Origin of the sequence: Streptomyces eurocidicus (assembly GCF_002891295.1) — a bacterium.
GTDB lineage: Bacteria > Actinomycetota > Actinomycetes > Streptomycetales > Streptomycetaceae > Streptomyces > Streptomyces eurocidicus.
Map to the genome: position 1 here is coordinate 453,491 of NZ_LGUI01000003.1, position 56,514 is coordinate 510,004.

General features: G+C 72.9%; 53 protein-coding genes (2 of these 53 only partly in view). 20 read left to right on the plus strand and 33 right to left on the minus strand.

From position 1 onward, the window contains the following. From tadA to AF335_RS11845, 3 genes are all read right to left on the minus strand, one after another. Positions 1-167, minus strand: the 5' portion of a protein-coding gene (gene tadA / locus AF335_RS11835; protein WP_102918742.1) for a tRNA adenosine(34) deaminase TadA. It extends 355 nt beyond the left edge of the window; the window shows 167 of its 522 coding nt (coding positions 1-167); it begins with the start codon at positions 165-167; the stop codon falls past the left edge of the window. A 203-nt stretch (positions 168-370) separates the two neighbouring features. After that, positions 371-919, minus strand: coding sequence for a tRNA adenosine deaminase-associated protein (locus AF335_RS11840; RefSeq protein WP_102918286.1), 549 nt, complete (start codon positions 917-919; stop codon positions 371-373). 255 nt (positions 920-1,174) lie between these two features. Next, a complete protein-coding gene (locus tag AF335_RS11845; RefSeq protein WP_102918743.1) occupies positions 1,175-1,441 on the minus strand; it encodes a hypothetical protein in 267 nt (88 codons plus the stop codon). Positions 1,442-1,642: 201 nt separating this feature from the next. Here AF335_RS11845 and upp point away from each other — a divergent pair, with 201 nt between their 5' ends. Further along, positions 1,643-2,278 carry a uracil phosphoribosyltransferase gene (upp, locus tag AF335_RS11850; protein WP_102918287.1) on the plus strand — a complete coding sequence of 212 codons (636 nt, stop codon included), beginning with the start codon at positions 1,643-1,645 and terminating at the stop codon, positions 2,276-2,278. A gap of 106 nt (positions 2,279-2,384) precedes the next feature. Here the strand turns inward: upp and AF335_RS11855 are convergent, their stop codons facing one another. Continuing rightward, entirely contained in the window at positions 2,385-3,035 is a 651-nt protein-coding gene (locus tag AF335_RS11855) for a LytR C-terminal domain-containing protein (RefSeq protein ID WP_102918288.1), read from the minus strand. Positions 3,036-3,156: 121 nt separating this feature from the next. After that, the gene (locus AF335_RS11860; RefSeq protein ID WP_003986294.1) at positions 3,157-3,453 is read right to left on the minus strand and encodes a type II toxin-antitoxin system VapB family antitoxin; all 297 of its coding nucleotides are present in this window, start codon (positions 3,451-3,453) and stop codon (positions 3,157-3,159) included. 263 nt (positions 3,454-3,716) lie between these two features. Between AF335_RS11860 and AF335_RS11865 the strand changes: the two genes are divergently transcribed. Continuing rightward, complete coding sequence (locus tag AF335_RS11865) at positions 3,717-4,265, plus strand: hypothetical protein (RefSeq protein ID WP_102918289.1); 549 nt, start codon at positions 3,717-3,719, stop codon at positions 4,263-4,265. 84 nt (positions 4,266-4,349) lie between these two features. Here the strand turns inward: AF335_RS11865 and AF335_RS11870 are convergent, their stop codons facing one another. Beyond that, positions 4,350-4,943, minus strand: a complete 594-nt coding sequence (locus AF335_RS11870; RefSeq protein ID WP_102918290.1) for a helix-turn-helix domain-containing protein — start codon at positions 4,941-4,943, stop codon at positions 4,350-4,352. A gap of 198 nt (positions 4,944-5,141) precedes the next feature. Between AF335_RS11870 and AF335_RS11875 the strand changes: the two genes are divergently transcribed. Further along, on the plus strand, positions 5,142-5,837 hold the full coding sequence (locus AF335_RS11875; protein WP_102918291.1) for a B3/B4 domain-containing protein: 696 nt from the start codon (positions 5,142-5,144) through the stop codon (positions 5,835-5,837). 12 nt (positions 5,838-5,849) lie between these two features. Here the strand turns inward: AF335_RS11875 and AF335_RS11880 are convergent, their stop codons facing one another. Both AF335_RS11880 and AF335_RS11885 read right to left on the minus strand, forming a co-directional pair. Next, positions 5,850-6,449, minus strand: coding sequence for an HhH-GPD-type base excision DNA repair protein (locus AF335_RS11880; protein ID WP_102918292.1), 600 nt, complete (start codon positions 6,447-6,449; stop codon positions 5,850-5,852). Positions 6,450-6,517: 68 nt separating this feature from the next. Beyond that, complete coding sequence (locus AF335_RS11885; protein ID WP_311775602.1) at positions 6,518-7,105, minus strand: Uma2 family endonuclease; 588 nt, start codon at positions 7,103-7,105, stop codon at positions 6,518-6,520. 666 nt (positions 7,106-7,771) lie between these two features. Here AF335_RS11885 and AF335_RS11890 point away from each other — a divergent pair. Then, complete coding sequence (locus tag AF335_RS11890) at positions 7,772-9,124, plus strand: NsdA family TPR-like regulatory protein (RefSeq protein ID WP_102918293.1); 1,353 nt, start codon at positions 7,772-7,774, stop codon at positions 9,122-9,124. A 77-nt stretch (positions 9,125-9,201) separates the two neighbouring features. Here AF335_RS11890 and AF335_RS11895 read toward each other — a convergent pair whose 3' ends face one another. The 12 genes from AF335_RS11895 to AF335_RS11945 form a co-directional block, all read right to left on the minus strand. Beyond that, positions 9,202-10,506, minus strand: a complete 1,305-nt coding sequence (locus AF335_RS11895) for an MFS transporter (RefSeq protein WP_102918294.1) — start codon at positions 10,504-10,506, stop codon at positions 9,202-9,204. 4 nt (positions 10,507-10,510) lie between these two features. Then, positions 10,511-11,758: an ATP-grasp domain-containing protein gene (locus AF335_RS11900; protein ID WP_102918295.1), complete on the minus strand. Its 1,248-nt coding sequence runs from the start codon at positions 11,756-11,758 to the stop codon at positions 10,511-10,513. A 106-nt stretch (positions 11,759-11,864) separates the two neighbouring features. Then, positions 11,865-12,488, minus strand: coding sequence for a LysE family translocator (locus AF335_RS11905; RefSeq protein WP_102918296.1), 624 nt, complete (start codon positions 12,486-12,488; stop codon positions 11,865-11,867). A 27-nt stretch (positions 12,489-12,515) separates the two neighbouring features. Further along, positions 12,516-13,778, minus strand: coding sequence for an ATP-grasp domain-containing protein (locus tag AF335_RS11910; protein ID WP_102918297.1), 1,263 nt, complete (start codon positions 13,776-13,778; stop codon positions 12,516-12,518). Continuing rightward, positions 13,775-14,023 (minus strand): hypothetical protein, encoded by a 249-nt coding sequence (locus AF335_RS11915; RefSeq protein ID WP_244926996.1) that lies wholly within the window; start codon positions 14,021-14,023, stop codon positions 13,775-13,777. Before AF335_RS11915 ends, AF335_RS11910 begins: the two co-directional genes overlap by 4 nt. 102 nt (positions 14,024-14,125) lie before the next feature. Further along, positions 14,126-15,382 carry an ATP-grasp domain-containing protein gene (locus AF335_RS11920; RefSeq protein ID WP_102918298.1) on the minus strand — a complete coding sequence of 419 codons (1,257 nt, stop codon included), beginning with the start codon at positions 15,380-15,382 and terminating at the stop codon, positions 14,126-14,128. Between the two features lie 37 nt (positions 15,383-15,419). Then, the gene (locus tag AF335_RS11925) at positions 15,420-16,376 is read right to left on the minus strand and encodes a TauD/TfdA family dioxygenase (RefSeq protein WP_102918299.1); all 957 of its coding nucleotides are present in this window, start codon (positions 16,374-16,376) and stop codon (positions 15,420-15,422) included. A gap of 34 nt (positions 16,377-16,410) precedes the next feature. After that, positions 16,411-16,554, minus strand: a complete 144-nt coding sequence (locus AF335_RS34585) for a hypothetical protein (protein ID WP_170127672.1) — start codon at positions 16,552-16,554, stop codon at positions 16,411-16,413. Between the two features lie 120 nt (positions 16,555-16,674). Beyond that, a complete protein-coding gene (locus AF335_RS11930) occupies positions 16,675-18,507 on the minus strand; it encodes a carbamoyltransferase family protein (RefSeq protein WP_102918300.1) in 1,833 nt (610 codons plus the stop codon). 81 nt (positions 18,508-18,588) lie between these two features. After that, complete coding sequence (locus AF335_RS11935; RefSeq protein WP_102918301.1) at positions 18,589-20,811, minus strand: iron-containing redox enzyme family protein; 2,223 nt, start codon at positions 20,809-20,811, stop codon at positions 18,589-18,591. Between the two features lie 166 nt (positions 20,812-20,977). Next, positions 20,978-22,033, minus strand: a complete 1,056-nt coding sequence (locus tag AF335_RS11940; RefSeq protein ID WP_102918302.1) for an SGNH/GDSL hydrolase family protein — start codon at positions 22,031-22,033, stop codon at positions 20,978-20,980. Positions 22,034-22,086: 53 nt separating this feature from the next. Continuing rightward, positions 22,087-22,836: an SDR family oxidoreductase gene (locus AF335_RS11945; RefSeq protein ID WP_102918303.1), complete on the minus strand. Its 750-nt coding sequence runs from the start codon at positions 22,834-22,836 to the stop codon at positions 22,087-22,089. 82 nt (positions 22,837-22,918) lie between these two features. Here AF335_RS11945 and AF335_RS36175 point away from each other — a divergent pair, with 82 nt between their 5' ends. Continuing rightward, the gene (locus AF335_RS36175) at positions 22,919-23,053 is read left to right on the plus strand and encodes a hypothetical protein (RefSeq protein ID WP_260422006.1); all 135 of its coding nucleotides are present in this window, start codon (positions 22,919-22,921) and stop codon (positions 23,051-23,053) included. Between the two features lie 118 nt (positions 23,054-23,171). After that, positions 23,172-24,158, plus strand: coding sequence for a LuxR C-terminal-related transcriptional regulator (locus AF335_RS11950; protein WP_228773270.1), 987 nt, complete (start codon positions 23,172-23,174; stop codon positions 24,156-24,158). Between the two features lie 22 nt (positions 24,159-24,180). On the opposite strand, the gene AF335_RS11955 is transcribed toward AF335_RS11950, so the two are convergent. After that, positions 24,181-24,840, minus strand: a complete 660-nt coding sequence (locus AF335_RS11955; RefSeq protein WP_102918304.1) for a mycothiol-dependent nitroreductase Rv2466c family protein — start codon at positions 24,838-24,840, stop codon at positions 24,181-24,183. A 224-nt stretch (positions 24,841-25,064) separates the two neighbouring features. Between AF335_RS11955 and AF335_RS11960 the strand changes: the two genes are divergently transcribed. From AF335_RS11960 to AF335_RS12000, 9 genes are all read left to right on the plus strand, one after another. Next, positions 25,065-26,060, plus strand: coding sequence for an NADPH:quinone reductase (locus AF335_RS11960; RefSeq protein WP_102918747.1), 996 nt, complete (start codon positions 25,065-25,067; stop codon positions 26,058-26,060). A 183-nt stretch (positions 26,061-26,243) separates the two neighbouring features. Beyond that, positions 26,244-26,786 (plus strand): SRPBCC family protein, encoded by a 543-nt coding sequence (locus tag AF335_RS11965; protein ID WP_102918305.1) that lies wholly within the window; start codon positions 26,244-26,246, stop codon positions 26,784-26,786. Between the two features lie 64 nt (positions 26,787-26,850). Continuing rightward, complete coding sequence (locus AF335_RS11970; protein ID WP_102918306.1) at positions 26,851-28,422, plus strand: class I adenylate-forming enzyme family protein; 1,572 nt, start codon at positions 26,851-26,853, stop codon at positions 28,420-28,422. After that, entirely contained in the window at positions 28,419-30,416 is a 1,998-nt protein-coding gene (locus AF335_RS11975; RefSeq protein WP_102918307.1) for an FAD/NAD(P)-binding protein, read from the plus strand. The genes AF335_RS11970 and AF335_RS11975 overlap by 4 nt, the downstream gene beginning before the upstream one ends. Beyond that, on the plus strand, positions 30,413-31,909 hold the full coding sequence (locus AF335_RS11980; protein WP_102918308.1) for a nitrosuccinate lyase: 1,497 nt from the start codon (positions 30,413-30,415) through the stop codon (positions 31,907-31,909). The genes AF335_RS11975 and AF335_RS11980 overlap by 4 nt, the downstream gene beginning before the upstream one ends. Then, complete coding sequence (locus AF335_RS11985; RefSeq protein ID WP_102918309.1) at positions 31,906-33,249, plus strand: nitrate/nitrite transporter; 1,344 nt, start codon at positions 31,906-31,908, stop codon at positions 33,247-33,249. Before AF335_RS11980 ends, AF335_RS11985 begins: the two co-directional genes overlap by 4 nt. Before the next feature lie 634 nt (positions 33,250-33,883). Next, the gene (locus AF335_RS11990) at positions 33,884-35,959 is read left to right on the plus strand and encodes a molybdopterin oxidoreductase family protein (RefSeq protein WP_102918748.1); all 2,076 of its coding nucleotides are present in this window, start codon (positions 33,884-33,886) and stop codon (positions 35,957-35,959) included. Between the two features lie 302 nt (positions 35,960-36,261). Then, positions 36,262-37,800: an FAD-dependent oxidoreductase gene (locus AF335_RS11995; protein ID WP_244926998.1), complete on the plus strand. Its 1,539-nt coding sequence runs from the start codon at positions 36,262-36,264 to the stop codon at positions 37,798-37,800. Beyond that, positions 37,797-39,020, plus strand: a complete 1,224-nt coding sequence (locus tag AF335_RS12000) for an NAD(P)/FAD-dependent oxidoreductase (protein WP_102918310.1) — start codon at positions 37,797-37,799, stop codon at positions 39,018-39,020. Before AF335_RS11995 ends, AF335_RS12000 begins: the two co-directional genes overlap by 4 nt. 59 nt (positions 39,021-39,079) lie before the next feature. Here the strand turns inward: AF335_RS12000 and AF335_RS12005 are convergent, their stop codons facing one another. The 9 genes from AF335_RS12005 to AF335_RS12045 form a co-directional block, all read right to left on the minus strand. Next, a complete protein-coding gene (locus AF335_RS12005) occupies positions 39,080-39,556 on the minus strand; it encodes an RrF2 family transcriptional regulator (protein WP_184744054.1) in 477 nt (158 codons plus the stop codon). Between the two features lie 141 nt (positions 39,557-39,697). After that, on the minus strand, positions 39,698-41,296 hold the full coding sequence (locus AF335_RS12010) for an FAD-dependent monooxygenase (protein WP_102918312.1): 1,599 nt from the start codon (positions 41,294-41,296) through the stop codon (positions 39,698-39,700). Between the two features lie 191 nt (positions 41,297-41,487). Further along, positions 41,488-43,065, minus strand: coding sequence for a class I adenylate-forming enzyme family protein (locus AF335_RS12015; RefSeq protein ID WP_102918313.1), 1,578 nt, complete (start codon positions 43,063-43,065; stop codon positions 41,488-41,490). A 68-nt stretch (positions 43,066-43,133) separates the two neighbouring features. Beyond that, positions 43,134-45,032 carry an anthranilate synthase family protein gene (locus AF335_RS12020; RefSeq protein ID WP_102918314.1) on the minus strand — a complete coding sequence of 633 codons (1,899 nt, stop codon included), beginning with the start codon at positions 45,030-45,032 and terminating at the stop codon, positions 43,134-43,136. Further along, the gene (locus AF335_RS12025) at positions 45,029-45,685 is read right to left on the minus strand and encodes an isochorismatase family protein (protein ID WP_102918315.1); all 657 of its coding nucleotides are present in this window, start codon (positions 45,683-45,685) and stop codon (positions 45,029-45,031) included. The genes AF335_RS12020 and AF335_RS12025 overlap by 4 nt, the downstream gene beginning before the upstream one ends. Before the next feature lie 69 nt (positions 45,686-45,754). Continuing rightward, positions 45,755-46,525, minus strand: a complete 771-nt coding sequence (locus AF335_RS12030; RefSeq protein WP_102918316.1) for a 2,3-dihydro-2,3-dihydroxybenzoate dehydrogenase — start codon at positions 46,523-46,525, stop codon at positions 45,755-45,757. A gap of 159 nt (positions 46,526-46,684) precedes the next feature. Next, positions 46,685-47,860 (minus strand): 3-deoxy-7-phosphoheptulonate synthase, encoded by a 1,176-nt coding sequence (locus AF335_RS12035; protein WP_102918317.1) that lies wholly within the window; start codon positions 47,858-47,860, stop codon positions 46,685-46,687. Positions 47,861-47,941: 81 nt separating this feature from the next. Continuing rightward, on the minus strand, positions 47,942-49,516 hold the full coding sequence (locus AF335_RS12040) for a carboxylesterase/lipase family protein (protein WP_102918318.1): 1,575 nt from the start codon (positions 49,514-49,516) through the stop codon (positions 47,942-47,944). A 1-nt stretch (position 49,517) separates the two neighbouring features. Further along, positions 49,518-50,147, minus strand: a complete 630-nt coding sequence (locus tag AF335_RS12045; RefSeq protein ID WP_102918319.1) for a flavodoxin family protein — start codon at positions 50,145-50,147, stop codon at positions 49,518-49,520. 328 nt (positions 50,148-50,475) lie between these two features. Between AF335_RS12045 and tal the strand changes: the two genes are divergently transcribed. Next, entirely contained in the window at positions 50,476-51,624 is a 1,149-nt protein-coding gene (tal, locus tag AF335_RS12050; RefSeq protein WP_102918320.1) for a transaldolase, read from the plus strand. Positions 51,625-51,633: 9 nt separating this feature from the next. On the opposite strand, the gene AF335_RS12055 is transcribed toward tal, so the two are convergent. Both AF335_RS12055 and AF335_RS12060 read right to left on the minus strand, forming a co-directional pair. After that, positions 51,634-51,936 carry a DUF397 domain-containing protein gene (locus AF335_RS12055; RefSeq protein ID WP_102918321.1) on the minus strand — a complete coding sequence of 101 codons (303 nt, stop codon included), beginning with the start codon at positions 51,934-51,936 and terminating at the stop codon, positions 51,634-51,636. Then, a complete protein-coding gene (locus AF335_RS12060) occupies positions 51,933-52,463 on the minus strand; it encodes a DUF5753 domain-containing protein (protein ID WP_228773627.1) in 531 nt (176 codons plus the stop codon). Before AF335_RS12060 ends, AF335_RS12055 begins: the two co-directional genes overlap by 4 nt. Before the next feature lie 116 nt (positions 52,464-52,579). Between AF335_RS12060 and AF335_RS12065 the strand changes: the two genes are divergently transcribed. Beyond that, positions 52,580-52,816: a hypothetical protein gene (locus tag AF335_RS12065; RefSeq protein ID WP_146045504.1), complete on the plus strand. Its 237-nt coding sequence runs from the start codon at positions 52,580-52,582 to the stop codon at positions 52,814-52,816. A 147-nt stretch (positions 52,817-52,963) separates the two neighbouring features. After that, positions 52,964-53,305 carry a hypothetical protein gene (locus AF335_RS12070; RefSeq protein WP_244926999.1) on the plus strand — a complete coding sequence of 114 codons (342 nt, stop codon included), beginning with the start codon at positions 52,964-52,966 and terminating at the stop codon, positions 53,303-53,305. A 340-nt stretch (positions 53,306-53,645) separates the two neighbouring features. On the opposite strand, the gene pdxR is transcribed toward AF335_RS12070, so the two are convergent. Beyond that, complete coding sequence (gene pdxR, locus AF335_RS12075; protein ID WP_184743999.1) at positions 53,646-55,004, minus strand: MocR-like pyridoxine biosynthesis transcription factor PdxR; 1,359 nt, start codon at positions 55,002-55,004, stop codon at positions 53,646-53,648. 155 nt (positions 55,005-55,159) lie between these two features. On the opposite strand from pdxR, the gene AF335_RS12080 reads away from it, so the two are divergent. Next, a complete protein-coding gene (locus AF335_RS12080) occupies positions 55,160-55,615 on the plus strand; it encodes a carboxymuconolactone decarboxylase family protein (RefSeq protein ID WP_228773625.1) in 456 nt (151 codons plus the stop codon). Positions 55,616-55,756: 141 nt separating this feature from the next. Further along, positions 55,757-56,514, plus strand: partial view of an MFS transporter gene (locus tag AF335_RS12085; RefSeq protein WP_102918326.1) — the 5' portion only. 460 nt of this gene lie beyond the right edge of the window; 758 of the gene's 1,218 nt are visible here — the first part of the coding sequence; it begins with the start codon at positions 55,757-55,759; the stop codon falls past the right edge of the window.

Consider the following 56,514-nt stretch of genomic DNA (forward strand, 5'->3'; position numbering starts at 1 on the left):
CCCAGCACGACGGCTCCGACCGGGACGTCCCCGGTGCCGGGGGCCAGGGCGGCCTCCGCGAGGGCGGCCCGCATCGGGGACCGCCACGGGTCCCGTACGGGATCGGGGTCGTGTGCGGGACCGGGCCTGGGGTCGTGCCGGACGGGGCCGGGGACGGCTTCGTTCATCGCACCAGTGTGCGCGAGCGCCGCGCCCGCGTGCGCGCGGACGCCGACGGCCGGGTGCGGCACCGGGTGGGCGACCCCGCGCCGTACCGGCGTGCGCGCGGACGCCCGGCGGCCGGCCGTCGTGGCCGGTGGCCGGGACGACCGGGAGGGGGCGCCCCCGCGCCGCGGGGACTCATGGGGACGGCGGGCGCGGCCGCAGGCCGTCAGCGGACGGCCTCCAGGACGTCCGTGCAGCCGAGCAGGTCCGCGATCTCGCCGAGGGCGTCCTCGCTGAGGGCGTTGAGCTCGCGCTCGCCCATGCCGAGGTCGGCGAGGATCTGCCCGTCGCCCAGCGGCCCGGCCGGCACCGGGGCGGCGGCGTCCGGGGCGTCGGCCTCGTCCTCCGCCGGCTCCGGTTCGCCGTCCTCCGTGCCGTCCAGGTCCGGGAGGCTGTCCAGGTCCTCCGTGATGTCGTCCCGGCCGAGCAGCTCGTCGGCCAGCAGGGCTCCGTAGGAGCTGCGGCTGGCCGCGGCGGCGTCCGAGAGATAGACGCGGGGGTCGTCCTCGCCGTCCACCCGGACGACGCCGAACCAGGCGTCCTCCTGCTCGATGAACACCAGGACCGTGTCGTCGTCGACCGCGGTCTCGCGGGCCAGGTCGGCGAAGTCGGACAGGGTTTCCACGTTGTCGAGGTCTGTGTCGCTCGCTTGCCACCCGTCTTCGGTGCGCGCGAGCAGTGCGGCGAAGTACACCGTGACTCTCCCACTGGTCATAGGCGTTGCCGGGCCGGACGGGGACCACCCCGCCCACTCGGAATCGTGGCAGAAAGCGGGCCGTTGCGAGAGGTCTTCCGCGCTGCGTCGTGCAGCAGTCCGAAGAGATGTGCCTCACGTGGGGGCCTTACGGAGGTCATCGGGACGGGCGTGTCACGGCCGGATCCGTACCGGATTCCCTACCGGATCCGTGCCGGGTCACCGTCGGACCGGCAACCCGATCGGCACCCGATCAGCACCCGATCGGCGCCGGACTCACCATCTGAAGGTCCGCATCCGCATCTGCTGGCGCATCCGCGCGGCCCGGGCCCGGCGGGGCTGCACCCGCTCGCGGAGCTCCTTGGCCTCGTTCAGCTCGCGGAGGAACTGGGCCCGTCTGCGTCTGCGCTCCGTGTCGCTCTCCTGCTCCGAAGCGCCTCCGGAAGCGCTTCCGGGAGCACCTCCCGGGGCGCCCGGGGAAGGATCCGCCGGGCCCGTCCGGCCCGCCGCGCCCGGATTCTCGTGGGTCTCTTGGTCAGCCATGGGCAGCACCACCTCGCGCCGAGGTCCTCGCCCGGCGAGACAGACCGGGCGTACGTGCCCACTTTCCCCCTAAGTGGTGGTTTGATGCCAGTGCGGCGACAGACCTGTCGGAGACTTTGGACGTTCCTTGGCCCCGCTTGGAAGACGCCGGTGCCGACCGCGCGGGAGCTGGTGCCCGAAAGCTCGGTTAATGTCGGTGTCATGCGGATCCACGTCGTCGACCACCCCCTGGTGGCGCACAAGCTCACCACCCTGCGCGACAAGCGCACCGACTCCCCCACCTTCCGGCGTCTCGCCGACGAGCTGGTCACCCTGCTCGCCTACGAGGCCACGCGCGACGTGCGCACCGAGGAGGTGGCCATCGAGTCCCCGGTCACGGCGACCACCGGTGTGAAGCTGTCGCACCCCCGCCCCCTGGTGGTGCCGATCCTGCGCGCCGGGCTCGGCATGCTGGACGGCATGGTCCGGCTGCTGCCGACCGCCGAGGTGGGCTTCCTGGGCATGATCCGCAATGAGGAGACCCTCAAGGCGGAGACCTACGCCACGCGTATGCCGGAGGACCTCTCGGGCCGCCAGGTCTACGTCCTGGACCCGATGCTCGCCACCGGCGGCACCCTGGTCGCGGCGATCAACGAGCTGATCGAGCGCGGCGCGGACGACGTCACGGCGATCACCCTGCTGGCCGCCCCCGAGGGCGTCGAGGTCATGGAGCGCGAGCTCGCGGACGCGCCGGTGACCGTGGTCACCGCCTCCGTGGACGAGCGGCTCAACGAGGACGGCTACATCGTCCCGGGCCTCGGCGACGCGGGCGACCGCATGTACGGCACCGCGGGCTGACCGACCGCCGCACCACAGCACGGAACGCGTACGGACCGGCCGAGCGCCGGTCCGTACGCGCGTGTGCCAACGGGCGCGCGGCGTCAGCCCCTTCGCGCCCCGTGCTTCAGCACTTCGCCGGGGTCTCCGCCGGCTTCGGCTGCCCGCCCAGCGCCGTCAGCGCCCGGTCGGCCTCCGCGCGCGGCGTGAGCTCCTTGAACTGCGCGCCGATGATCAGATCGACCTCGCCGCCGTTCGTCCGCTGGTCGTTCTTGACCTGGGTCCCGGCGAGCTGGGTGCCGAGCACCTTCAGGGCCCCGTCGACGGCCTCCGGGGCGCCCAGCAGCAGCCCGGTGCCGTCGACCTTCTTGTCGTAGAGAGCGGGTGCGTTCTCCCGCTTGCCGATCTTGAACCCGCGCTTCTGGAGCTCGTCCGCCGTGGTCTTGGCGAGCCCGCCGCGCGGTGTGGCGTTGTAGACGTTGACGGTGATCTCGTCGGGCTTGGGCAGTGCCTTGGGCACGGCCTTGCAGTCTTCCTTGCCGCTCTTGGTGCCCTGCGATCCCTTGCCGTGTGCCGCCTGCGCCGACTCGCCGGCGCCACCGCCGGAGAAGACGTCGACGAGCTGGAGCGTGCCCCATCCGGCCAGCGCGAGCGCGACGGCGGCGGAGGCCACGGCGAGCACGATCCGGCGGCGATTTCTGGGGCGCCGCATGTGCGGGAATCGACGGCCCGTGATGCGGTACTTTCCACCCATGCCGGGAGGGGTGAGCATGCTCATGGGCGCAGCGTAGTGCGGGGTGGGGCCGCTGCCTACTAGATGATCAACGGGTTGCGCGCGCCCCAACCCGAAAGGCCGAACAACGGCCGGAAACCCTCCCGCGGCAGCCTGTTCGAGCGGGTCAGCCCAGTTCGAGCACGCGGGCGTGCAGCACCTGGCGCTGCTGGAGCGCGGCGCGCACCGCGCGGTGCAGGCCGTCCTCCAGATAGAGGTCGCCCTGCCACTTCACGACGTGGGCGAACAGGTCGCCGTAGAACGTCGAGTCCTCGGCCAGCAGGGTCTCCAGATCGAGCTGCTGCTTGGTGGTCACCAACTGGTCGAGCCGCACCGGGCGGGGGGCGACGTCCGCCCACTGCCGGGTGCTCTCCCGGCCGTGGTCGGGGTACGGCCGCCCGTTTCCGATGCGCTTGAAGATCACACGGAAAGCCTACCGGGCAACCGGCTCCGAGCGCAGCCACGGCACGGGAGTGCGAAGGTGACAATCAGCCGCATACCGGGAGTGATGCATGAGCCGCACGCCTTCTTCCCCGGCCCCTTCCGGCGCCGATTCCGTCACACGGATCGCCGAGGGTTATGCCTTCGAGGGCCCGGCGCTCGATCTGGGCGCCCTGCTCCGGGCGCCCCGCTCCGGGACGACGGCACCGGCCCGGCCCGCCGGACCCGAACCAGCGGAGTGGTGCGATGGAACTCGACCGGCTGCTGCCCGCTTACGAGCTCCACTCGCGGTTCGCCCGGCACGTCGCGGCGGATCCGGCGACCGTGTGGCGGGCCCTGACCGAGGTCACCGCCGGAGAACTGCCCTTCTACCGGCTGCTGATGCGGCTGCGCCTGGGCGGCCGGGGCCGGGTCGAAGGGCCGTTCATCGACGGTTTCCCCACGCCCACCCTGATCACCGTGGCCGGCGAGGAACTGGTCAAAGGCATGGTCGCCCGGTTCTGGAGGGTCCGTCCGCAGCCCGCCCCGGTCACCCCGGGGGACGCGTCGGCGTTCGTCGCGTTCGACGAGCCGGGCTGGGCCAAGGCGGCCCTGAGCCTGAGCGTCGTCCCCGACGCAGGCGGAACCCTCCTGACGTTCGAGACCCGGGTGCACTGCACCGACTCCCACGCCCGACGTGCCTTCCGTGCCTACTGGCTGCTGATCCAGTTGGGTGGAGCGGCGTACATCAGGGTGGAGGTGCTGCGCGCCGTGGCCCGTCGCGCCGAACGCGCCACCGCCTCACGCCGCCCATGACCGGACCGGCGGGGCCGGACGTTATGCACAGGCTGTGGGCCGCGGATCGGCGCACGAGAAGCGGGGGCGCGCACGGCCGGGGGTTCAGGGTACGAGCACGACGCCCGTGTAGACGACCTCCTCGCCGGTGCGGTTGGCGTAGCCGTGCGGATGGTCGCCCGCCATGCGCAGCCCGTGCCCCCGCGGGAGTACGGTCTCCTGCCCGCCGACCGTGACGGTGAGGGTCCCCCTCAGCACGTGCAGGAGTTCCACCGTCCCCGCGAGGTGCGCCTCGCTGCGGTGCTCCTCGCCGGGCGCGAGCCGCCAGTGCCACAGCTCGGCGCCCACGGGCTGCGCGGCGCCGGTCAGCAGCCTGCCCGAGCCGCCGTCCGGGCCGGTCCACAGCACCGGCTGCTCCTCGGGCGGCGAGGGCGCCAGAAGCGGCGTCGCGGGCGCCTGGAGCAGGTCCGTGAGCGGTACGGCGAAGGCGTCGCAGAGCCGGATCAGGGTGGCGAGGTTGGGGTTGGAGCGGCCGTTCTCCAGGGCGACCAGCATGCCCTTGCTGACGCGGGCCCGGGCGGCCAGCGCGTCCAGGCTCCAGCCGCGCTCCTTACGGAGCGCGCGGGCGCGCGTAGCGACCGCCTCCATCACGGACCGGTCGTCACCCGGTCGGTCGTCCGCCGCCGTGCTGTCGCTCATCCCTGCCGCCCGCCCTGCCGCTCGTAGTCGTGTCGCACTCGTGAAGACGCGCCGTCGGGGCGCGTCGTGAAGACGCTACGCAAAGAAGGCCGTGCGAAGCCGCCTCGGAGGGCTTTTCGCCGACCACGGTCATTCGATGCTACCGTCGATTTCATCGAAACGACCGATTGTGTTCCGGCGAACGAAGGCGGGTGCCCCATGACCATGGATCTCGACGCGGTGGCGGAGAGCGTGCGGGTCGACGCGGCGGTGCGCGCGCTCCGGCCCGACTTCGCCGTCCTCGCGATCGCCGCCGACGGGTTGCCGGCCGGTCCGACCGACGCCTGGTCGCGCGGGCTGCTCAAGGAGGCCGCGGACGGTGCCGCCGGACTCGACGTGACCGCCGAGCCGCACGTCGCCGCCTGGCGGCAGGCGTACACCGCCTTCGGCGCCAAGCCCGGCCGCACCCGCAACAGCGCCGAGGCCCTGGCCCGCCGGGCCGCCGCGGGCCTGCCCGAGGTCAGCCTCCTCGTCGACGCCTACAACGCCGTCTCCGTCGCCCACCGCCTCCCGATCGGCGGCGAGGACCTCGACGCGTACGCGGGCGCCCCGCGGCTGGTCCGGGCGGTCGGCGACGAGCGCTTCGACACCGTCGCGAGCGGCGAGCCGGCCGTGGAGCACCCCGAGCCGGGCGAGGTCGTCTGGTGCGACGACCTCGGCGTCACCTGCCGCCGCTGGAACCACCGCCAGTGCGTCCGCACCCGCATCACGGAGACCACGACCCGCGCGCTGTTCCTCCTGGAGCGGCTCGACCCCATGCCCCTCGACGCCCTGGCGGCGGCGGGCGAGGACCTGCTGACCAGGCTGCGCGAGCGGGCGCCGGAGCTGCGCGCGGTCACCCGCCTCGTCCGCTGACGCGCGGCGCCGTCACCTGCCCGCGCCGCCGGCCTCCTTGGCGGCCTTGGCCGCCCGCTTCATCTCCTGCTTGTGCGCACGGACCTTGGTCAGCGACTCGGGCCCGGTGATGTCCGCGACCGAGCGGTACGCACCCTCCTCGCCGTACGCCCCCGCCGCCTCCCGCCAGCCCTTCGGCCGCACCTTCAGCTGCTTGCCCAGCAGCGCCAGGAAGATCCGCGCCTTCTGCTCACCGAACCCCGGCAGCGCCTTCAGTCGCTCCAGGAGCTCCTTCCCCGTGGCCACGTCGCGCCACACCGCGCTCGCGTCCCCGTCGTAGTGCTCGACGAGGTACTGACAGAGCTGCTGGACCCGCTTGGCCATCGAACCCGGATAGCGGTGCACGGCCGGCTTCTCCGACAGCAGCGCGGTGAACGCCTCCGGGTCGTACGCGGCGATCTCGTGGGCGTCCAGGTCGTCGTGGCCCAGCCGCGTGGCGATGGTGTACGGACCGGCGAACGCCCACTCCATGGGGATCTGCTGGTCGAGGAGCATGCCGGTGAGGGCGGCGAGGGGGCTGCGGGTGAGCAGTTCGTCGGCGTCGGGTTGCTGCGCGAGGCGAAGGGTGTCCATCTTCCGATGATCGCGCGTGGGCGCGGGGGCGGTGTGCAGCGGCGTGGCGGGGCACCGCTGACGGGGGCTCAGTCCCGGGGGAACTTCCCCGTCGCGAGCACGAGGCCCAGAGGGGTGTCGCTCAGATCGACCGGATCACCGAAGTCGAGGGTCCGGTTGGCGCGGTACTCCCCGTCCTTCGGAACGGTGTGCACATGGCACTGGCCGGTGTACGGATCCGCGATCACGTAGACCGGGACGTCCCCGGCGGCGTAGGCCGCCTTCTTCCTGCCGTAGTCGTTGTCGGCGGTCTCACGCGAGATCACCTCGAAGACGAACTCGACGTCCTGGTAGCGCCACTTCCCCTTGGCGTCCATCTCAGCGCCGTCGGCCGGCTTGAAGAGATCCGGGACGAAGCCGTTGCGGTAACCCGGCAGATCGAGGCGGACGTCGCACTCGACGAGGCTGTCTTCTCCGAATCGGGCTTCCAGCTGGAGCAGTACGTCCCTGATCACGGCCCAGTGCGTATGCCTCGGCGGCGACATGAGGATGGCTCCTCCGACGATCTCGCTCTTGTAGCCCTCGGGGGTGATCCCGTAGAGCAGCTCGAACATGTCATCGAAGTCCTGGTCGCCCTTGCCGGCCATCCCGGTCCCGCCGATCGGTGCGATGGTCACCTGCCGCTTCCCCACCACCGCTGGTTTCCAGCGGCCGCGCAGTACAACGACAGGAGCGGAGGCCGGGACACGTCCGCGTCCGGCCGGACCCGGCGTGGGCCGACGCGGGCGCGACGGCCCCGCGCCGGCCGCTCGGTCACCCAGGGTCCCGGACCCCGGCCCCCGGTGCGGGGACGGGCTTGTCGGACGCACCGGGGCCGCCGGAGGCGGCCGTGCCTGCCGCGCCCTCATTCCCGGGCCTCTCACAACGGCCCGCGGGGGTGGCGGGGGCCACGACGCGCGGTCGCAGCGCGGGGAGGCCGAAAGCCGGTGGCGGGATCATCATGAGTGCCCCCCGTGGGCCGATTCCCGCACGTCCACGACGGCCCCAGGTTCCGGTACGGGGGTGTGTTCCGGGCCCGCGCCACCCGGGCCCCGCTTCACGATCACCGTCCCGTCCGTCCCATACGTCGTGATCAACCGACTGAGCCACGCCCGCGCGCCGCTCCTCCCACCGCCCCGCTCGCCCCTACGCCGCACTTCGTCCGTTGGTGTCACGGCCTCGTACTCCCTTCGCCAGGAGTTCAGTTCCTGTGCTCAACCAACACGGCGGCGCCGGACACGGGTACCGTCGTGAGGGGTGTCGAAGCCTGTCGCTTCCCCTACCGCTCACCTGGAGGCCGGGGTATGAGGTCGCCGAACGAACAGCTTGCCGAGGTGCTCGCCCGATCCGGCCTCAGCCGTGGGGAGCTGGCCCGGAGGGTCAGGGCCGCCGCAGCCCTCCGGCGTCAGCCGCACATCGCGCCCGACAGCACCGGCGTGCGCCGGTGGCTGCAAGGCGAGACGCCCCGCCGCCCGCTCCCGGAGATCCTGGCGGACGTGTTCTCCGAGCACTTCGGGTACCGGGTCACGACGTACGACCTCGGGCTCGGCGAAGGCACGGCCGCCGATGGCGCACTCGTGTACAACGCCTCGTACGCGGCTACGGTGGAAACAGTCGCCGACTTGGGGAGAGCGGACGTGGACCGACGCAAGTTGCTCGCAGCAGCGCCGTTCATCGCTGTCGCCGGGGTGGGCCCCTCCCGGGACTGGCTGTTGAACACCCTCGGCCAGGAGCCGGAGACCGGCCCCCGGGTGCGCGCCGAGGACGTGACGGCGGTGCGGAACATGTTCACCACGTTCCAGCGCATGGACATCTTCCAGGGCGGCGGCTCGGGCCGCCTGGTCCTGGCCGAGTACATGACCCAGCACGTCTACCCGCTGCTCCGCCGCACGCACACGAAGGACGTCCGCCGGGCCCTCTGCCAGGCGGCGGCCGAACAGACGTACCTGCTCGGGTGGATGGCCTATGACAACGGTGAGAACGGCACGGCGCAGCGGTATCTCATCCAGTCGCTGAGGCTCGCGGAGGAGTCCGGCGACGTCGCTCTCGGGGCGCACGTCCTGGCGGGCATGGCCGATCAGGCGACCCTGCTCGGGAACCCGGCCGAAGGGCGCCGTCTCGCGCAAGCGGGCAGGCACGGGCTCGCGAAGTCCACGTCCCCGGCCTGCCTGGCGGATCTGTGGTGCCTCGAAGGGCGGGCCCTCGCGCTGCTCGGCGAGAAGAAGGCGGCGGCACGCGCGGTCGCCGCGTCGGAGAAGGAGTACGAGCGGGTACGGCTGACGGAAGAGCCGGACTGGGCGGCGTTCATCGACCCCGCGTATCTGCACGGGGAGCACGCGAACACGTTCCGGGACCTCGGGGATGCCGCCACCGCCGAGGAGCACGCGCGCCGGTCGATCGACTTCGCGAAGCGGCAGGAGCGTGCCCGCCGCGGCGCGATGTCGCAGGCCGCGCTGGCGGTCTCGCACCTGCAACGGCGGGACCTCGACTCGGCGCACTCCGCCGGTCTGCGGACGCTCTCCCTCTCCCGGAAGGTCAAGAGCTCGCGCTGCGTCGAAGCCGTGCAGGACCTCCAGCGGCGGATGCGGCCCTTCGGGACGCACCGGCTCGTGGCCGACTTCGACGAGCGGGCCCGGGAGTTCGTCGCGGCGGCCTAGTCCCGCGACGGGCGGGCCCGTCCGCGTGCGGGCGCGGGCGCCCGCCCCCCGGCAGGGGCCGCGCACCCGCGCACCCGTCACGCCTTCGGCAGTTCCCTCATCGACCGCAGTGGTGAGAAGAAGATCAGCAGCCAGCTCACCGCCATGATCCCCGCCCCCGTCCACAGCGCCGCCCGCAGGCCCGCGAACTCGCCCAGCAGGCCCGCCAGGAGCGAGCCGACCGCCAGTGCTCCTGTCACCAGGAAGCGGAACGTGGCGTTCATGCGGCCGAGCAGGTGGTCCGGGGTGAGTTCCTGGCGGGCGGTGACCTTGATGACGTTGTCGGAGCCGATCTTGAACGTGACGGCCAGCCAGGCGAGCGCCGCCGCCCAGAGCGCGGGGCCCCGGTCCAGGCGGGCGATCAGGGCGCCCATCGGGGCGATGGCCAGGCCGATCACCCACATCGCGCGGCCGTGGCCGAGCCGCCTGCCGATGGCGCGGGCGCAGAGGGAGCCGAGGAAGGCGCCGACGCCGCCCAGGCCCAGGTAAGCGCCGAGCAGGCCCTCGGAGAGGTGCAGCTCGCGGACGAAGAGGACCGGGAGCAGGGTGAGGCTCATCTGGACGGCCAGGTTGGTGGCCGCGCCCTCCAGGGCGATCGGGCGCAGCAGCGGGTGGCCGAGGACGAAGCGGGCGCCCTCCAGGATCTCCCTGCCGAGGTGCCGGCCGGGCTGCCGCGTCGGCGCGGGCTCCGGGCGGCGCACCCGGAGCAGGCACAGGGCGGAGACGACGTACGTGGCGGCGTTGACGCCTATCGCCAGCGGGGCCGTGATCAGTTGTACGAGATAGCCGCCCGCGCCCCGGCCGGCGACCGAGTTGACCGCCTCCGCGCTCATCAGCCGGGCGTTGGCCTCGCCCAGCCGTTCGCGGCCCACGACGTGGGGCAGGAAGCTCTGGTTGGACACGTCGAAGAAGACCGTCGCCACGCCGCCGATCAGGACGACCGCGTAGAGCTGATACAGGGTCAGCGCGTCGAGCCACCAGGCCAGCGGGACCGAGCCGAAGAGCGCGGCGCGGACGATGTCGGCGGTGATCTGGAGGCGTCTTCGGCGCATCCGGTCGACCCAGGCGCCGGCCGGCAGCCCGATCAGCAGGAACGCGGCGGTGCTGAGCGCGGCGAGCGCGCCGACCTGGCCCGAGGAGGCGTCCAGTTCGGTGACGGCGAGCAGCGGGATGGCCAGATAGCTGATCTGGGTGCCGAACTTGCTGGTCGCCCCGGCGGCGAAGACGTAGCGGAAGTCCTTGAGGGCGAAGACGGAGCGGACGGCCGGCGCGGCGGTCTCCGGGGAGGCCGCCGCGCCGTCCGTGCCCGTACCCGAGGGGGCTGATCCCGAGGTGGTGACCACGGGATCAGGCGGTTCGGAAGCGGACCTGGCGGGCGATCACGTCGCACCGCGCCACCGCGTCGTCGCCGTCCCGGCCGGAGACCAGCATGTAGCCCGCGCAGCAGTCGGCGACGGTGCGCAGCGGCGGGATGGTGTCCCCGGGGTTGCGGGCGATCACCACGCCGCGCTCGTGGCCCGTGACCTCGTGCAGGAGCGGGAGGTAGGCGTCCGTGAGCTCGCCCGGCGGTACGCGGCGGACGACGGCGTCGATGTCGTCGTCGGTCTCGACGGCCTCGACGGTGCCGGGCTCGGGGACGAAGAACTGGATGGCGGCGCCGCCGATGGGCTCGGGCGGGGTGAGCGGCAGCTCGTCGATGCCCAGCGGGACGGTCAGCATCATCCGGGCGAGGTCCAGGCCGAAGGCGCGGTTCACCAGGTGCTGCATGGCGTGGCCGCCGAGCCGGGCGTGGGACTCCAGGACCCGGGGGCCGTTCGGGGTCAGGACGTACTCGGTGTGCGAGGGGCCCTCGGTCAGGCCGACGGCGTCGAGCAGCCGGGCGGTCATGTCCCGCAGCTCAGGCAGGTACGGCACGGCGACCCGGCTGGGGGTGCTCACGGCCCACTCCACGAAGCGGTCGTTCATGCGGTACTCGGAGTAGCCGATGACCAGGTGCCGGCCGTCGAGGGAGAAGCCGTCGACGCTGACGACCGGGCCGGAGAGGAACTCCTCGGCGAGGGCCGAGGTGAGTCCGGCCGCGGTCATGGACTCCCAGGCGCGGACGGCCTCCTCGGCGCCCTCCACCCGGTTGATGTGGCGGCTGGCGGCGCCGTCGACGGGCTTGAGGACGACCGGCCCGGCCACGGAGGCGGCGAACTCGGCGGCCTCCTCGGCGCTGTGCACCACCTGGTGGCGTACGGGGCTGAGGTCGTGCTTGGCGAGCAGCTCGCGGGTGAGGGCCTTGTCCTTGAGGGAGCGCTGGGTCTCCTCGCCGACGCCGGGCAGGCCCAGCGCGTCGACGACGTGGCCGCAGGCTATGCCGGCCGGCTCGGAGGTGGTGAGGACGCGGTCGAACGGGCGCTCCTCGTGCAGCGGGCGGAGCACGTCCAGGATGGCCGGGCCGTCGGTGACCGGGGCGTGCACGATGCGCTCGCAGTGCTCCGCGATCGACGGCTCGTAGAGGCCCTCCTCGTGGACGAGCACGATGTCGATGCCCAGGTCCTTGGCGCCGGCGATGGGGGCCGGGCGGCCGCCGATCCACGCTACTCGAAACATCAGTTGACTCCGCTTGTCGTCGTACGGGAGGCCGTACGAGGGCTCGTAGGGGTGGTGCGAAGGCTCGTAAGGGTGGTGCGAGGGACGCGGCGAGTGGCCGTGGGTCTCATGAGACGGCTACGCGCACCGAGATGCCGGCCAGCACGGTTCCCATCACATAGCGCTGGATGTTCAGCCACCGGGGACGGCTCTTGAGGAAGGTGGAGATGGAGCCGGCACCGAGGGCGATGAGGGCGTTCACGGTGACCGCGACCACGATCTGGGTGAGGCCGATCAGGAGGCTCTGGAGTGCCACGGAGCCCTTGTCGGGCTCGACGAACTGGGGCAGCACCGAGATATAGAGGATGGCGATCTTGGGGTTGAGGAGATTGGTGACCAGACCCATCGTGAAGAGCTTGCGCGGCGGGTCCGGGGGCAGCGGCTCGGGGTCGAAGGCCGAGACGCCGCCGGGCTTGAGGGTCTTCCAGGCGAGCCAGAGCAGATACGCCGCGCCGGCCAGCTTCACGGTCGTGTACACGGCCGGCACCAGGGTGAAGAGCGCGGCTATGCCGGCGATGGCGGCCAGGAGGTAGACGAAGAAGCCGACGGCGACACCGAGCAGCGAGACCATTCCGGCCCGCTTGCCCTGGGTCACCGAACGGGACACCAGATAGATCATGTTGGGGCCGGGGGTGAGCACCAGGCCGAGCGCGATGACCGCCATGCCCACCACGGCATGCATGCTGACCATACAACTCCTTTGCTGGCGGAGCGTTTGCTAGCGGTCCAGGCCGCAGCCGCCCCGGGCGACGGGGGATCCTGGATATTCAACCGCAACGCAGTCCAGGGTGAACTGGTCGGCCGTCGCCAGAATGGACTTCTCCACCTCGTGGGTCGTCCCGCCGCGGAACCGGAAGCGCGCGCCCACGTGTTCGTAGCCGCCGACCTTGGGCATCACATAGCCGATCTGCGGCACCACCGCGGCGTACGGGGCCGGGCCCGAGCTCGGCGTCGGCGAGGTGGCGACCACCTCGCAGGGCGCGGGCACCGGGGTGGGCACCAGCAGCCAGCCGCCGGTGCTGCCGTGCGGAACCGGGTCCAGCGCCGGTTCCCTGCCGACCTGGATGGCGGCCGCGGCGGCCATCAGGTCGACGCCGTGCACCTCGCGCCAGATGAAGGGGATCTCGGCGCCGCCGACCCGGCAGCCGGCCTCCAGGAAGGTCAGCCGGGGCGCGCCGGACTCCTCCGTGCCGACGAAGACCTCCAGGTGGAAGACCCAGGGGCGGCGCCCGCCGAGGGCGGCGGACACGGCGGCGGTGAACTCACCGAGCGGACCGAGTAGTTCCGGATCGTCCTCCTCGACCGAGCCCAGGGACTGGCCCTCGGTGAAGTCGACACAGGTGTTCACATAGCGGGAGGCCGTCCAGGGGCCCAGCGCGGTGCCGGTCCACAGCCCGTCGATATGGAAGATCGTGTCCGGGCAGAGCGTCTGCACCAGCCGGGCCTCGGGCTCCAGCGCCTCCAGCTCGCCGAGGTCCGCCGCCGACTCCAGGCGCATCACACCCCGGCTGGCGGTGCCCCGGCGGGGCTTGACGATCACGGGCCAGCCGTGCGCGTCGGCGAACTCCCGCACCGAGTCGGCGTCCGGGGCGTCCGCGAAGGCGGGCGTACGGATCCCGGCGCCCGCCACCAGCTCCGTCATGGTCAGCTTGTCGCGGAACCGGGCGAGCTCCATCGGGCTCTGCCCGGGACAGCCGAGCTGGGCCCGCAGCAGGGCCGCGGTGTCCAGGTCGCCCTCGTTGAGCGCGACCACCCGGGCCGGTGTGCCGAAGCGCACGGACAGGGTGTCGGCGGCCTGCTTCACCTGGTGGAAGTCGTCCGTCGCGCGGACCGTGACGATGCCCGCCGCGCTCTCCGGGATGGACTGCCGGCCCAGCACCGTGGTCACGTACGAGACGCGGTGCGCGCTGTGGTCGATGTAGTTCTCGTACAGCGCGTACCGGTCGCGCCACCGGTGGATGACCAGGATGTGGTCGCTCAAGGCTGTTCCCTTCTGGCGTGGTCATGGATCCGGCGCACGGCGTACGTCGCGGTGAGGACGGCGGCACGGGCCGCGCCCAGCGCCTCCTGGGCGCTGTCGAGGTCGGCGTCCGGCAGCCCGTCCACCACGCCCGTCGCGCACTCGATGAGGTGCAGTGCCACCCGGGCGAGGTCGTCGTCCGGGCCGAATTCCTTGGCGACCGCCTTGTGGGCCGATTCCAGCAGCTGTGCTGCGTTGCTTTGCACAGGGTTCTCCCGTCGGTCGAAGCGGGCCCCGCGCACGGCCGCGCCGTCTCGGGCGCGGCCGTGCGAGGAGCCCTGCGGCCGGACCGGCCGATGGTCGAGCGGTCAGCCGATGCTGAAGCGGATCCGGTCGTTGATGTCGTCGCACTTGGCCACGGCGTCGTCCGCGTCCTTGCCGGTCGCGATGACGTAGCCCGAGACGCAGTCGGCCACGGTCAGCAGCTCGGGCACCTCGTCACCGGGGCCCTTCTGGATCACCGCCGCCACCTCCTCGTCCCGGAGCTGGTCCAGGTAGGGCAGGAAGACCAGCGGCACCTCGCCCTTCGGCAGGTGGCGCACGGTGGACGGGATGCCCTCCGCCACGTCGACCGAGCGGACCGTGCCCGCGTCGGGGGTGAAGAAGCGCACCGCGGCGCCCGCGATGGGCTCCGGCGAGGTCTCCGGCAGCTCGTCGATGCCGAGCAGCACCGTCAGGAACATCCGGTTGAGGTCGAGGCCGAAGGCCCGGCGGACCAGCTCGGGGGCGCCGCTGCCGGCGAGGCGGGCGTGCGACTCCAGCACCCGGGGGCCGTCGGGGGTGAGCACGAACTCGCTGTGCGAGGGGCCCTCGGTGAGGCCGACCGCGTCGAGCAGCTTCACGGTGAGGGCGCGCAGCTCGGCCAGGTGCGGGCGGGCGACCCGGCTGGGCGTGCTGACCTCCCACTCCACGAAGCGCTCGTTCATCCGGTACTCGGAGTAGCCGATGGTGAGGTGCCGGCCCTCGAAGGAGAAGGAGTCGACGCTGACCACCGGGCCGGAGAGGAACTCCTCGGCGATCGGCGCGGTGATGCCCGCCGCCTGGAGGGTCTCCCAGGCGGCCGCCACCTGCGCGGGCTCCGAGATCTCGTGAATGTGCAGGCTCGCGACGCCGTCGACGGGCTTGAGCACGATCGGGCCGCCCACCTCGGCGAGGAACGCGGTGGCCTCCTCGACGCTCGTCACCACGCGGTAGCGCACCGGGCTCAGGTCGTGCTTGGCCAGCAGCTCACGGGTGAGGGCCTTGTCCTTCAGGGCGCGGGCCGTCGCCTCGGAGACGCCGGGCAGGCCCAGCGCGTCCACCACGAAGCCGGTCGACTCGGCGGCCGGCTCGGTGGTGGTGACGACGCGGTCGAAGGGGCGCTCCTCGTGCAGCGGGCGCAGCACGTCCAGGATGGCCTGGCCGTCGGTGAGCGGCGCGTGGATGATGCGCTCGCAGTGCTCGGCGATGGCCTCGTCGTACGCGCCCTTCTCGTGGACGAGCACGATGTCGATGTCCAGCTCCTTCGCGCCGTTGATGGGCGCGGGACGGCCGCCGATCACCGCTACGCGGAACTTGCGGGGCATGCGAACTCCTTGGGGTGTCTGGTGGAGAGGGTGGTGATCAGCTGGCGTAGATACGGCGCAGCCAGCGGGCCCCGGCGTCGGGGAGCGGGCTGAACGCCTTGCGGCGGTGCAGCACCCGGTAGTTGTCGAAGATCATGAAGTCGCCCGCGCGGAGCACGAGCTCCCTGGACTCGGCGCCCGTCAGGGACTCCGAGAAGGCGGCGAGCGCGGTGGCGCCCTCCGCCGTGACGCCCCGGGTGGTGCCCCGGTCGTAGCGGGCGCGCAGCCGGCCGTCGGGCGCGGCCTCCAGCAGCCGGGCGGGCGTCAGCTCCCGTACGGACGGGTCCGCGTCGTTGGAGGCGGGCACGCCCACGGCGAACTCCGGCCGCTGGAGGGTCAGCCGGATGTGCTCGTCGAGCCCTTCGGCGACCCCGTCGACCGCCGTGAGCTCCGTGGGCACGCGTTCGTCGTTGCGCACGGCGTAGAAGGAGAGGTAGTGCGGGACGTACAGGCGCGGGTCGGTGCCGGGCTCGCCGAAGGGCAGGTGCGGCTGGTCGGAGTGCCAGAAGAACTCCGAGTCCGCGCCCCAGGAGCTGGTGATGCCGCTGGCGGCCGGGTTGGGCACGACGTTGCGGATCAGCCGGCCGTCGTTCTCGTAGCTGACCGCGAAGGGCGTGGCGCCCAGCAGCTGGAGCAGCCCGAAGTGCAGGGCGTTGATCACGGCCAGGCCGGTCTCGTCGCCGTAGCCGTGCACCGGGGTGTCGGGGAAGTCCTGCCGGGGCAGGTTTCCCAGGATCAGCGCGTGGGAGCCGGCGACCGAGAAGATCTCCAGCTCGTGCAGGATCTGGCCGGGCAGCAGGTTGCCCAGGGCGTGGGCCCCGATCGTGGCAAGGATCGCCTCATTGGCGTCCGAGTCCAGCTCGGTGGCGGCCACGCGCTCGGCGACCTCCTTGCCCAGGAGGTCCCGTGTCCCGTCGTCGAGACGGAATTCGGACAGTCGTATGCCGTCTGTCATCGAGGGCTCCGATCGGTCACTCGCGTGCGGGTGCTCAGTCATGGCCCGCTACGGGAATCCAGTAGGTCCGCGCGCGCGGGTCCCAGCGCCGGGCCAGCGGGTCACGCAGCCGCCGGCTCACCAGGCCGACCGGCGTGACCACCAGGTAATAGACAGCGAAAAGCAGAGGTTTGGGCATCGTCCTGCTCTTTCTCGGGGGCTTCTTCGTCGTTGCGGGGACGGTCCCGCCGGGGCCCGGCCGCGCCGGGCGGGCCTCGGCGAGGCGCTCGCCGGGCGGCCGGGAACCGGCCGGGAGGACCTAGTCGAGAGGAATCGCCTCACGCCAGTCGTCGTCCTCGTGCCACTCCGGCTGCGCGGACTTCTCCAGCAGGAAGTTGCCCACCGCCAACAGGTCGATGTTGGTGCGCATAAAGCAGGTGTAGGCGTCCTCCGGCGTGTTCACGATCGGCTCGCCGCGCACGTTGAAGGAGGTGTTGACCAGTACGGGGCAGCCCGTCTCCTCCTTGAACGCGGTGAGCAGCCGGTGGTACGGCGCGTTGTTGTGCTCCGAGACCGTCTGCACCCGCGCGGAGGAGTCGACGTGCGTGACCGCGGGGATGGTGGACCGCTGGACCTTCAGCAGGTCCAGGCCCTTGGCGTCGGACTTCGCCGCCTCGACCCGCTGCGCCTCGGCGACCGAGGTCACCACGAGCATGTACGGGCTCTCCTGCGGGAGGTCGAAGTAGTCCTTGGCGTCCGTGTCGAGCACCGAGGGCGCGAACGGCCGGAAGGACTCCCGGAACTTGATCTTGAGGTTCATCGCGGACTGCATCACCGGGTCGCGCGGGTCGCCGATGATCGAGCGGGCGCCGAGCGCCCGGGGCCCGAACTCCATCCGGCCCTGGAACCAGCCGACTATCTTGCCGTCGGCGAGGCCCTTGGCGACCTCGGTGGCCAGCGCGTCCGGCGCGAGGCGGGTGTACGGGACGTTCTTGCCGTCGAGGTAGGCGGCGATCTCGTCGTCCGAGTAGCCGGGGCCGAGCAGCGAGCCGGACATGGCGTCCCGGCCGGTGCCCAGGTGGCTGCGGCGGGCGCCCCGGTCGGCGGCCACGGCCAGCGCCGCGCCGAGCGCGCCGCCCGCGTCGCCCGCGGCGGGCTGGATCCAGACCTCGTCGAAGATCCCGGCGTTGATGATCTTGCCGTTGGCGACGCAGTTGAGCGCGACGCCGCCGGCCAGCACCAGGTGCTTCTCGCCGGTCCGCTCCCGGGCCGTACGGGCCAGCTTGACCACGACCTCCTCGGTGACCTGCTGCACGGAGGCCGCGAGGTCGAACTCGCGCTCCGTGAGCGGGCCCTCGGGGCTGCGGCGGGGCCCGCCGAAGAGCCGCTCGAAGCCGCGGCCGGTCATCACCTCGCCCTTGAGGTACTCGAAGTAGCGCATGTCGAGGCGGAACGATCCGTCGGGCTTGACGTCGATCAGCTTCTCGCGGATCAGCCCGGCGTAGCGGGGCTTGCCGTAGGGCGCGAGGCCCATCAGCTTGTACTCGCCGGAGTCCACCTTGAAGCCGCAGAAGTAGGTGAACGCCGAGTACAGCAGGCCCAGCGAGTGCGGGAAGCGGATCTCCGCGACGGGCCGCAGCCGGTCGCCCCGGCCGTGCCACATGGTGGTGGTGGCCCACTCGCCGACGCCGTCGATGCACAGGACGGCGGCGGACTCGTAGGGGCTCGGGAAGAACGCCGAGGCCGCGTGCGACTCGTGGTGCTTGCGCACATCGATCTGCGGCACCCGGCCGAGGCCCAGCTCCAGCAGCTCGCGGCGGACCGTGTCGGCCGTGCGGCGCTTCCACTTCAGCCACGCGGGGACGGTCTGCTGGAAGGCCGGGAAGGCGTTCGGCGCGGAGCCCGCGAAGGTCGCGAGGACGCGGCGGAACTTCAGCTCCGGGTCCTCGTAGTACGCCACGGCCGAGACGTCGCGCAGCGTCGCGCCGGCCTCGCTCAGGCAGTACTCGACCGCCTTGGCCGGGAAGGCCGAGTCGTGGCGGCGCCGGGTGAAGCGCTCCTCCTGGGCCGCCGCGACGGGGACGCCGTCCGCGACCAGGGCCGCCGCACTGTCGTGGTAGTAGGCGGAGACGCCCAGAACCAGGTCAGACATGCCTGTGCTCCTTAACGCGCGAAGGACGGCCGTGCGGCGTCTTCGGGGATGTGCTGGTGGACTCGGGGGACAGAACCGGGCTCATCGCAGACCGCCCAGGGTGCGGGCCAGCCGCGGGGCGACCTGGCGGGCCAGGAAGCCGGCCGGCGGGTTGAGCGAGCGGTAGCCGACGCGGACCCGCTCCCAGACGTCCTCCTGCCCGGTGACCCGGCCGCCGGTGGTGCGGGTGGCGGGCACGGTGGCCATGAAGGTGTCGACGGCGTCGGCGGCCCACGCGGAGTGCCCGGTGGAGACGTTGTCGATGGTGTTGTGGATGTCGACGAACCGGGTGCTGAAACCGTGCTCCTTGAGCGCGATCCGGGCCCGGCGGTACGAGCCGCCGACGCCGGACAGCTCCATGGCGACGTTCAGGCCCAGCACCTCGGGCAGGAACGTGCGCGGGAAGCGCCCGACGCACAGCCAGTAGACCGGCAGCGCGAAGGACTCGTCGCGGAAGCCGGACCAGCGGGCGAATTCCCGGGAGCCGGTGGGCGGCAGGACCACGTCCATCTCCGCGAGGACCTCGCGGTAGATGAGCGGGTGGTTGAGCTTCTCCTCGCCGTTGCCCAGCTCGTCCCAGTAGGTCTCGAAGAGCGAGAAGCCGATCTCCGAGGAGGCGTTCTCGTAGTCCGTGAACCCCTGGAGCCAGCTGCCGTCGATCAGCGTCAGCGGTGCCAGCTGCACCGTCGAGTCGATCAGGTCGGCCCGGCTCGCGACCGGGATCTCCGCCCCGTCCTCGAACTCCTGGCCGTGCCGGTCGTGCTGCTCCGCCAGCCAGGGCCGCAGCCCGGCCCGGTGCCACCGGGCGGGCAGCTGCTGCTCGGCGCGGTCCAGGCCGTGCCGGGACCGGGCCAGCCAGTCCTGGACGTAGCCGACGGCCCAGCGGCGCAGCGCCGGGGTGTCCGTACGGCGCTGGAGCATCCAGTACGCCTCGCGGATGTCGGCCGGCGCGCGGCCCTCGGCCGGCCGGACGGCCAGCGAGGGGAAGGCGGGCGCCATGGCGGCCGCCGCGGTCTCCGGGGCGGGCTCCCCGGCCTCCCGCTCCTCCCCCGCCGCGGGCAGCGAGTCGATCCACCGGCGGATCACGGTGAGGTCCTCGGGCGAGAACACCCGGAACATCGGTCCGCGCTCCGAGACCAGGCCGTTGACCAGCGGACTGGCCGTGGACCGGCCGGGCTTGACCAGACGGCTGCGGGACAGCACGTCGAGCAGCGGGCCCGGGTCGGTACGGGCCTGCTTGAGCCAGTCGGACAGCGACCGGCCCTCGACCTGGAAGTCGTGGTGGTAGACGGAGCCCTCGCGGGCGCGCAGCCGCATCAGCTCGGCCATGTCGTAGGCCGGGTCGCGGGCGGCGTCGAGCTGGGCGTACAGACCGTCGCTCCAGCCGCGCAGCGCGGCGAAGGCCCAGGTGAAGCCGGTGACGACCCGCTCGGCCTCCGCCTTGGGCAGGGCGTCCACGGCGGCGCGGGCCCGCGCCAGGTCGGTGGGGCCGCCCTCCTCGCGGGCGCCGCCCGGGTCGAGCAGCGACCAGTCGGCGCCGCCCGGCAGGGCCTCCCGCACCAGGGCGAGCGCGGGCGGCAGCCCGGCGTGCCGCAGGCACAGGTCGGCGCCGAGGATCTCGGCGCGGAAGTCGTCCGGCCGCCGGCTCATGGCCAGCAGCAGGGCGGGCAGGTGGAACGCGTCGTCGTCGATGCGCTGGTCCAGCGCGAGCCGGGCCGCGGGCACGGCGTTCTCGGACAGCAGCAGCTGCCGCAGCAGCGCCAGGAAGGCGCTGCCCCGGGAGGCGCGGGGGTGGCCCGCGCCGACGTCCGAGGCGTAGACGGTGAGGATCCGCAGGGCCGCGGACTCGTCGGCGTTGCCCGGCGCGCTCAGCCACTGGAGCCACGCCCCGGAGAGCAGGGCGAGCGGGGCGCAGCCGAGCGTCGCCCGGCGCACCAGGGTGTCGCGGGTGCCGTCGCCGGACGCGCGGCCGAGCAGCGCGCCGAAGCGCGCCCGCTCCCCGGCCGCCCATGCCTCGGTCCGCTCGGTGAGACCGGTCAGGCCCGCGGGCCCGGCCTCCGGGGTGTCCGGGCCGGTGGGCCCGGGGGTGGTGGCCGGTCCGGCGGGGACCCGGCGCAGCTCGGCCCGGATCTCCTCCGGGAACCGGCCGCCGGGCAGCGAGCACTCGGGGTCCGCGGCCCGGACGTACAGGCTCCGGGACGCGCCCCCGGCGTCGTGCCGCCGGTGCGGGCTCGGGGCAGGGGGCGCCGCCTCGTGGGTCAGCAACCTCTTCCCTCCTTGGCTTGGTTCGCCTGGCGCTCCGGTGGCGCTAGAACATCGGATAGATGGACGCGTCGTTCTTCTTCTTCGGCTTGCGGCCGAGCAGCTTGTCCAGGATCTTTCGCAGGATGGACACGGCGGGCACGCCCTCTCGTGGGGAGATCGGTGACGGTCAGGACAGACCGAGGGTCTCGGCCATGACGCGGGTGACGATCTCGTGACCCTCGTCGGTGTAGTGGGCGCGGTCGACGAAGAGCCAGTCGGCCGGCTTGATCGCGTCGGCGACCGCGGGGTTGAGGTCGAAGAAGCGCGCGCCGGCCTTCTCCGCGACGACCCGGAGGGCCTCGGCGTACGTACGGCCGGCCTCGATCGAGGCGATGATGCCGTAGTTCTCCTCGAACGAGCCGTTGGAGGAGAGGGAGTTGAGCTCCTCGAAGAGCAGCTTCTCCTGGGGGGCGTGCTCCTCGCGCAGCCACGGCGCCATCGGCTGGAGCGCGTAGGTGATCTTCACATCGGGGCCGACGAGCTTGCGCAGCGAGTCCAGGTGGCGGCCCGTCAGGCCGGCCGCGGTGTCGATCAGCTCGGGCAGGGTGCGCTTGCGCTCGGCGGGCCGGCGGGGCGCCGGGGCGGCGGGCTTGCGGTCGGCCAGCAGACCGGTGAGGCCGCGGGCGGGTGCCTTGGCGGGCTTACGGGCCTTGGCCCGCAGCTCGTCCATCGCCTCGAAGTACTCACCGCTGAAGAAGAAGGCGCCGTCCTCGCCGCGCTGCCACTCGGGGAGCAGCGAGAGGGCCAGGTTGTTGAGCCCGGAGAGGATGACGATCTCCTCGACCTCGGGCAGCAGGTGCTGGTGGAAGAGGAAGAGCATCAGCTCCTGGGCCGAGTTGTGGCTGCGGCCGCCGAAGTTGAGCCAGGGCGCGGACGGCGCGTAGGTGGTCCACAGCCGGGAGGAGATGGTGGCGCCGTCGTTGGTGGCACCGATGCCGAGCGCCGTGGAACTGCCCATGAGCAGCTTCACCGGGCCCTTGGGCAGCTCGCCCGCCGCGGACGCGGTCTGCCCGCCGGGGCCGCGGGAGAGGCGGAAGCCGAGCCGGTCCGTGTTGATGACGGACGAGCGGTAGGAGGCCCGGTGGAAGTACATCAGGTAGGGCAGGTAACGCACCTCACCGCGGTCGTCGAAGTCGTCGTACTTCAGGAGTTGCGGGGTGAGGGTCTCTCGGTACAGCTTCACGAACAATCTCTCCCTGTGTGGGGGCGGCCTGGTCCCTGTGGGGTCCGGCCGGGTCAGCCCTGGAACAGACGGCCTCGGTGGATCTTGTGCTGTGCGGCCTGGGCCAGCGGGCGCACCACCAGCTGGTCGACGTTGACGTGCTGCGGCAGCCCGACGGCGAGCGCCACGCACTCGGCGACGTCCTCGGCGGTCAGCGGGCGGTCGACGTCGGCGTAGACGGCGGCGGCCTTCGCGGCGTCGCCCTCGAAGCGGTTGACGGCGAACTCGTCGGTCCTGACCATGCCGGGCGCGATCTCGATGACGCGCACGGGCTCCCCGGACAGCTCCAGCCGGAGGGTCTCGGTCAGCGCGTGCTCGGCGTGCTTGGCCGCGCTGTAGCCCGCGCCGCCCTCGTAGTTGACGAACGCGGCGGTCGAGGTGATGGTGACGATCGTGCCCCCGTCACCCGCACGCAGCAGTGGCAGCAGCGCCTGGGTCACCTTCAGGGTGCCGAGGACGTTCACGTCGAACATCCACTGCCAGTGGCCGGGGTCGGCGCCCGCCACGGGGTCGGCGCCGAGGGCCCCGCCCGCGTTGTTGACCAGCACGTCACAGCCGTCGAGGGTGGCCGCGGCGGCCGCGACGGCGGCCGCGTCGGTGATGTCCACCGTGAGCGCCCGGCCGCCGATCTCCTCGGCGAGCCCGGTCAGCAGCTCCTCGCGGCGGGCCAGGACGACGACCTCGTAGCCGCTCGCGGCCAGTCGCCGTGCGGTGGCCGCGCCGATACCGCTGCTCGCACCGGTCACCACGGCCGTTCGGGCCATGCGGACCACCTCCTGAATTGTTGCGGGATTATGAACGGGACATGGCTAGCCCCAAGCGGAATCCGGGTAATCGTCGCGGAACGTGGTCGACGCGACCTCGGAAAGAACATCGAAGAATCCAGAAAATGCGTTGCGTTTCATGGCCCCCGCCCTCTTCGCATTCCGGCGCATTCAACTTCCCGGCGCCGAAATCGACGATAGCCAGAAAGGTTCATGATTCAGCAGGGCGGAATGGCATCATGATCGCGTAGTGCGGGAACACGAAGGGGGATCAAATGTGCCCAAAACCCGAGGATGAGGGACGTACCGACCACGTAGAGGTGTGCGGTCCGGGCATGGAGGCATACCGGCTGGCCCTCACCGAGGGGACGGTTTCGGCCCCGGTGCCCCGCTGCTTACTCCAACTCGGCCTGCTGCGGTCCCTGCCCGACGCCCCGTCGACCTATGTACCCGTCCCGCCCGACGTCGCACTCTTCGACATGGCCCGCCCCATCGAGCGCGCCATCCTCAACCAGCAGCACATGCTGGCCTCCATGCGGGTCTCCGTGTCCCGGCTGGAGACCGTCTACCAGGAGGTGCAGCAGCAGTCCGCCCCCGTCCGGCTCCTCCTGGGCGAGAGCGCCATCAGCGCCGCCCTGGAGAAGGCGGTCGGCTCCTGCCGGCGTGAACTGCTGACCGCCCAGCCGGGCGGCGGCCGGGACCCCGAACTGCTCGCCGAGGCGATCGACCGCGACCTCGCGCTGAGCGCCCGCGGCGTCCGCCAGCGCACCCTGTACCAGCACACCGTACGGTCCCACGGGCCCACGCTGGCCTATATCGAGCGAATCACCGCCGCCGGCGCCCAGGTCCGCACGGTCGACGAGATCATCGACCGGCTGATCGTCTGCGACCGCTCGATCGCCTTCATCCCCGGGGTGCAGCAGCGCCGCACCGCGGCCCTCGTCATCCAGGACCCGGGCGTCATCCAGTACCTGCTCAAGTACTTCGAGTATCTGTGGGAGGCGGCCAAGCCGGTGCGCGGCAAGGGCCCGGCCACCGGCGGCGGGCCGGAGGCGCTCACCCACGAGACCCGCCGGGCGGTCCTGGAGCTGATGGTGCGCGGCCACACCGACGAGGCCATCGCGGCCCGGCTGGGGGTCAGCGCGCGCACGGTGTCCACGCATGTGAAGAAGGCCGCCGACCTGGTCGGCAGCCGCAGCCGGGCCCAGCTCGGCTATCTCCTCGCGCGCACCGGGCTGCTGGACGACCCGGAGGCGATGGAGGCGCTGGGCCCGGCCGGGCAGACGCCGCGCAAGGCGTCCGACCGGCCGTCGGCGGACTGACGCGGCGCGCCGCCCCGGGGGCTCAGCCCGCGTCGAGGGTCCCGGTGCGGGTGCGCTTCAGCTCGAAGAAGTCGGGGTAGCCGGCGAGCAGCCGGACGCCGTCGAAGACCCGGACCGCGTCCTCGCCCCGGGGTATCGAGCTGAGGACGGGGCCGAAGAAGGCGACGCCGTCGATGTGCAGGGTGGGCGTGCCGACGTACGCCCCCGCGGCGGGGTCCTTGCCCTTGTCGTGGCGGGCGCGCAGCGGCTCGTCCCACGCCGGGTCGTGCGCGGCGGCGGCGAGCTCCGCGGGCAGGCCGAGCTCGGCGAGGCCCGCCGCGACGACCGCGTCGAAGTCCTCGTTCTTCTCCCGGTGGATCCGGGTGCCGAAGGCGGTGTAGAGGTCGCGCAGCCGCTCCTCGCCGTGCCGCTCGGCCACGGCCACCGCGACGCGCGCCGGGCCGAGGGAGTTGTCGACCAGCTCCCGGTACCACTCGGGGAGTTCATTGCCGACATTGTGGAGGTAGAGGCTCATGGGGTGGAATCTGACGTCGATGTCGCGGAGCGCCTCGACCTCCAGGATCCAGCGGGAGGCGATCCAGGCGAACGGGCAGGCGGCGTCGTAGTAGAAGTCCACGGTGGTCTTCCGCGCGGCGGCGGCCGAGGCGGACTCGGGGGCGAGGGTCTGCTGGTCGTTGGTCACGCGGTGACCCTAAGCCGCGGGTGGACCCGGCCGGGGGGCCAGTCGCCCGGGAATTCCTTGGGCCAATTTCCACAACGCCGTTACGGGCGGCCGGAATCGACCCGGAAAGGGCGTGACCGCCCCGCCACACCCCGTGAGCGGCACCGGACTTGACAGACGGCGCGCGAATTCCGGGACGGCCGGCGACGGCCCTGCTGAACGCTGCCAGGATCACCCCCGTGATCATGCGCGCCGCTTACATAGAACAGCTCGGGCCGCCGGATGTCATCCAGTACGGCGAGCTGCCCGCCCCCCACGCGGGGCCCACCGACGTGACGGTCGACGTCACCGTCGCCACCGTCAACCACGTGGACACCTTCGTGCGTTCGGGCGCCTGGCGGACCCCGGTCGCGTTCCCGTTCACCGTCGGCCGCGACCTCGTCGGCACGGTCGCCGAGGCCGGCCCGGGGGCGCCGGGGTTCCGCCCCGGCGACGTCGTGTGGTCCACCAGCATGGGCTACGGCGGCCGGCAGGGCGCCGCCGCCGAGCGGGTCGTCGTCCCGGCCGAGCGGCTCTACCACCTGCCCGCCGGGGTGGCGCCGGCCGACGCGGTCGCCCTGGCCCACCCGGCCTCGACGGCGTACCTCGCGCTGTTCACGCACGGCCGGCTGCGGGCCGGCGAGACCGTGGTCGTCGCGGGCGGCGGCGGGAACGTCGGCGCCGCGCTCATCGTCATGGCCGCCCGGGCGGGCGCCCGGGTCGTCGCCACGGCGAGCGCGAAGGACGCGGAGTACTGCCGCTCCCTGGGCGCGGCGGAGGTGATCGACTACCGCGACCCCGACGAGGCCGGGCTGCTGCGCGCGGCCTGCCCGCGCGGCGCCGACCTGCACATCGACACCTCGGCCCGCAACGACCTGTCCGCCGCCGTGGAACTGCTCGCCAAGCGGGGCCGGATCGTCCTGCTCGCCGGGCTGCGCACCCGGCCCGTGCTGCCGGTCGGCCCGCTCTACCTCAAGGACGGTTCGATCGTCGGCTTCGCCATCTCGCAGGCGACCACCGGGGAGCTCGCCGAGGCGGCGGAGGGCGTCGGCCGGCTGCTCGCCGAGGGCCTGCTGCGGCCCCGGGCCGTGGACGTCCTGCCGCTCGCCGAGGCCGCCGAGGCCCACCGGAGGGTGGAGGCCGGCGAGGCCAACGGCCGCCGCGTCGTCCTGAGCACGGCCCGCCCGGAGCCGCGCGGCTGAATTCCCGGCCGCCGAAATCGGCGGCATTAACCCTGAAAAACGAATGCAAAAAGACTGCCGACAGCGTCCCGGACCCTGCCGGCACTCTTTGCTGCGCACCCTCGGGCAATCCCGGTGCGCCGACTTGACAACACTCACCTTTTTCCTTGACCGGGCCGCCCGGGTCTCGGCATCGTCTTCCCCATGAGCGAATCCATCATCGATTCCAGCCCGCTTTTCGAGTGCCGGGCGGAGATCCATGTCTCGGCCGATCAGTTCGAAATCTATTCGGTGGTCAGCGACCTCGGGCGCAGCGCCGAATGGAGCCCGGAATGCATGGGCGGCGAATGGACCTCCGGCACCCCGTCCACCGTGGGCGCGATCTTCCGGGGCGAGAACCTGCGCAGCACCGAGGTCGTGGCCTGGGCCCCGCTCATCCGCGGCACCTGGTACACCGAGGCGAAGGTCGTGGCGGCGGACCCCGGCAGCACCTTCCGCTGGGTGATGCTCACCCACGCCCAGGAGAACCAGGACAGCGTCTGGGGCTTCGACATCGAGCCCGCCGAGGAAGGCGCCACGCTCGTCCACCACTTCCGGATGGGCAGGGCCACCGAGGGAATTCACCACATCGTCGCCGATCTGGACGAGGCCGGCCGCAAGCGCTTCGTCGAGGAGTGGGGCGCCAAGCTTGAGCAGGACATGACGATCACGCTCGGGCGCATCAAGGACGTCATCGAGAAGAACTGACCCGGGCGCGCCGGGCGGGCGCGCGGCCGGTTTTCATGGCAGCTACGAGCGGGATAGCGGGTACATGTTTCTGCAACGCATCGGAAATAAGGGAATTCGGCTGGGCACGCTCTTCGACCGGGCGGCCGCGAAGCACCCGGCGAATCTGGTCCTCCTCGACCACACCCTCGACATCGCCCCGCAGCTCGGCCGCCGCGCCACGCTGACGGAGATCGCGGACCTGATCGACGACTTCGCCTCACGGCTCTGGGCCGCCCGGGTCCGCACCGGCGAGCACGTCGTCGTCCACAAGACGGACGGCTTCGACATCACCCTGCTGGCCTGCGCGGTGGCGCGGATCGGCGCCATCCCCGTGCTGCTGTCCTCGAAGCTCGACGGCGACACGGTCGCGGAGCTGCTGCGCCGGGTGAACCGGCCGCACCTGGTCACCGACCAGGCCAAGCTGGAGAAGGACCTGCCCGAGACGGTCTTCGGGCTCTCGGAGCAGGTGCTGCTCACCACCGGCACCCACGAGGGCGCCACCGGGCTGGACACCCTGGCCGGCGCCCCCCGGGTCGCCCCGGTGCCCATGCCGCCGGAGCACCCGACGCTGATCACCCACACCTCCGGGACGACCGGGACGCCGAAGCTGGCCGTGCACACCGGTGCCACGTTCCAGGCGCGCTACCGCCCGCAGGCGACCGTCGTCTCGCTGGTCAGCAAGCGCGAACCGCTGGCCGTGCACGTGTCGTTCGTGCACTCCCGGATGTTCACGGCCATGCCGATCGCCGTCCTCCAGGGCCACCCGCTGATCGTGCTGGCCGACGACGACCCGGTCTCCGTGGGCGAGATCTTCGCCCAGGCGCCCCCCGGGTTCATCGAGGCGCACCCCAACTCCTTTATGCGCTGGGAGGAGCTGGTCGACGACCCGCGCGCCCCGCTGGCCAACGTCAAGTACTTCAGCAGCACCTTCGACGCCATCCACCCCCGGACCGTGCACCGGCTGCTGAGCGCGTCGCGCCGCAGCAACCCGCTGTTCGCCCAGGCGTACGGGCAGAGCGAGGTCGGGCCGATCGCCGCCCGGACGTACACCAGGGACCGCGGCGCCGAGGCCGACGGCCGCTGTGTGGGCATGCCCTTCCCCGGGATGACGGGCGTCCGCGTCCTCAGCCGCGACGGCAATCCGCCCTCCCGCACCTCCCCCGGCAACATCGAGGTCCGCAGCGACGGCCGGATCATCACCTATCTGGGCGAGCACGCGCGGTGGGAGAAGCAGGCCGACGGCGAGTGGTGGGCCATGGGAGACGTCGGCTACCGCACCAAGCAGGGCTGTCTGCACCTGCTCGACCGCGAGGTCGACGTGATCCCCGGCATCGAGAGCACCCTGGCCGTGGAGGACACCCTCTTCGCCCGCCTGCCGGAGCTCGTCGAGGCCATCATCGTGCCGGGCGAGGACGGCCGGGCCGTGCCGGTGGTGTGCACCAAGGACGACAAGCCGCTGGACCCCCTGGCCTGGCAGCGCGCCGTCGAGGGGCTCTCCCCCATGGCGGACCCCGTGCAGTGGCGGCTGGAGGACCTGCCGCACACCGCCACCACCAAGATCAAGCGTCTTGAACTCGCCCGCCTGCTGAAGACGAGGAACGGCTCCCCCTCATGACCGGCAACCACATAGAGATCTGCGTCGTCGGCGTCGGCCCGCGCGGCCTGTCCGTCCTGGAGCGGCTGTGCGCCAACGAGCGTGTCGCGCCCACGCATGCGGCCGTCACGGTGCATGTCGTCGATCCGTCGGCGCCCGGCGCGGGCACCGTGTGGCGCAGTGACCAGTCGCGTGAGCTGCTGATGAACACGGTGTCGTCGCAGATCACGGTGTACACGGACGACAGCGCCCGGATCGAGGGCCCGATCGAGCCGGGGCCGAGCCTGTACGAGTGGGCGCGCGGCCTCGCCGCCCTCGCCGACGCCGGGCAGGCCCCGGACCACGACGAGGAGACGCTCGCCGAGGCCCGCCGGCTGGGCCCGGACACCTACCCCACCCGGGCGTTCTACGGCCGCTACCTCCACGACAGCTTCCTCCAGGTCGTGGCGCGCGCGCCCGGGCACGTCACGGTGCGGGTGCACCGCTCGCGCGCGGTCGCCATGGCCGACACCGAGGGGGTGCCCGGCGGCCCCCAGGGCATCCGGCTGGAGGACGGCACCCGGCTGAACCAGCTGGACGCGATCGTGATGGCGCTGGGCCATGTACCGGCCCACCTCTCGCCGCGCGAGGCCCGGACGTCGAGCCTGGCCCGTATCCACCACCTCGACTACGTCACCCCCGCCAACCCCGCCGATCTGGACCTGAGCGGCGTCCGGGGCGGCGAGCCGGTCCTGCTGCGCGGTCTGGGCCTGAACTTCTTCGACCACATGGCACTCTTCACGGCCGGCCGGGGCGGGACGTTCACCCGCGAGGACGGCGAGAACGGGAAGCTGGTCTACCACCCCTCCGGCCGGGAGCCGAAGCTCTACGCCTTCTCCCGGCGCGGCATCCCTTATCACGCACGCGGTGAGAACGAGAAGGGTGCATACGGCCGTTATTTCCCGAAGCTGCTGACGGCCGAGTACATCGCGGGCCTGCGCGACCGCGCGGAGTGCGGCGAGCAGGTGCGCTTCGGTACCGACCTGTGGCCGTTGATCTCCCGTGAGGTGGAGAGCGTCTACTACGCCACTCTGCTGCGCTCCCTGGGGCGTGGTGGGGAGGCGGAGCCGTTCGCGGGCAGGTTCCTGGCTCTGGAGTCGGAGGAGGAGCGGGCGGGGCTGCTGGAGGCGTTCGGGATCGGCGGGGACGCGCGGTGGAGCTGGGAGCGGCTCTCGCGCCCGTACGGGGAGCGGGAGTTCGCCGGTCGCGGGGAGTTCCACGCGTGGCTGCTGGGGTATCTGGCGGAGGACGTGCGGGCGGCCCGCGCGGGCAATGTCAGCGGGCCGCTGAAGGCGGCGCTGGACGTGATGCGGGATCTGCGCAACGAGATCCGTCTCGCGGTCGACCACGGTGGTCTGGAGGGCACCTCGCACCGTGACGACCTGGAGGGCTGGTACACCCCGCTGAACGCGTTCTTGTCGATCGGTCCGCCCGCGTCGCGGATCGAGGAGATGATCGCGCTGATCGAGGCCGGGGTGCTGGAGGTGACCGGGCCGGGGACGGTGGTGCGTATCGACACCGCGGATCCCGCGTTCGTGGCGACCTCCACGGCGGTGCCCGGGGCTCCGGTACGGGCGCGCACGCTGATCGAGGCCCGGCTTCCCGAGCCTGACCTGCGGCGTACCGCGGATCCGTTGCTGCGGCACTTGTTGAACACTGACCAGATCACGACTTTCCGTATCGACGCGGCGTCGGGTACGAGTTATGAGACGGGCGGTCTCGCGGTCACCGAGCGGCCGTACCACGTGATCGACGGGAGAGGCCATGTCCATCCTCGACGGTTCGCCTACGGCGTGCCGACCGAAGCCGTGCACTGGGTGACCGCGGCCGGCATCCGTCCCGGAGTCGACTCCGTCACCCTCGGCGACTCCGACGCCATCGCCCGCGCCGTCCTCACCCTCCCACCCGTCGCCCACATCCCCCACGCCCTGCGCCACGAGGTCACGGACGCGGAGCTCACGGGCGTGATCGTATGACCGGCCGGACACCCGGCACGGGCGGAGAGGCTCCGGTTCCGGAGCCCTCCGCCGGCACCGCCGCGGCCGCCACCCCGGTGGCGGCCGCGGCGGCCGCCGGGCCCGTGGGAGAGGCCCGGGACCCGCTCACCGACAGCGGGCTCCTCTCCCCCGTGCGGGCGGGCACGCCCGTCGAGGCGGAGACCGGCGACCGGGCGTGGCTCCAGGCCATGCTCGACGCCGAGGCCGCCCTGGCCAGGGCCCAGGCCCGGCTGGGCACCGTGCCCGGGACCGCGGCCGACTCCATCACCCGGGCCGCCCGCGCCGACCACCTCGACCTGCGCGCCCTCGCCCTGGCGGCACGGGAGACCGCCAACCCGGTCGTCGGCCTCGTCAAGGCGCTCACCCTGCACGTCGCCGAGCAGGACCCGCAGGCGGCCGAGTACGTCCACCGCGGCTCCACCAGCCAGGACATCCTCGACACCGCCACCATGCTCGTCGCCCACCGCGCCCTGGGCCTGCTGCGCGCCGACCTCACCCGTATCGCCAAGGCCCTCGCGCACCTCGCCGACCGGCATCGCGACACCCTGATGGCCGGGCGGACGCTCGGCCTGCACGCGGTCCCCACCACCTTCGGGCTCAAGGCCGCGGGCTGGCGGCAGCTGGTCCTGGACGCGGGCCGCCGCGTCGAGCACGTACGCCGGAACCTGCCGGTCTCCCTGGGCGGCGCCGCCGGGACCCTCGCCGGGTACCTCGCCTACGCCCGCCTCGAAGGCACCGACGACCCCGGCTACCCCGGCCGGCTCACGGCCGCCTACGCCGACGAGACCGGTCTCGCCCGGCCCGCGCTCCCCTGGCACACCCTGCGCGCCCCGCTCGCCGACCTGGCGGCCGCCCTGTCCTTCACCACCGGCGCCCTCGGCAAGATCGCGACGGATGTGCTGACGCTCACCCGCACCGAGATAGCCGAACTCGGCGAGCCGGCCCCCGCCGGGCGGGGCGCCTCCTCCGCCATGCCGCAGAAGCGGAACCCCGTCCTCGCCACGCTGGTGCGCAGCGCGGCGCTCCAGGTCCCGCACCTGGCCGCCGGGCTCACCCAGAGCCTGCTCAGCGAGGACGAGCGCGCGGCGGGCGTCTGGCAGGCCGAGTGGCAGTTCCTCCGCGAGGCCCTGCGGCTGACCGGGGGCGCCGCCCACACCGCCGTCGAGCTGACCGAGGGCCTCACGGTCCACACCGGCCGGATGCGCGAGAACCTCGGGCTCACCGGAGCCCGGATCGTCTCCGAACGGCTGGCCGCCGTCCTCGCCCCGCACCTCGGCAAGACCACCGCGAAGGCGCTGCTGACGGCCGCCTCCACGGAGGCCGACCGGTCCGGCAGGCCGCTCCACGCGGTCCTCGCCGACGCCCCGGAGCTCAAGGGCCGGTGCACGGAGGCGGAGCTGACCGCCCTGTGCGACCCGGCCGACTACACCGGCGCCGCCGGCGCCCTGACGGACCGGGCACTGCGACCATGACCGCGCGCACCACCGAATGGATCACCCACTGGGACCCCGAGGACACGGACTTCTGGGAGCGCGACGGCAAACGCGTCGCCCGCCGCAACCTCGTCCTGTCGGTCGTCTCCGAGCACATCGGCTTCTCCGTGTGGAGCATGTGGTCGGTCCTGGTGCTCTTCATGTCACCGGCCATCGGCCTCGGTTTCAGCCCCGGCGAGAAGTTCCTGCTGGTGGTCACCCCGACCCTGGTCGGCTCGCTGCTGCGGCTGCCCTACAGCTACGCGGTCACCCGCTTCGGCGGCCGCAACTGGACGGTCTTCGCCTCCGCGATCCTGCTCGTCCCCACCTCCCTCGCCGCGTACTTCGTCCACAGGCCGGGGACACCCCTGTGGGTCTTCCTCCTCATCGCGGCCACGGCCGGCGTCGGCGGCGGGAACTTCGCCTCCTCGATGACCAACATCACGAGCTTCTACCCCCAGCGCCACCAGGGCTGGGCGCTCGGCCTCAACGCGGGCGGCGGCAACCTCGGCGTCGCGGCCGTCCAGCTCCTCGGCCTGCTCGTCATCGCCACGGCCGGCGACACGCACCCCGCGTACGTCGCCTCCCTCTACCTGCCGCTCATCGTGCTGGTGTCCCTGCTGGCCGCGCTCCGGATGGACAACCTGGAGGCGGTGCGCACCGAGCCGGGCGCGCAGCGCGAGGCGCTGCGCCACGCGCACACGTGGTGGATCTCGTTCCTCTACATCGGCACGTTCGGCTCGTTCATCGGCTACGGGTTCGCCTTCGGCCTGGTGCTCCAGACCCAGTTCGGCTCCACCCCGCTGGAGGCCGCCTCGTACACCTTCCTCGGGCCCCTGCTGGGCTCGGTGGCCCGGCCCTCGGGCGGCAAGCTGGCCGACCGCTGGGGCGGGGCGCGGGTGACGCTGTGGAGCTTCGCCGGGATGGGCGCGGGCACGGCGGTGCTGCTGATCGCCTCGGAGGCCGGCTCGTTCGGGCTGTTCGTGGCCGGGTTCACGGGCCTGTTCGTGCTCAGCGGCGTCGGCAACGGCTCGACGTACAAGATGATCCCGGCCGTCTTCGCCCAGCAGGCCGAGCGCTCCGGCACGGGCCTCGCGGGGGCGCGGCGGCTCTCGGGCGCGGTGATCGGCATCGCGGGGGCGGTGGGTGCGCTGGGCGGCGTGGCGATCAACCTCGTCTTCCGGGCGTCCTACGGCGGCCCGGCGGGCGGCGGTTCGGGCGTCCCGGCGTTCTGGGCGTTCCTCGCGTTCTACGCGGGCTGCGTGGTGGTGACGTGGGCGGTGTACCTCCGCAGGGAACGGGCGGAGACGCGGACGGCGCTGGAGGCGTCCCGTGCGTAGGGCCCCTGCGGGGCCCGGGCACGGGCCCGGGCCCGGCCCGGAGGCCGCGGGCGCCGCACGGCCGACGACCGCGCCCGGGTCCGGGCTCACGCCCGAGGCCCTGACCACGGGCCGGGACGGGCTCACGGCCGAAACCGCGCCCCACACCGGCACGGAAGCCACGGCCACCCCCCGGCCGACGACCGGACCCGGGGCCGAACACGCCACCCGGACCCGGCCCGGAGCCGGTCCCACGTCCCAGACCCGGACCACGGACCGGGACCGACTCACGGCCGAAGCCACGTCCCACACCGGCACGGAAGCCACGGCCACCCCCCGGCCGACGACCGGACCCGGGGCCGAACACGCCACCCGGACCCGACCCGGAGCCGGTCCCACGTCCCAGACCCGGACCACGGACCGGGACCGACTCACGGCCGAAACCGCGCCCCACACCGGCACGGAAGCCACGGCCACCCCCCGGCCGACGACCGGACCCGGGGCCGAACACGCCACCCGGACCCGACCCGGAGCCGGTCCCACGTCCCAGACCCGGACCACGGACCGGGACCGACTCACGGCCGAAGCCACGTCCCACACCGGCACGGAGTTCGCGGCCGCCTCCCCGTCGACGGTCGCGCCCGCCGCGCCCGACGTGCCCGAGGTGCCCGAGGTCCCCACCCACTGTCCCTACTGCGCCCTCCAGTGCGGTACCCGGCTCGCGCCCCGGGACGGTGGGGCCGCCGGGGTGCGGCCCTCGCCCGACTTTCCCGTCAATCAGGGCGGGTTGTGCCAGAAGGGCTGGACCGCGCCCACCGTGCTCACCACGCCCGACCGGCTGACGACGCCGCTGGTCCGGGACGCCGCCGGGACGCTCGTACCGACCGGCTGGGACACCGCGCTCGACCTCGTCGCGGAGCGGCTCCGCGCGCTGCGGGACGCGTACGGGCCCGACGCCGTGGGCGTCTTCGGCGGCGGCGGGCTGACCAACGAGAAGGCGTACCTGCTGGGGAAGTTCGCCCGCGTCGCGCTCGGCACCAGCCAGATCGACTACAACGGCCGCTTCTGCATGTCCTCCGCCGCCACGGCCGGCAACGCCGCGTTCGGCGTCGACCGGGGCCTGCCGTTCCCCGTCACCGACCTCGGGGACGCCGACGTCATCCTGCTCGCCGGCGCCAACCCCGCCGACACGATGCCGCCCCTGATGCGCCACCTCGGCCGGGCCGCGCTCGTCGTCATCGACCCGCGCCGCACCGCGACCGCCGAGCGCGCCGCCCTGCATCTCCAGCCCGCCCCCGGCACCGACCTCGCGCTGGCCCTGGGCCTGCTGCACCTGGCCGTCGTCGAGGGCCTGGTGGACACGGCGTACGTGGCCGCGCGGACGGCCGGCTTCGACGCCGCCCGGCAGCGGGCCATGGCCTGGTGGCCCGAGCGCGTCGAGCGGGTCACCGGGGTGCCGGTCGCCGAACTGCGGGAGGCCGTGGCCCTGCTGGCCGGGGCCGGGCGCGCGTACGTCCTGACCGGGCGCGGCGCCGAGCAGCACAGCAAGGGCACCGACACGGCCGCCGCGTTCGTCAACCTCGCGCTGGCCCTGGGCCTGCCCGGCCGGCCGGGCTCCGGTTACGGCTGTCTGACCGGGCAGGGCAACGGCCAGGGCGGCCGCGAGCACGGCCAGAAGGCGGACCAGCTGCCCGGCTACCGGATGATCACCGACCCGGCGGCGCGCGAGCACGTCGCCGGCGTCTGGGGCGTACCGGCGGACTCCCTGCCGGGCCCCGGGCGCGGCGCGTACGAGCTGCTGGACGCGCTCGGCACGCCGGACGGCCCGAAGGCGCTGCTGGTCTTCGGGTCCAACCCGGCCGTCTCGGCCCCGCGCGCGGGCCATGTGAGCGAGCGGCTCGCCGCCCTGGACCTCCTGGTGGTCGCGGACTTCGTGCCGTCCGAGACGGCCCGCACGGCCGATGTCGTCCTGCCGGTCACCCAGTGGGCCGAGGAGGAGGGCACGATGACGAACCTGGAGGGGCGGGTGCTGCGGCGCCGCCGGGCGCTGCCCCCGCCCACCGGGGTCCGCACCGACCTGGAGGTGCTCCAGGGCCTCGCGGTACGGCTGGGACAGCCGGCAGATCGTTTCCCCAGTGCGCCCCGGACCGTCTTCGAGGAACTGCGGCGCGCCTCGCGCGGCGGCCGCGCGGACTACGCGGGCATCAGCTACGACCGGCTGGACGCCGGCGAGGCGCTGCACTGGCCCTGCCCCGCCGAGGAACACCCGGGCACGCCAAGGCTGTTCCTCGACCGCTTCGCGCACCCCGACGGACGGGCCCGCTTCGCCGCCGTCGAGCACCGCGACGCGGCGGAGAGCCCCGGCGGGCGCTTCCCGCTGTACGCCACGACGGGCCGGTCGCCCGCCCACTACCAGTCGGGCGCGCAGACCCGCCGGGTGCCCGAACTGACCGCGGCGGCCCCGGAGGCGTATGTAGAGATCCACCCCGACACCGCGCGCCGGGCGGGGCTGGACGAGGGCGCACTGGCCCGGATCAGCTCGGCGCGGGGCAGCACGCTCGCGCGCGTACGGCTGGTGGGGACGCTGCGCACGGACACGGTGTTCCTGCCGTTCCACTTCCCGGCCGAGGGCCGGGCGAATCTGCTGACGAGCGACGCGCTGGACCCGCGCAGCGGGATGCCGGAGTTCAAGGTGTGCGCGGTGCGCGTAGAGCCGTGCGGCACACCGTGACGACAGGGGGCGGCCCCGGCCGGGAGCCGCCGGGGACGTGGCCGCGCGGTACGACGACGGGTACGACGGGAGGTGCCGCCGTGCGGGACGGCATGGAGGACATGACGGGGACGGACCGCACCCACGTGGTGGGCGGGGCCGGAACACGGGGAGCGGCCGGGGCCGGAGCCGCTGCCGCGGCCAGGACGGGCGCCGGAGCCGCTGCCCGGGCAGGAGCCGGAGCCACTGCCGGGGCCAGGCCCGAAGCCGGAATCGGAGCCGAAGCCGGAGTCGAAGCCGCTGCCGAGGCTGAGTCCAGGACCGTGGCCGAGGCCGGAGCCAGGGCCTCTGCCGGGGCCGAGACCGGGGCCAAAAACGAGGCCGGGGCCAGGGCCGGGGCCGAGACCGGGGCCAAAGACGAGGCGGGGGCCGAGGCCGAAGAGACCGTGGGGCCGGCCGCGGGCGGCTCCCGGTCGGCGGTCGCGTCCCGTGACGTACAGCGTGGCGGACAAGTCCGCACCAAGGACACGCCCCCCTCCCCCGGCATCCTCGTCGTCGGGCACGGACCCGCCGCGCACCGGCTCGTCCAGCGGCTTCACGAACTCGGGCACCCCGGGCCCGTGACCGTGCTGGGCGCCGAGGCCGGGCCCGCCTACCACCGGGCGCTGCTCACCTCCGTCCTCGACGGCGCGCTCGCCCCCGGCGACCTCGCGCTGCCGCCGCTCCCCGAGGGCACCGTCGTCCGTACGGGCACCACGGCCGTCGCCGTCGACCCCCGGCGGCGCACGGTGCGGACGGACGACGGCGGGGAGTACGGGTACACGACGCTCGTCCTCGCCACGGGCGCGCGGCCGCGGGAGCCGCTGGCGGGCGCGGGCGTGCTGCGTACCCTCGCCGACTGCGCGCGGCTCGGCCCCGGGCACGTCACCGTCGTCGGCGGCGGGGTGCTCGGCGTGGAGACGGCGGCGGCCCTGCGGCGCGCGGGGCGCGGGGTCGCGCTGGCGCACCCCGGCCCGTACCCGATGGCGGACCGGCTGCCGCCCGCGGCCGGGCGGCTGCTGGCGGACCGGCTCACCGGCCTCGGCGTGGAGCTGGAGCCGGAGGCCGAGGTCACCGGCCGGGAGCACGGCAAGCTGCGGCTGCGCGACGGCCGGCTGCTGTCCGCGGAGACCGTGGTGCAGTGCGCCGGCGTCACACCGGACACCGCGCTCGCCCGTACGGCCGGACTCGTCGTGCGCACGGGCGTCGTCGTCGACGACGCGCTGCGCACCAGCGATCCGTACGTCCACGCCGTCGGCGACTGCGCGGAGCATCCGGGCGCCTCGCCGGGCACCCACACCAACGCCTGGGACCAGGCCGACGCGCTCGCGGAGCTCCTGGCCACCGGGCGCGGCGGCTACCGGGGCACCCGGGACGTGGTGCGGCCCCGCGTGCCGGGCCTGGACCTCGTCACCCTGGGCCGGGCCCACGAGGACGACCGGCGGGTGATGTTCTCGGACCCGGCGCGGGGCCGCTTCGCCGAACTCCACCTCCGTAACGGAATGTTGACTTCCGCCACCCTGGTCGGGCTGCCCCGGGCCATCGCGGCCGTCACCCGGCTCCACGACCACGGCCTGCCCGTCCCCGCGGACCGGCTCGCGCTGCTGCTCGGCGCCCCGCCCACCGAAGCCGGCCCTGTCGAACTCCCGGACGAAGCCGTAGTCTGCCGGTGCAACAACGTCACAAAAGCCGCCCTGACCGCCGCGATCCGCACCGGCGCCCGAGACCTGCCCGCCCTCGCCACCGCCACCCGCGCCACCACCGGTTGCGGATCCTGCACCCCGACCGTAAGAGCGCTCTGCACCGAGGTACGCACCCCATGACCCGCACCCTTGTCATCGTCGGCCACGGCATGATCGGCCACCGCGTCGCCACCGACGTCCTCGCCCAGGACACCGCCGGCGAATGGCGGGTGACCGTCCTCGCGGAGGAGAGCCGGCCCGCGTACAACCGCGTGGCCCTCTCCACCTATCTGGGCGGCCGGGCCGCGAGCGCCCTCTCCCTCGCCCGGCCCGACTTCCTTGAGGACCCGCGCCTCGACCTGCGCCTGTCCACCCCGGCCGTCGCGATCGACCGCGACTCCCGCACGGTGAAGACCTCGGACGGCTCCGTCGTCGGCTACGACGCGCTGGTCCTGGCCACCGGCTCCCGGCCGTTCGTCCCGCCCGTACCGGGCCACGACCTGCCCGGCTGCTTCGTCTACCGCACCCTCGACGACCTCGACGCGATACGCGCGGCCGCCGAGGGCGCCGAGGGCCGGCCCGGTGTCGTCATCGGCGGCGGGCTGCTCGGCCTGGAGGCGGCGGGGGCCCTGCGCAAGCTGGGGATGAAGGTCCATGTCGTGGAGATGGCCCCGCGCCTGATGGCCGTTCAGCTGGATCAGGGCGGCGGCGACGTGCTGGCCCGCATGATCCGGGAACTCGGTGTGGAGGTCCACTGCTCGGCCGTCACCGAGACCGTCGAGGCGGGCCCGGACGGCTCCGTCGCGGGCGTCCGGCTCGCGGACGGCACCCTGATCGAGACGGAGCTGGTGGTCTTCTCCGCAGGCGTCCGCCCCCGCGACGACCTCGCCGGGCAGGCCGGTCTCCGCCGCGCCGACCGCGGCGGCTTCCTCGTCGACAACCGGCTGCGCACCGAGGACGACCGCGTCTGGGCGGTCGGCGAGTGCGCCGCCGTGGAGGGCCGTTGCTACGGCCTCGCGACCCCCGGCTACCAGATGGCCAAGGTCGTCGTGGAACAGCTCCTCGCGGCCGGGGACACGGACTCCGTCTTCGACGGCGCCGACATGTCCACCAAGCTGAAGCTGCTCGGCGTCGACGTCGCGAGCATCGGCGACGCGCACGCCACGACACCGGGCGCGATCGAGTACGTCGAGGCGGACCCGGCGGGCGGCACGTACGCGAAGCTGGTCCTCGCGGAGGACGGAAGGACGCTGCTGGGCGGGGTGCTGGCGGGCGACGCGAAGCCGTACCCGCTGCTGCGCTCGCTGCTGAACCGGGAGCTGCCGGCGCCGGTGGACCAGATGCTGGCCTGGAAGCCCTGAGGGGCGGGCCCCGCCCGCACCCGGGCGAACCACCGGCCCACCTCACCGGAATCACCGGTTCATTGCTCGGCGAACCAGCGGCGGGTCCGTTCCGGCACCGCCGGGGACGTGCGCAGCACCGTCTTCTGGACGTCGGCGAGCGTCTTCGACGCGAGCTGGCGGCGCCAGGCCAGCTCGGCCTCGCGCATGGCCCACGAGACGTGGCAGGGGTGGTCCAGCGAGCCCGCCGACACCTCGTTCTGCGGGCCCCTGCGGCGGATCTCGGAGCAGCGGAACGCCTTCTCCGGGCCTTCGATCGCGGTCACGATGTCCATGAGCGTGATGGTCTCGGGCTCACGGGCCAGCCGGAAGCCGCCACGGGGGCCGGGGCTGGAGGAGGCGATGTCGGCCTGGACCAGGGACTGGAGCTGTTTGCCCAAGTAGGCCGGCGGCAGGTCGTAGAACGCGGCGAGCCTGGCCGCGGGCACGGCTCTGTCCGGGCCGACCCAGGCCAGGTTCAGGCAGGTGTGCATGGCCCATTCCACACCCTCGCTCATTCGCATGAAAAAGATGCTATAGCGAGAATCGGCGCTGCAAAATGACTGCGTGACAGGGGAATTCAGTAGCACCGGAGGCCGCCCCCGGCCTCCGGTGACCATGGCGTGAACCGGGTTCCGGGGCCCGGGAAAGCAGGTCCGTCAGATTCCGGAAGCGCGGGGCAGCAGCACCGTCGCCAGCTCGGCCTCCAGACGGTCGAGATCGTCCTGGTGACCGTGGGCCGCGATGTGCCCGTCCGGCCGGATCAGGTGATAGCCCGGCCGGCCGCAGAACGCGTCCGACGCGGCGACCCCGCGCGGTATCCGCCGCACGCGCAACTGCGGCCACCGGGCCGCGATGTGCCCGATCTCCGTCCGCCATTCGGCGGCCTTTCCCCTGCCGGGTTCGCGGACGGCGAGGACCCAGCCGCCCGGGTCCGCCCCGGGGCCCGCGAGTCCGGCCGAGAGCGCGGCCCGGCGCGGGAACGTCCCGCCGACCTTCGCCCCGCCGGGCAGCCGCTCCCGCAGCCGGCAGGCGGTCAGCCCGCCCGGCCGCTGGGTCTCGCGCTCGGGCTCGTAGGCCAGCCGGCGGCCCGCCATCACAGGGGTGTAGAACCGCGACACCGTGTTCGTCCGGTCCAGGAAGCGGAACGCCGCGTCCCGGGCCCGTACTTGCAGCGGGCCGTTGAACATCCACGCCCGCGTCTGGATGTCGGTGTCCCGGACGATCCGCCGCGTCGACTCCGAGCGCTCCGGCCCGTAGGTGCCGAGCAGCGAGGACGGGGACTCGCCGCGGATGACGGCGGCGAGCTTCCAGGCGAGGTTGTGCGCGTCCTGGAGGCCGTTGTTCATGCCCTGACCGCCCGCGGGACTGTGCACGTGCGCCGCGTCGCCCATGAGGAAGACCCGGCCGCGCTGGAAGTCCACGGCCCGTCGCGCGTGCACCCGGAACACCGTCTGCCACACCGGCTCGGTGATCCGCACACCGCGCGGCCCGCGCTCGTCGAGGATCGCCTGCATCATCGGCACGCTCACCTCACGGCCCCCGTCCGGCATGACCGACAGGAAGCGGTGCACGCCCTCCGGCTGCGGGACGACGACCAGGGTGCCGCCGGCGGCCTGGTAGTAGAGGATCTCGTCCTCCGGCAGATGGCCGTCGATACGGGCGTCGACCAGCGCGAACGCCATCTCGTAGGTGGTGCCCTGGAAGCCGATGCCGAGCTGGCCGCGCACCGAGCTGCTCGCCCCGTCGGCGCCGATCACGAACGCCGTCCGCACCCGCTCCACGGGCCCCTGCCCGGCGCCGTGCTCCAGGATCGCGGTGACCCCGTCCGTGGCGTCGATCCGCCCGGAGAAGTCCACGTCGTCCAGGGCCAGCAGCCGCACCCCGCGCTCGATCTTCCCGCCCAGCGACCGCAGCCGCTCGGTGAGGATCCGCTCCGTCTCCGGCTGCGGCAGCTGCCGGGCGGCGAGGTCGTCGGCGAACGTGAAGGAGGCGAGGGGGCGGCGCTCGGAGAAGTAACTGAACGCGCGGATGGGCACGGAGGCTTCGCGGACCTCGTCCGCGACGCCCAGGTCCTCCAGGATGTCCAGCACCCTCGGCCAGAGGGACAGGGCCTTGGGGACGGTCATGGGCGCCTGGGCGCGGTCGATGATGCGGGTGGGGATGCCGCGGCGGAGCAGTTCGCATGCGGCGAGGAGGCCGGTGGGGCCTGCGCCGACGACGAGGACTTGGGTGTCGGTGGGGTCGGGGGTGTCCATGGGTTCTCCTGTGCGGGTCCTGGGGGCGGGGTGGGGTGCGGGTGCCGCTGCGCGGGGCTTTTCCCCTACCCGCCCCTTCCCGAATGTCCTCAAGCGCCGGACGGGCTGAAAATCAGCCCGTCCGGCGTTTGAGGACACCGCGCGTCAGCGCGGAAAAAAGGGGGCCTGGGGGGCGGGGCCGGGGAAAATACCTACGCGCCCTCGCCCGCCCGCTCCCGCAGCCGCCGCGTCAGCTCCAGCCGCTGCACCTTCATCGTCGCCGTCCGCGGCAGCTCCTCCAGCGGCATCAGCACCGGCTCCGCCAGCGCCGGGAAGTCCGCCACCGCCGCCCGCCACCGCTCCGCGTCCAGCGGTACGTCGCCGCGCGTGCAGACGACCGGGAGCGGCTCGTCGGACGGGCCGCGCAGCAGGACGACCTCGGCGAGTTCGGGCAGCCGGCCGAGGACCGTGTCCTCGAACTCCAGGGTGCTGTGGATCGTGGGAACGACGTCGACCTCGCGGTCGAGGAGGTGCAGACAGCCCTCCTCCGTGCGGTAGCCGACGTCCATGCCGCGCCACCAGCCGTCGGCGTCGACCTGCTTGGCGTACCGCTCGCCCTCGCCGAAGTACGTCAGCACCCGGCCCGCGGCCTGCACCTCGATATAGCCGGGGTGCTCCTTGGAGGGCGCCTCGCCGTCCCGGCCGACGAGCCGGAACTTGGTGTCGGCGGGGAACGCGTAGCCCTGGCAGCGGCCGTCCGCGCCGAGGGCGGTCTCCCGGGTGAAGGAGCGGCCGACGAGCGGGCCCGTCTCGCTCTGCCCGTAGATCTGGTAGAAGACCGGGTGGTGCCGGTCGGAGGCGTGCAGCAGCCGGTGCATGGTGCCGGGGTGGATCGCGTCGAAGGTGCTGCTGAAGTACTTCACGTTCGCGAACGGCCTACGGGGGTCGTCCGCGAGCTCCTCCCACTCCATGAAGGAGTTGGGCGCGGACTCGACGAACGCGGGCCGGGTGCGGGCGAAGAGCTCCGCCACCTTCTCCGGGTCCGCGTCGTCCATGACGAGGAACGGGACCCCGCGCGGCAGCAGCACCGCGAGCGCGAGCGGCATCCGGGAGTGGACGTACGACACGTGCAGGGCCACCGTCTCGTGCTCGCGGACGAGGTCGAAGAGCTTCGCCTGCGGGCGGTAGCGGCCGTGGAGCGTGCGCGGCGTGTGCACGAGGAGCTTCGGCAGGCCGGTGGTGCCGGAGGTGTGGGTGATGAGGGCGGGCTCGTCCAGGCCGAGTTCGACCGGAGCCTGGCGGGGCGCGCCCGCGAGGTCGGCCAGCGAGACCGTGCCCTCCCGGGACCCGGCCACGACGAAGATCTCCTTGGCCAGATTGGGCAGCGTGGGGTCGGCGAGCTCGGCGTCGAGCTTGGCCAGGTCCGTCACCAGGTACGGCTGGCCGAGCCGGTCCAGGAGCGCCAGGACGCTCGCGCCGTCGAGCCCCGGGGACAGCTGGACCGGCACGGCGCCGATGCGCGAGACGGCGCACGACAGGATGTTGATGTCGAAGCCGGCCGTCTTGTAGAGCGCCACGTGCTCCCCGGTGCGCACCCCCGCCGCCCAGAGCCGGGCGGCCACGTCGTCGATGTGGTCCGCGAAGGAGGCGAAGGTCAGCTCGGGCCCGGCGCCGGGCAGCAGGGGCATCTCGTGGTCGAGGGTGATCGCCGTGTCCGGGTACCTGGCGGCGGCCCGCTCGGCGACCAGCCCCATGTGGATGCCGGTGTCGCTGGGGGTGATCGGCAGCATGCGTTGCTCCTGGGAAGTCTTGAGAAGTCTTGGAGGGCGTCGGGCCGGCCGGCGGACCGGCCCGCGGATCAGGCGACGGGCGCGCCGCTGAGCAGCCCGGCCAGCAGCGCGCCGGTGATCCGTGGTCCGTCCTGGGTGAGGACGGACTCGGCGTGGAACTGCATGGACGCGAAGTGCGGGCCCCGCAGGGCATGCACCTCACCATTGGCGGGATCGCGGCTGACCTCCACAGTCCCGGCAGTGCCGTACGGGACCGTGTCCGTAGCACTGCGGGCGGCGAAGGTGTTGTAGAAACCGACACGTTCGGGACTGCCGAAGAGATCGATCCCCCGCTGGACACCCTGATTCGGCACCTCACGACGGCCCAGCTCCAGCCCCAGACGCAAACTGAGAACCTGATGGCTCAGGCAGACCGCGAGGAAAGGCCGCCGCTCATCGAGCAGAGTGCCGATCGCCGCGTCCAGGTGAGCGATCTTGGGATGGGAGAGCTCCCTCGGATCACCCGGGCCCGGGCCCATGACCACCAGATCGTGCCCGTCGAAGGAATACGGCTCATCGAAACGGCGAACCGTCACCGTCAAACCCATGGCGCGCAGCTGGTGGTCGATCATGGAGGTGAAGGTGTCCTCGGCATCCACGACCAGGACCCGCCGCCCGGCGAGCACCGGCACGGTGCGGGCCCGCTCGGTGTCGGGGGCCAGCCAGAACCCGGCGATACCCGTATTCCGCTCCGCCAGGGCGGCCCGCACCCGGGGGTGACGGCCGAAACGGCCGGCCCCGTCGTCCTTCAGCGCGGAGATCAGCCCCGCCGCCTTCGCCCGCGTCTCCAGCACCTCCGAACCCGGATCCGAGTGGCGCACCAGCGTGGCCCCGACCCCGATCCGCACCCGCCCCGAACGGTCGATGTCGGCGGTGCGGATGAGGATCGAGGAGTCCAGGACCCGCTGCCCGGCGCTGTCCCTGCCGATGAGGGCGAGCACCCCGCTGTAATAGCCGCGGCCCGACTCCTCATAGCGGTCGATGACCCGGCAGGCACTCTCCAGCGGGCTGCCCGTGACCGTCGGCGCGAACATCGTCTCGCGCAGGATCTCGCGCGGATCCCGGTCCGTACTGCCCTCAATGAGGTACTCGGTGTGCGCGAGACGCGCCATCTCCTTCAGATACGGCCCCACCACCCGGCCGCCACCCGTGCAGATCCGGGCCATCATCTTCAGTTCCTCATCGACCACCATGTACAGCTCATCGGTCTCCTTACGGTCCGCGAGGAAGTCCATGACCTCGGGAAGACTGGGCCCCGCGGCCGGGTAACGGTAGGTCCCGCTGATCGGGTTCATCACCGCCCGGCCCCCCGCGACACTGATGTGCCGCTCCGGAGTCGCGCCCACGAAGGTCCGCTCACCCGTATGCACCAGGAACGTCCAGTACGCCCCCGACTCCCGCTCCAGCAACCGCCGGAAGAACGTCAAAGCATGCTCGGGCCCGTATCCGGTGATGTCCGCGGTGAAAGACCGCTTGATGACGAAATTGGCACCCGTGCCCTCACCGATCTCCTCCGCGATCACCCGCCGCACCATCCGGGCGTACGCGTCATCATCGACGTCGAAATGCTCCCCGGTAAGAGCGAGCGGCACCTCGGGAATCCGGGCCAGAACCTCCGCCACACCCACAACAGCCTGATCAGTCACCGTCATCGCCAGCAACGGAGCACCGTCATCGGCACAGGCGAAACCCCGCTCCGCGATCTGCCGGTACGGAATGACGGCCAGGACCTCGTGGCCGGGGGCCGCGCCGGGCCCGTCCTGCAGCGGGATCCCGGCCAGGGTGTCCGGCGTGGTGACGTCCCCGAGCAGCACGTCGAGGCTGCCCGGTCCGGTCGAGTCCGGCCGGTGGACCAGGGCGAACGCGGGGGCGTCACCGGCGAGTACGCGGTCCAGCGGGCCGGCCGGGAGCCGCCCGGCGGCGCTCATGCCCCGGCCCCGGAGGACGCGCCGGCCAGGTCGGCGGCGAGGCCCTTCGCGGTGGCCACGACGGCGCAGCGCTCGGCCGCGTAGGTCACCGCGAGCCGGTGGTGCTCGGCGGAGAAGTCGGCCACTGCGTCGGCCGCGAGGAAGGTCTGTATGTCGTTGGTGAACGCCTCGACGGCGGTCATCAGGACGCCCACGTGCGCGTACACCCCGCAGACGATCAGCTGGTCGCGGCCCGCGGCCCGCATGCGCTCCAGCAGGTCGGAGCGGAAGAAGGCGCTGTACCGCCACTTGGTGAACACCCAGTCGCCGGGCGCCGGCGCCAGTGCGTCGACGACCTGCCGGTCCTCCGGGTCCACCCGCATCCCCGGCCCCCAGAAGTCCTTCAGCAGGCCGCGCTCGGCGTCGCTCATGCCGCCGGGCTGGGCGGTGTAGGCGACGGGTACGCCCAGGCCCGCGCAGGTCTCCCGGAGCAGCGCGGCGCCCGAGACGAGCTCCTCGCGCAGCCCCTCGGGCAGGGGCTTGAGGAAGTAGCGCTGCATGTCGTGGAGGAGCAGGACCGCGCGGGCCGGGTCGACGGTCCACGGGGCGGTGTTCTCGGGCAGCTCGCCCGCTGTCGGCATCGGGTAGGGCTCGATCGGGGGGATGCCCGCCATGGCACGTCCTCGTCTTCGGTTCGCGTACGGAGGGAGAAACGGAGGGAGATGGGAAACGGGGGAAGGCGGTCAGACGCCGAGGGTGGCGCCGCCGTCGACCGTGAGGTCGTGCATGGTGATGTGCGCGGCCTGGTCGGAGAGGAGGAACGCGACGGCGTTGGCGATGTCCGCGGGGCTGGCCAGCTTGCCCAGCGGGATGCCGACCTTGAAGGTGTCGGTGCGGCCCTCGATGGTGCTCTGCGGGGTGGTCGTCTCGTTCCACATGCTGCTGAGCATCGGGGTGTCCGTGGAGCCGGGCGCCACGACGTTGCAGCGGATGCCGTGCCGGGCGACCTCCAGGCCCAGCGACTTGGTGAACATCGACGCGGCGGCCTTGGAGGCGGCGTAGGCCGCCATCGCCTGCCGGGGGGTGCCCGCGGCGTTGGAGGCCACCGTCACGATCGCGCCGCGGCGGCGCGGGATCATACGGCTGACGGCCGCGCGGGAGAGGTGGAAGACGCCGTCGACGTTGACGGCGAAGATCGCCGCCCAGTCCTCGGAGGGGAAGTCCCGCACCTCGCCGAGGCGCAGCACCCCGGCGGCGTTGACGAGGAACTCCAGGGGGCCGAGGCGGCGTTCGACCTCGGCGACGGTGTCCTCGACCTGCCGGCCGTCGGTGACGTCGCAGTGGAACGCCTCGGCCGTGAGACCGTCGGCGGTCAGTTTCCCGACGGTCTCGTGGAGCGTCTCGGCGTCGCGGTCGACGGCGGCGACGCGTACGCCCTTCTCGCCCAGTGTGCGGGCGACGGCCGCGCCGATGCCGCTGGCGGCGCCGGTGACCAGGGCGGTTCGGTTCTCCATCAGTGTCTCCTCTCCCTAGGGGCGGTGTCCGGCCGGTGCCGGCCGTCCGTGGTGGTGCCGGGCCCGTGGTGCCGGGCCCGTGGTGCCGGGCCCGTGGTGCCGGGCCCGTGGTGCCGGGCCCGTGGTGCCGGGCCCGTGGTGCCGGGCCCGGCGGGCCGGTCAGCCCTGCCAGGCCGAGACGACCTCCAGGGCCTGGGCCGGGTTGAGCCGGGGGTCGCAGAAGCTCGTGTACTTGTCGCCGACGTGCGCCAGCCCGGACTCGTCCCGTACGCACTCGGTGACGTCCTCGGGCGTGGTCTCCAGGTGCAGGCCACCGGCGACGCCGCCGGCCGTGCGGACCGCGTCCTGGAACTCGCGGACCTCCCGGCGGACCGTGTCGACCAGGCGGGTCTTGAGGCCGTCGGGCGCGGTGACGGTGTTGCCGTGCATGGGGTCGGTGAGCCAGCTCACCGGGTGCCCGGCGGCGCGTACGGCCTCGACGAGCGGCGGCAGCCGGTCGGCCACGGCCGTCGCGCCCATGCGGGCGATCAGGGTGAGCCGGCCGTGCTCCCGGCCCGGGTCGAGCCGCTCGCACAGGGCGAGGAGCTCGTCGGTCTCCATGGTGGGGCCGACCTTGCAGGCGACGGGGTTGCCGACGGAGGCGAGGAGGGCGACGTGGGCGCCGTCCACCTGCCGGGTGCGCTCGCCGATCCAGGGCCAGTGGGTGGACGTCAGCCAGGCCCGTCCCTCCTCGTCCCGGCGGACCATGGGCTCCTCGTAGTCGAGGAGCAGGGCCTCGTGGCTCGTCCACACCGGCGGGCAGATGCCGGAGCGGCGGGCGGGGTCGAGCCAGCCGAGGTGGGTCATGGCCTCGCTCGCGGCGAGGTAGCCGGACAGCAGGCGCTGCGGGTCGGGGCGGCGGCGCTCGGGGTGCGGCTCGGGGCTGTTGACCATGTGACCGCGGTAGACCGGCAGTTCCACGCCCCGCACCAGCTCGGTGGGGCGCGAACGCGGCTTGGCGAACTGGCCGGCCATCCGGCCCGCCCGCACCACCGGCTTGTGCGTGATCATCTTCATGGCGCCGGCGAGGACGTCCAGGAGCCCGGCCTTCCGGGCGACGTAGCCGGAGGTGCACTCCGCCGGGTCCTCCGCGCAGTCGCCCGCCTGCACCACCTGCGACTCGCCCCGCGCCACATGGGCGAGGTGGGCGCGCAGGGTGCGGATGTCGGCGGCCCGGACGAGCGCGGGGCGGGAGCGGAGCTCCTGCCGGACGCGCTCGACCTGGGCGGCCGCGTCTCCCCAGTCGGGCTGCTGGAGTGCGGTCTCGGGCCGGGCGTCGAGCACAGCGTTGTTCACGGGGGCTTCTCTCCTGGGCGGTCGCTCGTACGGGCGGTGGGTGTGCGGCCGGTGCCGGGGTGCGGTGGGCGCGGGCGGCGGTCAGGGACAGGGGACGACGCCCGCGGTGTCCCAGAACCGCAGCTGCCGCGTCTTGACGGCCGCGGCGACCCGTGCGACGCCGTCGCCGCCGAGGATCAGGGTGCTGTCGCGCCCGGTCGTGTACACGGGCCAGTCCGGCGTGTGCGCGGCACGGGGGACGCCGGTGCGGGCGAAGGAGGCGACGAGGTCCATGAAGGCGCCGGAGACCGCCGCCTCGGCGGGTCCGTCGCCGAACTCGGCCACGTTCTCCGGCAGCCCGTGGGTGCCGAAGAGGAACTTGGAAGTGCCCTCGTGCGGGGTGCCGAAGTAGGGCGGCCGTACGGGGTGGGCGAACTCCATGACGTACTGCGGGGCGGGCTCCGTGCGGGCGTGCCGTTCGGCGAGCCGCAGGATCTGGAAGCGGAAGAGGAGGTCGCCCCACATCTCCGTCCACAGGGACAGCGGGTCCTGGGGAAGGCCCTCGGCCGCGGCGGCCTCGCGGTACGCGGCGAGGCAGGCGTCCACGAGCGCGTCGTCGGCCCGTACGGCGCCCTTGTGGAGGACGCCGCGGACGGCTTCCCGCAGTTCGGGGCCGGTGACCGGGGCCGGGGGCGCGGTGGGCCGCTCCGGACAGGTGTAGAAGGAGCCCTCGGTGCGGGTGTGGACCACCAGCGAGGGCAGGGCGGGCGACGGGAGCTCGTGGTCGTGGCCGGGCAGCCAGCGGCCGTCGACGACGGGCCCCCGGTACTCCCGCCCGCTGGCCACGGCGCGGTGCTCCGGCGGGCCGGAGAAGATCCGTTCCCAGGCGTCCCGCAGCGCCGCCGCGGGCACGTCGCGCAGGCCCCGCACACTCGTGCCGAAACCTTTCGCCAGGCTCTCGTAGACGGTCCGGGAGTCCTCGGGGGTGAGGGAGTTCGCCGGGGCCCAGATGTGACAGGCGCTGATCGGGACGAGGGCCGCGAGGAGGCCGCCGAGCTCGGGCAGCAGGGCGAGCTGGCGGACGCTCGCGCCGCCGGCCGAGGTGCCGCACAGCACGATCCGGCCCGGGTCGCCGCCGAAGGCCGCGGCGTTGTCGTGGACCCAGCGGACGAGCGCCGCCTGGTCCTGGAGCCCCCAGTTGGCGCGGGACCCGGTCAGCGGGTCCGTGAGCTCCTCGTGGAGGCCGAACCCGAAGACGCCCAGCCGGTAGTTGAAGGTCACCACGACGAGGTCGCCGCGGGCGGCGAGGCGCGCGCCGTCGTAGGTGGGCAGGCTGCCCGCGCCGCGCTCCCAGCCGCCGCCGTGGATGTAGACGAGGACGGGCCGGGCACCGGTGGTGCCCGGGGTCCAGACGTTGGCGTACAGCGAGTCCTCGCTGTGGCCGGGGACGATCGACTGGAAGGACGCCGGGGCGAAGGCGGTGGCGTCCCGCACCCCGTCCCAGGCGGCCGGCGGCCGGGGCGAGGCGAAGCGCAGCCCGCCGACCGGCGGCGCCGCGTACGGCACCCCGCGGAAGACGGCGACGCCGGTGCCGGTCCGCGCGCCGGCGACCGTGCCCGCGGTGGTGTGGGCCACCACCGCGTCCGGCGCGGCTGCCCGTCGATCGGAGGCGCTCATGTCAGGCGGCCTCGAGGCCCTTGCGGAGCGCGGTGGTGATCTCCACCATGCGGCGCGCCTGGTAGGCGATGGCGGCGAGGTTGTCGTCGTCCACATTGCCCGGCTCGTTGCGCGAGACGCTGCTGACGCCGTACGGGTTGCCGTTGGTGGGCGCGAGCTGGATCGGGTCGGCCACGCCGGGCGGGACGACGATGGCGCCCCAGTGGTAGAAGGCGTTGTTCAGCGCCAGGAGGGTGCTCTCCTGGCCGCCGTGCAGGGTCGCGGTGGAGGTGAAGGAGGACATCACCTTGTTGAGCAGGCCGCGGCGGCTGTGCAGCGGGAGCGTGGTGTCGATGAACTGCTTCAGCGGGCCGGACGGGAGGCCGTAGCGGCCCGGGGTGCCCCACAGGACGGCGTCGGCCCAGTCGAGGTCGTCCAGGGTGGCCTCGGCGATGTGCCCGGTGGCCGCGACGTGCTCGTTCCAGGCCGCGGTCCAGGCGTCGTTGCCGGGGACGATGGTCTCCGCGGTGAGGTCGGCGACCCGGCGCAGCCGGACCTCGGCACCGGCCTTCTCGGCGGCGGCGGAGGCGGCCTCGGCGAGCCGGTGGACGTTCCCGGTGGACGACGAGTAGATGACGGCAAACTTGATCACGGAAGAAGAACCCCTCGGCGGGTGGGCGGCTGCGGCCCCGGACGACCGGCGTACCGGATCCGGGGGAAGCGGCCGGTCCGGGCCGACCGGACGTACCAGATGCTGCTTCGCGCGCCGGGAAACTGCCAAGAGTCGCAGGCGGAGTTCGGCGGACTCCGTCAAAAGGAAGTTGATCCATCAAGTCGACGCGCATACGAACGACGGGCAACGGCCGCGCGGTTCCGGTCGTCTACTCAGGAGGCGGACATCCTCTGGTTCGGATCCTGGACGTTCTTTATCCTGAATCCCCACCCCCGATCCCATCCCGCACAGGAGTCGTGACAATTCCATGGAAGAACGGGAGTTGACGGCCGGGAGCCGCGATCTGCGCCGGCTGGCCGCCGAGGGCGTGTCCCCCTGGCTGGACGGTTTCTGCCGGCGGCTGCTCACCTCGGGCGGGCTCACCGACCTCGTCGCGCGGGCCGGCATCCGCGGCGCGACCTCCAACCTGGCCACACTGGCCGCGTCCGTGGAGTCCGGCGACACGGACTACCTCGACCAGCTGCTCTTCCTGTCCTACCGGGACGTCCCGGCGGACGACGCGATCCGCGCCCTGACCGCGTACGACGCCCGGCTGTCCTGCGACGAACTGCTGCCCGTCTTCGAGGAGACCGGCGGCCGCGAGGGCTATGTCTCGGTCGATGTGAACCCCTGGCTGGCGCACGACGCCGCGCTGGTCGCCTCGGAGGCCGGCAAACTGGTCCGCGCGGTCAACCGCCCCAATGTCCTCGCCAAGATCCCCGCCACCCCCGAGGGCCTGGAGGCGATCAGCGAGTGTATCGGCCGGAAGATCGGCGTCCATGCGACGGCCGTCTTCTCGGTGCGCCGCTACGGCGAGGTCGTGGACGCCTATTTCAACGGCCTGGAGCGGGCCCGCGCGGCCGGCCACGACCTCTCTGACATCGTTTCCTTCGCCTCGCTGCCCATCACCTGGTTCGACGCCGAGGTGGACGCCCGCCTGGAGGCCCTGGGCACGGCGGAGGCGCGGGCCATGCGCGGCGAGGCGGCCCTGGCCAGCGCCCGCCTGATCTACCGCCGCTACGAGGACCGGCTGTCCGGCGACCGCTGGCGCGACCTCGCCCGCTCCGGCGCCCGCCCGCAGACGGTCATGTGGGCGAGCACCGCGCCCCGCCGCCCGGGCGCGACGAGCAAGCACTACGCCGAACGCCTGGTCGCCTGGGGCACCGCCAGCGCCCTGCCCCTCTCGGCCCTCGACGAAGGCGCCGACCGGATGTGCCCCTTCGCCGGCGACACCCTCTCCGACTCCTACGGCGCGGCCCGCTCGGTGTGGGAACGGCTCGACGCCATGGGCATCTCCTACCGCGCGGTCGCCGACAAGCTGGAGACCGAAGGCGTGGAATGGCTCCAGACATCATGGAGCCTGCTGTACGCGGCGGTGGAACGGCGGCTGCGGGGGGCGCAGCTGTCGGGGGCGTGAGGTCGCGGATCAGCCGACGGTCAGATCGCCGTCCCGCATCGCGCGGACGAACGACGACCAGGCCGCCGGCCTGAATATGAGCGCGGGGCCGCGCGGGTTCTTGCTGTCGCGGACGGGGACGAGGCCATGGGTGGAATGGGCGGCGGGAGCGCATTCGACGCACATTCCGCCTTCCCCACTGCTGTGGCTCGACGTGGTCCAGGGGATTCCGGAGTGGCTGGTAGGGGCCCATTCGACGCACTGTCCGCCCTGCCCGCTGCTGTAGGTCGACGTGACCCACTTCGCTCCGGATAGATCATGGGTGCGGCTCATCTTCGCAGTTCCTCCATCACCTTGTGCATTTCGGCCAATGCCTTCTGAGGCGAGAGAGCGTCCGCGCGTAGCCGTTCGTAGTCCTCGGTCGCCGTCACCACGCTTGTCGCCTCGTCGACGACACGCCCCAGGCCCCGCGCTTCGGTGTAGAGGGCCGTGGGCTGGTCGCCGAACCGAAGCAGTGTGTACGACTCTCCCGCCGGGGGCGCTCCCGTGTCGAACGGAATTACCTGGAGGGTGGTATGAGGTGACTCCGACATCGCCAGCAGATGCGCCGGCTGTTCGTGCATGATTTCCGGGGAGCCGACCGTCCGCCGCAGGCACGCCTCGTCCAGGATCACCCACAGAAGCGGACGGTCGTCCCTGTCGAGTACGTCATGCCGCTGCAAGCGCGCCGCGACCCGCTCGGCGATCGCCGCCGAATCTTCGCGCGGGAGTGCGGCCCGGAACACCGCGCTCGCGAACCTCGTCGCCGTATGAAGACCCTGAACCGTTGGTTGACGCCAAAGCGCGCACCGCCCTCTCATCACACTTCACATGTGATGCCTCAAACACTGTTGCGCAGGTCAGAGGCAGACAACTCTGGGTGCTCCACTAGGAGTTGCCCGCTCCGCAAGAGCGGGACACGATGGAGGTCCTGCCCATGCGCACCACTATGCCCGCCCACGGTGAGGAACCGAGGCCACTCACCGCGGCGGAGACGCTGAGCGCACGCGTCGAGGTGGCCAACAAGGCCAGTGAGGACGCCGCCTGGCTCGTCGACGCCAGGCTCTCCATGGCGCGCGTCGTCGAGCTGAGGGCCGGGCGCTGGGAGAACGCGCTGCGGATCGACCAGGAGCTGCGTGAGCTTCGTGGCGCGACACGGAACCCGGACGAGTGACGGCGAGTCGAACAGGTCCGTCAAGGGCGGCCCTGCGAGGACGCATGCCCGGATGGGTGCCGGAGGGAATCAGCCGCTTCCGGCCCGCCGCCGCCACTGCGACACACCCCGCCGGACTGACAGCATGAGACGGAGGAGGTGCTGAACGTGATCGATGAAGCCGGGCGTGCCGACACACCGCAGGCCCAGGACGGCGACATGCTCCGCGTCGAGGTCAACGGTTCAGGGTGGGTCAACGGCGTCGAGGGCGTCGTCGCCGGAACCTGGGAGGGCCGGCTACGGATCAGGCTCACCAAGAACGCGCTACCGGGCGTGGAGGCGGTCCTCTTGGAGAAGGACGCGCTGTGGCAACGGATCGGGGTGGTCAAACCCATGCCTCTGTGCTCGTCGTGCGGAGGAAGCGGAAAGATCGAGTGGACCGACGAAGAGGGATGGGATCACGAGGCACTGTGCCAGACGTGCAATGGGGAAGGTGAAGTGAACTCCTGACCCCTCCGGCAGAACAGGCCCTTCCCGGAACCGCGGGAAGGGCCTTCGGGAGACTGACGTCCGCGGTACGGGCGCAGGGCAGGGGCGGGAAGCCCGGAGCTCGGTCTCTTCTCCGGGTGGCGCGCCGTTCCGTACGCTACGGTGAATCCCAGAGACACCCCTTACGCCGGGCCTGGAAGGCCGGCGCAAGGGAAAGCCCGCCGCGGGTGGCTGGAGATTGTTCCCGCGACGGGCTGACCGAAGAGGTGGCCGTTCGGGACCTAATGGATGTAGGCCCCGCCGGTCATCCCTTGCCGATCAATCCCCGCGCGGCGGCACCCGACCCCGCACCCGTAACCGCCTACCCCACCCGCATCCCCCGCCCCGGCACAGGCGCCCCCTCCGGCAGCGGCAGCGCCTCGCACAGTGCCTCCAGCGCGCCCGAGAACGAGTGCTCCGGCGGGGTTCCGTACCCCACCACCAGGCCGTCCGACGGGGCTCCCGCGCCCGCCGCGTGGCGGTAGAGGGACAGGCCCTCCAGCGCCAGGCCCTGCCAGGCCGCCGCCTTGACGACCGACGCCTCGGTGCCCGGCGGCAGTTCGAGCACGGCGTGCAGGCCCGCCGCGATGCCGGTGACCCGTACGTGCGGCGCGCGCTCGGCGAGCACCTCGATGAGCTGGTCGCGGCGGCGGCGGTAGTGCCGGCGCATCCGTCGCACATGGCGGTCGTACGAGCCGGAGTCCAGGAAGTCCGCCAGGGTCAGCTGTTCCAGGGCGCTGGCCCAGGGCTCCCGTTCGCCCTTGGCCTCCACCACCTCGTCGACCAGCCCGCCCGGCAGCACCATCCACCCCAGCCGCAGCGCGGGCGAGAGGCTCTTGCTGACCGAGCCGATGTAGACGACCCGGTCCGGGTCGAGGCCCTGCACCGCGCCGATGGGCTGCCGGTCGTAGCGGAACTCCCCGTCGTAGTCGTCCTCCAGCACCAGGCCGCCCTCGGCCCGCGCCCAGTCGATGACGGCGGACCGCCGCTCGTGGTGCAAGGGGCCACCGGTCGGAAACTGGTGAGCAGGTGTCAGCAGAACCGTTTCCGCGCCGGTGTCCGCGAGGTCCTCCACACGGGCGCCGTACGCGTCCACCGGCAGGTCGACCGTCCGCAGCCCGGCGGCGGAGAGCAGGTGGCGGTAGTAGCCCAGGCCGTAGGACTCCACGGCGACGGTCCCGGTGCGGACCTCGCCCAGCAGCCGCAGCGCCCCGGCGAAGCCCGAGCAGATGACGATGCGGTCCGGGTCCGCGCGCACGCCGCGGGCCCGGGCCAGGTACTCGGCGACCGAGCGGCGCAGCTCCGCACGGCCGCGCGGATCGCCGGGCCCGAAGGCGTCGTTGGGCGCCGCCGTGAGCGCGCGGCGGGCCGAGGCCAGCCACGCGGAGCGCGGGAAGGCGGAGGCGTCCGGGGTGCCCTGCACCAGGTTGTAGCGGGCGCGCGGCACCCGGTCGGGCGCGGTGGGCCTGCGCTGCCGCTGGTCGGCGAGCCGGGCCCGGCGGGCCACATAGGTGCCGGAGCCCTGCCGGGCGGTCAGCCAGCCCTCGGCGACCAGCTCGGCGTACGCCTCGGCGACGGTGTTGCGCGCCAGCCCCAGATCGGTGGCCAGCGAGCGGTAGGGGGGCAATTTGGTGCCGGGGGCGAGCCGACCGGTGCGGATGGCGTCGCGCAGCGCGCTCATCAGCGCACCGCGGCGACCGCCCGCCGGTGAATCAGGAAGCTCCAGATGGAGATCGCTGCCCAGGCTTCCCGCCGGATCGACGCGCGCATTGACCTTCGATTTCACCCCGGAATTGCACCACACCCGCGACCGGTCGGCTCCCTAGAGTCATTGACATGACCGTTCCAGAGCTCGACCAGCGCATGAACTTCACCAAGGCCGCGCCCAAGGTCTTCAAGGCCATGATCGCCCTGGACACGGCCGCCCGGGCGGGTCTCGACCCGGTACTGATCGACCTCGTGCAGATCCGCGCCTCGCAGATCAACCACTGCGCCTACTGCATCGACATGCACACCAAGGAGGCGCGCAAGGCGGGCGAGCGCGAGGAGCGCATCTACCAGCTCAACGCCTGGCGCGAGGCCGGCCTGTTCACGGAGCGCGAGAAGGCCGCGCTCGGCCTGACCGAGGCGGTCACGGAGCTCGGCGAGGGCGGGGTGTCCGACGCGGTGTACGCGGCGGCCGCCCGGCACTTCGAGGAGGAGGAACTCGCCCAGCTGATCGCGCTGATCTTCACCATCAACGCCTGGAACCGCATCGCGGTCCCCACCCGGAAGATCCCCGGCACCGAGTGACCCCGCCGGCCCTCCCGCGGACCCGCGCGTAGTCCACGGGAACCTTCCTCCTCATCGGTTCGGGACGCCGGGCCGCGGCACACCCGTATCCCCCGTTCCTGGTGCGCGCCCCCGCGCGCTCTTGCTGAAGGCTGTGAGGAATTGACCTCTGTCGCATCCCCGTCCCCCGCCACGGGCACCGGAAGATCCCCGGTCAAGGGCTGGTTCGCCGTCGCGGCGGTCACCCTGGGCATCTTCTGCCTGATGACCTCCGAACTGCTGCCGGTGGGCCTGCTCACCCCGGTCGGCGACGCCCTGCACGTCTCCGAGGGCACGGCCGGCCTGATGGTCACCGTCCCCGGCCTGGTCGCCGCGCTCTCCGCGCCGATCGTCACCGTCGCCACCGGCCGGATCGACCGCCGGATCGTCCTGGGCGTCCTGGTCGGCCTGGTGGGCGCGGCCAACCTCGCCTCCGCGTTCGCCGACCACTTCGCGATCGTGCTGGGCGCCCGCTTCCTCGTCGGCATAGCCGTCGGCGGCTTCTGGGCCATCGCGGGCGGCATCGCCCTGCGGCTGGTGCCCGAGGAGCACGTCGGCCGGGCCATGGCGATCATCTTCGGCGGCGTCGAGACCGCCTCCGTGCTCGGCGTCCCGACCGGCACCCTGCTGGGCGACCTCAGCGGCTGGCGCACCGCGTTCGCGGCCGTCGGCGGCCTGGGCCTGACCGCCCTCGTCCTGATGGTCTTCCTGCTGCCGCCGCTGCCCGCCGACGAGTCGCTGACCTTCGCCGAACTCCCCAGGATCTTCAAGTCCAACCGGGGCGTACGGATCGGCATCGCCATCACGTTCCTGCTGATCACCGGGCACTTCGTGGCCTACACCTTCGTCCGGCCGATCCTCCAGGACGCGGGCATCTCCGG

What these genes read in the sequence shown, in the direction of transcription:
- AF335_RS11965 (WP_102918305.1), top strand. Translation starts at nt 26,244, where the DNA reads ATGAGCGAATCCATCATCGATTCCAGCCCGCTTTTCGAGTGCCGGGCG.
- AF335_RS11890 (WP_102918293.1), top strand. Translation starts at nt 7,772, where the DNA reads ATGAGGTCGCCGAACGAACAGCTTGCCGAGGTGCTCGCCCGATCCGGC.
- AF335_RS11855 (WP_102918288.1), bottom strand. Translation starts at nt 3,035, where the DNA reads ATGAGCATGCTCACCCCTCCCGGCATGGGTGGAAAGTACCGCATCACG.
- AF335_RS11930 (WP_102918300.1), bottom strand. Translation starts at nt 18,507, where the DNA reads ATGTCTGACCTGGTTCTGGGCGTCTCCGCCTACTACCACGACAGTGCG.
- AF335_RS11875 (WP_102918291.1), top strand. Translation starts at nt 5,142, where the DNA reads ATGACCATGGATCTCGACGCGGTGGCGGAGAGCGTGCGGGTCGACGCG.
- AF335_RS11880 (WP_102918292.1), bottom strand. Translation starts at nt 6,449, where the DNA reads ATGGACACCCTTCGCCTCGCGCAGCAACCCGACGCCGACGAACTGCTC.
- upp (WP_102918287.1), top strand. Translation starts at nt 1,643, where the DNA reads ATGCGGATCCACGTCGTCGACCACCCCCTGGTGGCGCACAAGCTCACC.
- AF335_RS12020 (WP_102918314.1), bottom strand. Translation starts at nt 45,032, where the DNA reads ATGAGCGCCGCCGGGCGGCTCCCGGCCGGCCCGCTGGACCGCGTACTC.
- AF335_RS11945 (WP_102918303.1), bottom strand. Translation starts at nt 22,836, where the DNA reads ATGGCCCGAACGGCCGTGGTGACCGGTGCGAGCAGCGGTATCGGCGCG.
- AF335_RS12000 (WP_102918310.1), top strand. Translation starts at nt 37,797, where the DNA reads ATGACCCGCACCCTTGTCATCGTCGGCCACGGCATGATCGGCCACCGC.
- AF335_RS12010 (WP_102918312.1), bottom strand. Translation starts at nt 41,296, where the DNA reads ATGGACACCCCCGACCCCACCGACACCCAAGTCCTCGTCGTCGGCGCA.
- AF335_RS12055 (WP_102918321.1), bottom strand. Translation starts at nt 51,936, where the DNA reads ATGAGCCGCACCCATGATCTATCCGGAGCGAAGTGGGTCACGTCGACC.
- AF335_RS11970 (WP_102918306.1), top strand. Translation starts at nt 26,851, where the DNA reads ATGTTTCTGCAACGCATCGGAAATAAGGGAATTCGGCTGGGCACGCTC.
- AF335_RS11950 (WP_228773270.1), top strand. Translation starts at nt 23,172, where the DNA reads ATGGAGGCATACCGGCTGGCCCTCACCGAGGGGACGGTTTCGGCCCCG.
- AF335_RS11845 (WP_102918743.1), bottom strand. Translation starts at nt 1,441, where the DNA reads ATGGCTGACCAAGAGACCCACGAGAATCCGGGCGCGGCGGGCCGGACG.
- AF335_RS12030 (WP_102918316.1), bottom strand. Translation starts at nt 46,525, where the DNA reads ATGGAGAACCGAACCGCCCTGGTCACCGGCGCCGCCAGCGGCATCGGC.
- AF335_RS12025 (WP_102918315.1), bottom strand. Translation starts at nt 45,685, where the DNA reads ATGGCGGGCATCCCCCCGATCGAGCCCTACCCGATGCCGACAGCGGGC.
- AF335_RS11925 (WP_102918299.1), bottom strand. Translation starts at nt 16,376, where the DNA reads ATGACAGACGGCATACGACTGTCCGAATTCCGTCTCGACGACGGGACA.
- AF335_RS11840 (WP_102918286.1), bottom strand. Translation starts at nt 919, where the DNA reads ATGACCAGTGGGAGAGTCACGGTGTACTTCGCCGCACTGCTCGCGCGC.
- AF335_RS11870 (WP_102918290.1), bottom strand. Translation starts at nt 4,943, where the DNA reads ATGAGCGACAGCACGGCGGCGGACGACCGACCGGGTGACGACCGGTCC.
- AF335_RS11905 (WP_102918296.1), bottom strand. Translation starts at nt 12,488, where the DNA reads ATGGTCAGCATGCATGCCGTGGTGGGCATGGCGGTCATCGCGCTCGGC.
- AF335_RS11900 (WP_102918295.1), bottom strand. Translation starts at nt 11,758, where the DNA reads ATGTTTCGAGTAGCGTGGATCGGCGGCCGCCCGGCCCCCATCGCCGGC.
- AF335_RS11980 (WP_102918308.1), top strand. Translation starts at nt 30,413, where the DNA reads ATGACCGGCCGGACACCCGGCACGGGCGGAGAGGCTCCGGTTCCGGAG.
- AF335_RS34585 (WP_170127672.1), bottom strand. Translation starts at nt 16,554, where the DNA reads ATGCCCAAACCTCTGCTTTTCGCTGTCTATTACCTGGTGGTCACGCCG.
- tal (WP_102918320.1), top strand. Translation starts at nt 50,476, where the DNA reads ATGGAAGAACGGGAGTTGACGGCCGGGAGCCGCGATCTGCGCCGGCTG.
- AF335_RS12005 (WP_184744054.1), bottom strand. Translation starts at nt 39,556, where the DNA reads ATGAGCGAGGGTGTGGAATGGGCCATGCACACCTGCCTGAACCTGGCC.
- AF335_RS11960 (WP_102918747.1), top strand. Translation starts at nt 25,065, where the DNA reads ATGCGCGCCGCTTACATAGAACAGCTCGGGCCGCCGGATGTCATCCAG.
- AF335_RS12065 (WP_146045504.1), top strand. Translation starts at nt 52,580, where the DNA reads ATGCGCACCACTATGCCCGCCCACGGTGAGGAACCGAGGCCACTCACC.
- pdxR (WP_184743999.1), bottom strand. Translation starts at nt 55,004, where the DNA reads ATGAGCGCGCTGCGCGACGCCATCCGCACCGGTCGGCTCGCCCCCGGC.
- AF335_RS11920 (WP_102918298.1), bottom strand. Translation starts at nt 15,382, where the DNA reads ATGCCCCGCAAGTTCCGCGTAGCGGTGATCGGCGGCCGTCCCGCGCCC.
- AF335_RS12015 (WP_102918313.1), bottom strand. Translation starts at nt 43,065, where the DNA reads ATGCTGCCGATCACCCCCAGCGACACCGGCATCCACATGGGGCTGGTC.
- AF335_RS12040 (WP_102918318.1), bottom strand. Translation starts at nt 49,516, where the DNA reads ATGAGCGCCTCCGATCGACGGGCAGCCGCGCCGGACGCGGTGGTGGCC.
- AF335_RS11865 (WP_102918289.1), top strand. Translation starts at nt 3,717, where the DNA reads ATGGAACTCGACCGGCTGCTGCCCGCTTACGAGCTCCACTCGCGGTTC.
- AF335_RS11985 (WP_102918309.1), top strand. Translation starts at nt 31,906, where the DNA reads ATGACCGCGCGCACCACCGAATGGATCACCCACTGGGACCCCGAGGAC.
- AF335_RS12080 (WP_228773625.1), top strand. Translation starts at nt 55,160, where the DNA reads ATGACCGTTCCAGAGCTCGACCAGCGCATGAACTTCACCAAGGCCGCG.
- AF335_RS11975 (WP_102918307.1), top strand. Translation starts at nt 28,419, where the DNA reads ATGACCGGCAACCACATAGAGATCTGCGTCGTCGGCGTCGGCCCGCGC.
- AF335_RS12060 (WP_228773627.1), bottom strand. Translation starts at nt 52,463, where the DNA reads ATGAGAGGGCGGTGCGCGCTTTGGCGTCAACCAACGGTTCAGGGTCTT.